We start from the raw sequence: 54,112 nt of genomic DNA on the forward strand, positions 1-54,112 counted from the left end.
TCATGCGATCCGATGAGTTATCCGGTATTAGCCCCGGTTTCCCGGAGTTATCCCAGTCTTACAGGCAGGTTGCCCACGTGTTACTCACCCGTCCGCCGCTCGTTCCACAAACGTCCTCCCGAAGGATTCAGTTTGCTTCCCGCGCTCGACTTGCATGTATTAGGCACGCCGCCAGCGTTCGTCCTGAGCCAGGATCAAACTCTCCATAAAAGTAGTTTGATTGGCTAATGTCGTTCATTTCCTTCCGCCAATCCAGAAAGAAATAAGAAATTGACTACAGGCTATTTTGTTTAGTTTTCAAGGTTCAAATGTCTGTCGCCTCAAAAAAGCGACTTTTATAGAATAACAAGATCTCGTATAAATGTCAACAACTTTTTTAGTTGTTTTTGAGATTTTGTTGTTCGTCATTTGCGTTAATTCCTTAACGCGACGTTTAATAATGTACCATGAATTCATCAGATTGACAAGTGCTTTTTTTAAAAAGATTTATTCATGATTTTAAATGTGATCACGTCATGTTAAGTATGCTCTTTTGACGCGACAGAAAATACTATAGCATGATTTAAAACAGAGAGTCAATAGTTTTTTAAAAACCACTATTATTAATATGAAGCTTCCTTATATAGTGTGCCTTATTATTTACGAAAACTCATTCATACATACAAAAAGATGTTTTATAAATAATAACCGTACCTAGTTTCATTATTAGGTACGGCCCTCCATTTCTATCTTAAAACATATTGTCGATGAAAAATGTTCTTTCCTTTTGTTTCAACTAACTCAATATCAATGATGTTTCGTTCTACCAAATATTCTAAGAGTATAGAAAGATCTAATGTATAGTGTTGTGTTTCTGGATGTACTTTAAGTTCACCGAACGACCATGGTTCATCTTTTTCTTTCATTATGTCTAATAAATGTTCGGCCCCTTTTGCAGCTCTTGAGTGAATGGCAAAATCACTTGCCAGGATCATTAATGATATTTTCTTTTCTAATGGTTCTTCGCTTTCCAAAAGTTCTTCATATAGTTTATATACTTCTGGATCTATTTTTTTCACTTGATGCCAGACGGTAATTTCAGGATGAAAGCCTTTCTCTAGAACCGTCACTCTTGCTAAGTAATGAAGGGAACGTACCATTAAACTATTTGCATCTAAATAATGCTTACTTGCATATAAATCTTTACACTCACGATACGCTCTTATAAGTTTTGCAAACTCAACTACCTTTTTAAGTTTACGTGAGTTCTCCGGAAACTGGCGTAGCGTTTCTTTAAGATTATACATATATTCGTTGCGGTCAAATATGATTTTACCGTTAATGACCCAATCAATCACTTTGCGATAACCACTTGTATCGATCCATTCATTTAATAGCGTTTCATCTACAATGTGCATTGCTGCTGTCTTATGTTCAAACTCATAGTGCTTTACATACCATTCTTCTTTAGCTTCACGTACAACAATTAATAAGATAACATCAAAATTATCCGTAACCGGGCTTTGATTATTTATTTTTTCATATAATAGAACCCCAAGTGTGTTCGGTTGACTTGCACGTTCTTGATAAATTGGACGCAATAGGTTCTCCATCACAATCATATCCTCCCTCGACCTTTCCTCAAATAATTACATTCTACACAAAATCTTGATTTTCCTTTTTTCTTCACATACACTCAATAAATTTTATGCTATACTTCTTAAAGACATCTAAGGTAGAAAGCTTCCTGTTAAGTTTGACCTTATTTACTTTAATAAAAGCCTTTAAGTATGACAAGGGAGGTGCCCTTAAAATGAAATTAAAATATAGTAACAAAATTAATAAAATAAGAACCGTTGCTTTAGCTTTGATTTTTGCTGGTATGATTATCATGTATATCGGGCTACTTTTTAAGAATTATGAATGGGTCATGGTTCTTTTTATGTTCTTAGGTTTAATTGCTATTGTGCTTAGTACCGTGATTTATTTTTGGATTGGATTGTTATCGACACGGGCTGTTCAAGTGGTTTGTCCAGAATGTGAGAGGCCCACAAAAGTTTTAGGACGAGTCGATGCTTGTATGTTTTGTAAACAACCTTTAACTCTAGATCCTAATTTAGAGGGAGAAGAGTTTGATGAAAAATACAATTCGAAGAAGTATTGGAAAGAGCAAGAGAAAAAGAAAAATTCAAATGAAGATTAACTCCTGTACTCTACAGGAGTTTTTTTGCATACAAAAACCACACCTATTATAAGTGTGGTGTGGTTAAATGAATTTAATGATTCGTTTGTAGTTTTTCTTGGCAATCTTCACACTTGCCATAGACTTCCATACGGTGGCGACTAACATTGAATCCTGTTACTTGTTCCGCAAGTTGCTCGACTTCATCTAGAGATGGGTAATGGAAATCCACGATCTTCCCACATGAGTCGCAAATCACGTGATAATGTTCTGTTGTATTGCAATCAAATCGGCTAGATGAGTCTCCATACGTTAATTCGCGAACTAAACCGATCTCTTGGAAAACACGTAAATTATTATAAACTGTCGCAACACTCATGTTAGGAAATTTACCTTCAAGTGCTTTATAAATATCATCAGCGGTAGGATGAGTCATCGTTTGCATGAGATACTCAAGCACTGCATGACGTTGGGGAGTAATTCTTACACCCGAGCTTTTTAGATGAGATAAGGCTTCTTGTAATCTTTGTTCTGACACCGTCATGCACCTCTCTTTCAATTATAAAATTATTAAATAAGAATTCTTATAATTAGTTTAATTCTTATAGAACCCTTTTGTCAATTTATATGGCAATTCAAAACAAGTTATACATCGGTATTTAATGGTAATTCCTCTCCACCTAGACCTTTGTTCACATAACGAGCAGCTACGAACAAGAAATCTGAAAGACGATTAAGGTATTGCAAGACCATATCGTTTTCCACATCTTCAATCGCAACGGCCATTCGTTCTGCACGTCGAACAATCGTCCTAGCAACATGCAATGCGGAAGCAGATGGATGTCCAGAAGGCAGAATAAAGTTTTTAAGTTCATCTAATGACGAATCCCATTCATCAATTTGTTTTTCCAAGAAATCAATGTGTTCATTTCTCAATTTCCACATGACTTCTTTTCCGCTCGGGGTTGCTAATTCAGCACCAACATGGAATAAGACAGTCTGGACTTTATGTAGAGCTTCAATCACGGATTCTTTCCCATCCCACTCTTCGTTGATTAAATGACTTCTCGCCACACCAATCATAGAGTTTGCCTCATCACAAGTCCCATAGGCTTCTACTCGGATATCATTTTTCTTAACACGTTTCCCATAAATTAAGGATGTCGTACCTTTATCCCCAGATCGTGTATAGATACGCATTTTAGTACCCCCTCTTTGGATCAATGACGTTCACTTCTGGCTGTTCTCCTTTTAAAAATTGTTTTAAATTATCTTCAAAAATTGCTAAAGCACGTGGCATATAATTGGAAGTTACAGCTGAATTGTGTGGTGTTAAAGTGACATTTTCTAAATCCCATAACGGACTATCTTCTGGTAATGGTTCTACTTCAAACACGTCTAATATCGCATGACGAATTTGGTTTTCTTTCAGTGCTTTGATCAAATCATCTTCATTTACTGTTGTACCACGTCCCATGTTTAAGAAAATCGCATCTTCTTTCATTACTTTAAAATGCTTTTCATTAAACATTTTGTCCGTATTAGGTGTTGAAGGTAAGACGTTAACGACAAAATCCGCTTCTGGTAATTTTTCATTTAACTGATCGTTGGTATAAGATTCATCAAAATAATCTTTCTTATCACCACTTCTTGAAACGCCGATTGTTTTCATGTCAAAAGCTTTGGCTTTTCGAGCAGTCTCCTGCCCAATCGCTCCTGTCCCAGCAATCAACATCGTTTTACCGCTAATCTCTTCAATTTTTACACGTTTATCATAAACATGTTCACGCTGGTTTTCCAAAAACGTCGGGAGATTGCGATATACTTGAAGTAACATACCAATGACGTATTCTGACATTTGTATTTTATGAATGCCTCGAGCATTTGTGACAAGTATGTTATTTTCGATGATTTTTTCAAAAGGCATTTGATCTAGCCCAGCTGATACAACCATAATCCATTTAAGGTTTTCTGCTTGTTCAATATGTTCATTTGTTAAATCCTCACCATAAGTGACGATCACATCCGCTTTAGGAAGGTGAGGTTCTGCTTCAGTAATCGGATATTTAAAATCGAAAGTTGCTTCTGGAAACTTCTCTACCAATTGTTCTCTTAAGTATGTTTTCATTCTCGCTGTCACGAGTATATACATGTTTAAGACACCTCTTTAATTTTTATTGGAACGTTGATCTCACTTCTCTGTAAAAACTGACCATAGTGTGCACCATGGTCAGTGTCATGTATTAACTTAAGTTTTCTTTTATATAATTTAATGCTTCCTCGACGTGGTCTTTTACTCTTACTTTGCGCCACTCTTTCACAAGTTGTCCATCTTTATCAATGATAAAAGTTGAACGCTCAATACCATAATACTCTTTGCCAAAGTTTTTCTTAAGTTTCCATACATCATAATCTTCCGCAACTTTATGGTCCTCATCTGCCAATAATAAAAATGGTAAATCGTGTTTATCAATAAACTTCTCATGACGGTCTACTGGATCTGGGCTTACACCTAAAATAATAGCATCTAATTCTTCGAAGCTTTGGTGATTATCTCTAAAGTCACACGCTTCGGTCGTGCAACCAGGTGTCATATCTTTAGGGTAAAAATATAATACGACGTTTTTACCTTTAAAATCAGAAAGGCTTACATTTTCTCCATTACTAGCAGGTAAAGTGAAATCTGGTGCTTGTTTACCTAATTCTACTGTCATGACGATTCCTCCTTAAATAATCCTTTATTTTAGATTATCGAAGAATGGCGCTGATGACAAATTATTTTATTAACTTATAGAGAAATGCTGCAGGCAATAAATAGCCTACTGCCGCTTCAACGAGAGAAACAAAACGCGCAACACCAACTGGATATATATCTCCATACCCTACTGTCATCAAAGTTACACCACTAAAATAGAAAGACCTTAAAAAACGGTCGAGTGCACTTCCGTATTGTAATGACATATCAGACAACACGGTAAATCCGATTTCGGACATCAAGAAATAAATGATGGCAAACCCAACCATCAAAATAAAATAGATCATTAAAAAAGAAATGAACAGTTCTTTTGAAAATGAATTCTTCATATTACGGTTATTTTTTAAAAAAATGAGGATACTGACCATGACAATGATGACAACAAAAGCAATTTCCACATATCCCATCCGCATCACCCTTTTTCATTGCCTCATTAATTGTTATGTTAAACTCGTCCAGCTCATGTAAAAAATGAGCGGATCATTGTGATAAAATAAGGAATGGATTGATAAGGAATTGGAGGATTGTAAAATGAATAGACCAACATCAGAGAAATTATACGAAGAAGCACAAGAGCATATCGTTGGAGGCGTCAACTCCCCCTCTCGAGCCTTCAAAGGCGTCGGCGGAGGAACGCCAGTTTTTATGGAAAAAGCAAATGGAGCACACTTTTGGGATGTAGATGGTAACCAATATATTGATTACCTTGGAGCGTATGGTCCAATTATTACGGGACATGCTCATCCACATATTACGGAAGCAATTAAACATGCAGCTGAAAATGGAGTCCTTTATGGGACACCAACTAAATTAGAAAATAAATTTGCTAGAATGTTGAAAGATGCTATTCCTTCTTTAGAAAAAGTTCGTTTTGTCAATTCTGGAACTGAGGCAGTCATGACGACCATTCGTGTTGCCCGAGCTTATACTAACCGAACTAAGATTATTAAATTTGCAGGTTGTTACCATGGTCATTCAGATTTAGTATTAGTAGCTGCTGGATCTGGACCTTCCACATTAGGAACACCTGATTCTGCAGGAGTTCCTGCAAGCATTGCACAAGAAGTCATTACCATTCCATTTAACGATGCTGAAGCATTAAAAGTAGCATTAGAGAAATACGGTGATGATGTTGCGGCTGTCTTAGTGGAACCGATTGTTGGGAACTTCGGGATTGTAGAACCAAACCCAGGGTTTTTAGAAAAAGTAAAAGAACTAACTCATGAGAATGATAGTCTGTTAATCTTTGATGAAGTCATCACAGCATTCCGCTTTCATTATGGAAGTGCCCAAGAGTTAACCGGTGTTACAGCTGATATGACCGCTATGGGTAAAATTATTGGTGGAGGACTTCCAATAGGAGCTTACGGTGGACGTATCGACATTATGGAACAGGTCGCTCCATTAGGTCCCGCTTACCAAGCAGGAACAATGGCTGGTAACCCGGCATCGATGGCAGCTGGTATTGCATGCTTAGAAGTTTTACAAGAGCAGGGCGTTTATGACGAAATGGATCGCCTAGGTGCGAGGTTGGAAGAAGGAATTTTAGAACGCGCTAACAAACACGGTGTTCAAATTACTATTAATCGATTAAAAGGGGCATTGACAGTCTATTTTACAGATGAAGAGATTTCGAATTATGAACAGGCGGAAAATACTAATGGCGAGCAGTTTGCTAAGTTCTTCAAATTGATGTTAGACCAAGGCATCAATCTTGCCCCTTCTAAATATGAAGCATGGTTCTTAACAACGGCCCATACAGATCAAGATATCGACCAAACATTAGAAGCCGTTGACAACGCTTTTCAACAGATGGCTTAATAAGAGTCTGGGACTAAAGATAAATAGGTCAATAAAATTTGAACGAAAATGGAGTGTAGCGTAGTCAAAATGCGAGACTCCAGCAGGAACAGCACGAGCTGAGGGGCCACAGGATGTGGGTCAGTTCGGCGTTGCAACATGGATGTTGCGTCATTAGCCGAACATCCTTAAGTCTTCGAACGGAAGTGAGGTTTGGGGAAGTTGAAGCCATGCCTGCGGAAAGCGAAGCATTTTGACGAAGCTACAATAAAAGAAGGCGAACCTTGGATGTTTAATACAGTCTAATGTTCGCCTTCTTTTATATAATAATAATTTTTGTCTCAGCCTCTTTTGTTTTTATTTAAAGTTTCATCAATTAAACCAATAGCACTTGTATAAGAAAAAATTATTTATAAATCTACTGAAAAAAATTCAAATAAGTAGTTGTAATTTTCAAAATATTTGTGTAAAATGTAATTAATTCAGATTTAATGGATCACCCCTTATCAAGGAATTCATGTTATGAAACTCCCTTCCTTTCTGGTTTTTCCAGGTCAAGCCTGTGCTATTGCATAGGCTTCTTTTTTTGTTCACAAATCCTTAGAAATATGTTTTCCTTATGGTACATATAGGTACTAATATATAGTAGATGAACTTATTGAAAGAAGGTTATTTATGAAACTAGGAGCAAGAGCATTTAAGACTGGACTTGCAACAGCAATTGCCTTATACGTGGCAATTGCTTTCGGACTTAAAGCCGGGGTGTTCGCAGCTGCCATTGCAGCCGTTTCATCCATTCAGCCATCTATTTATCGGTCTGTTCAAACGATTATTGAACAGATCCAGGCTAATATTATTGGTGCAACATTAGCGATTATCTTAGTATTAAGTGTCGGTAATGAACCATTCTTAATCGGGTTTGGAATCATCATCGTTATTGGAATTTGTATGCTCTTTAAAATGAAAGAGGATACAACGTTTATTGCGATCATTGCCGTCATCGCGATCATGGAATCTACCCAAATGCCGTTCATTGAACAAGCAGGCATTAGATTCTCAGCCATATTTATCGGAATCATTTCTGCTTTTGTCGTAAACATGGCTTTTCTTCCGCCGAAATATGAAACTAGACTATTTGAGCAAATCAATAGCACAACGAATGATATTTTACAGTGGATTCGTGTCACCACAAGGCATTTATCCGATCAACCAGCATTAAAGCGTGAAATTGAACGGATCCAAGAAGATATTAGAAAGCTTGATCAAACTTACATGTTATTTTCAGAAGAACGAACCTATACTAGAAAAAAAGGATATATCCGTGCTCGTAAACTTGTTTTATTTCGACAACTGATTATTACGACTAAAAAGGCGTTCAATGTATTACAAAACTTACACCGCATGGATTATGAAATCGAACATTTTAATAGTGAAGTAAATAAAAAAATCATTGAAGAAGTCGATAAAACGCTTCACACTCACGAAAAATTAGTTTTGATGTACCTCGGCAGAATCCGAAAAAAAGAGCAGGATCCTTTAGAAAAAATCAGTACTCCTGATATCCCTAACTTAGTTGATCAATTGATGGAGTCTTATGATGAAGAAAACGATCGGATGACATTTTTACCTCTAGCATCTAATCTTCTGGAATATCATAATGAACTTGTTCACCTTAAAAAATTACTAGTCAGTTATCAAAACAAAGAATAGAAGCTGTCCCGATATGATAGGACGGCTTTTTCTTTTATAAAATTAGGGTTTGGGACAAAAGAAAAATAGGTCATATAATATCCGAACGAAAATGGGGGTAGCGTAGTCAAAATGCGAGACTCCAGATCGCCGCATAAAAGCACGAGCTAAAGGGGCCACAGAATGTGGGTCAGTTCGGCGTTGCAACAGGATGTTGCGTATTTAGCCGAACATCCTTAAATCTTTGAACGGAGGTGAGTTTGGGGAAGTTGAAGCCGTGCCTGCGGAAAGCGAAGCATTTTGACGTAGCTAAAAATTGAAGCAGAATGTCAGGTGTAATTTAACTCCTAACATTCTGCTTCTTCTAGGTTAAGAAATATTTTGTCCCAGCCTCTACTTTTTTAAGTGAGTGTATTTTTTACATCTTTTTCAGTATCCAGTTCTTGTACTTGGAACAAGTCATAATAAAGACCTTTTTTCTTCATTAGTTCATCGTGTGTTCCTTGTTCCATCACTTGACCATTATTCATTAGAACAATTCGATCTGCATGTGTAATCGTGGATAGCCTATGAGCCACGATAAATGTTGTCCGGTTATGAGCAAGTTTTTCTAACGCTTCTTGAATGAGATGCTCGCTTTCTAAGTCAAGAGCAGACGTTGCCTCATCAAATATTAAAATTGGAGGATTCTTTAAAAATACACGTGCAATCGCAATTCGTTGTTTTTGTCCTCCTGATAGTTTAACTCCACGTTCACCTACTTCTGTTTCATATCCATTTGGAAACTCCATAATAAAATCGTGGGCATTGGCTGCTTTTGCTGCTTCGACCACTTCTTCATCTGATGCTTCAGGATTGCCGATTCGGATATTCATAGCAATGGATTCACTAAACAGAATATTGTCCTGAAGTACCATTCCAATATTATTTCTTAGGGAACGTGCTTGGTAATCACGGATATCAACGCCATCGAGTTTTACTCGTCCTTCTGTGACATCATAAAAGCGTGGGATTAAACTGACTAATGTTGATTTTCCTCCCCCACTCATGCCAACAAGTGCCACAGTTTCTCCTTTTTTAATATTTAAATTAATATTCTTTAGGACATTCTCTTCTTCTTCATCATACTTAAAGGAGACATTTTCAAACGAAACATCACCATGGACTGATTGAAGTGGTTTGGCATTCGGTTGATCTATAATGTCATACTCTTCATCCATGAATTCAAATACACGATCCATAGATGCGTGAGACTGTGTTAGCTGAGTCATCGAGTTAATAAGCCGACGTAACGGCTGGTAAACTCGGTCCATGTAACCGATAAATGCAACTAATGTACCGACCGTCACACTACCACCAATCACAAAATAACCTCCGAGTGCTACTACTAATAACGGTGCCAAATCTGTAATCGTGTGAGTGACGGCATATGACTTCGCATTCCAAGATGTAAACTTCAAGGCTCGATCTAAATAATGATAATTTCGTTTATCAAATTGAGTCTGCTCATGGTCCTCTAACGCAAAACCTCTAGTTACCGGAACTCCTTGGACTCGTTCGTGCAAATGTCCTTGAACTTCAGCTAATGCTTGCGAGCGTTTGCGAGTTAATTGCCTTAACCTTGAATAAAAGTACTTCACAGAGAATCCGTAAAATGGGAATAATGCAATAGCCACAAGCGTTAACAACGGATCCATCGCCCACATTATTCCAACTGCAATTAAAATCGTGACCATGTCTAGCCAAATATTCATTAAGCCTGTGACGACAAAAGTCTTCGTTTGTTCGACATCATGTATCACCCGGGAAATAATTTCGCCAGATTTCGTCTTTGAATAAAACTTCAAACTCAACTTTTGTATATGATCAAATAATCGATCGCGAATGTCATATAAAATTTTACTGCTTACTTCTTGTGCTAAATATTGACGATAATATTCAATTGGTGGTCTTAATACTAAAAAGACAAAGAATGAGATCCCCATAATCCATAATAATTTGGAAATTTGTTCATCGTAACTTATGTCCGCATTTAATATGTCGTCAATTACATATTTATAAATTAACGGCAACATAAGCGGAATTCCAAATTTCAGAATCCCAATCAAGATTGTGAGAACGATCTTCCATTTATATGGTTTTACAAATTGTAAATACCGTTTAATACTATCCAACCATTTCACCTCTTATCATATACAGAAGAAAACTCGCCAAATGGCGAGCTATAACTAATTATAATTAGGAAACGTTAAGTAGTGCTCATACCATTTATCTACAAATTCAGGCGAAAAAGGCCCTTTACGTTGTTGCACCCAACGTTCCAAAGTATGTAATTGCTTAAATAGAATTTTGGTTAAAACATCCGGATAGTTCATTTGTTTTCTATGCTGCTCGAACTCATCCTCATCTAAAATGATATACGTCATATCCGGAAAAACTTTAATATCCAAATCATAATCAATATATTTCAATGCTTCATCATCAATGACAAACGGAGAACTAATATTGCAATAATAATATACTCCATCGCTACGAATCATGCAGATTACATTAAACCAGTAGTTACTCGTAAAATAAGTAATCGCAGGTTCCCTTGTTCGCCAATGCCGACCATCACTTTCCTTAACGAGCACTCGATCGTTAGCACCAATCAAAAGGTTTGATTGACTTTTTAATACCATGGTCTCTTCCCAAATGCGATGTATATTACCGTCATGCTTATAGCTTTGTATTTCAATCCTTTCTCCAATTTTTGGGGCCATTGTGATTAACTCCTTAACCAAATCTATAGTAAATGTTATTGTAACATAACCAATTAGCTGATGCCTATGAATTAACGTTGTACTTATTAAAGAAGCACCCCTTTAGTAGGAGTGCTTCTACGTTTTAAGACTGGGTGTTATTGGTTTTGTTGATTTTGTTGATTTTGTTGTTGTTTCTTTTGTTGAGACTGTTGATTACGGCGTTTTACTTCTTGTGGATCTGTCTCAGAAGCAAACTCTTGACCAAATTGTTGTTGGCCTTGCTGCGCTGCTTGGTTTTGTTGTTTTACTTTTTGAACGTTCGTACCTGCAGCACTTTGATTCGGCTGTTGTTGGTTTCTGTTTTTAGCCATCAATATCACCTCCGCACTGATTAGAGTAACCAATTAGTGCGAATTTATCCTTAAATGACTTTAGTATATTTCATACCAAATTCTTCATTATTTTATATTGGACATTAGGAAAAGGATACTCCTTTAGTTTCTCTAATGGAACAAAAATACCACTTTCTACATTACTTTCAGTAGTAGCAAAAATTATTTCTATGTCCCATATAACATGAGAAAAAACATGACGAACTTTTTCACCTTTAGAATGCGTCATAATCTGTGCACCATACTCTGTTTCAAACCATTCTTCAACAGATGGAACACTTTTAGGTACTAACGGGAATTCCCATAAGTTCGCTAACAGACCGTCTTCTGGTCTTTTTTGTATATAAAGTTCACCCTTCTCATTTTGAAGAATTAATCCAAAATAATCCGTTTGCTTTTGTTTTTTCTTTTTAGATTTGATTGGTAAATCGGTTTGATTACCATATGAGTAAGCTAAACAATGTTCTTGAACTGGACATTGATCACATTTAGGTTTTTGAGGTGTACAAATTAAAGCACCTAATTCCATTAATCCTTGATTAAATGACGATGGATCTTCATGTGAAATGACTTCACGGACGACATCATCAAAAAGCTTTTTTGTTTTTGGCTTTGCTATATCTTCTTCAATGTGGAATACTCTCGACATAACACGCATAACATTGCCATCGATAGCCGGCTCAGGCTGGTCAAATGCAATACTTAAAATAGCACCTAATGTATATGGTCCAATTCCTTTCAAGTTTTTTAATTCTTGTTTGTCGCTTGGGACTTGTCCACCATAATTTTCAACAACTTCTTTGACTGCTGTATGAAGATTACGAGCACGTGAATAATAACCTAAGCCTTCCCAAGATTTAAGGACATCTTGTTCATCCGCTTCAGCAAGATCATAAACAGTTGGATAGCGTTCCATAAAATGATTAAAATATGGAATAACCGTATCAACTTGAGTTTGCTGTAACATAATTTCTGATACCCAAATTCGGTAAGGGTCTTGATTGACTCGCCATGGCAAATCCCGCTTGATTTTTGAATACCATGTTATTAGATCATGTTGAAACGAATGAACATCAAATAAAACGGGTATAGAAAAGGTAGTCGAATTTTTCAACACCCAACACCTACTTTCAACAATTTTTAAAAGGAGGAGCATAATTTGGATACTGCAACCCATATTACGATGGGCGTGGCAGTTGGTGGTTTAGCCACCATCGACCCTGCTGTACAACAAGACCCTGCCCTCTTTCAGGCTGTCCTGATCGGGGCAATTGTTGGATCACATGCTCCGGATTTTGATACATTATTTAAATTAAAAGATAATGCCACTTATATTCGACATCACCGAGGCACCTCGCACTCCCCTATTGCGGTTTTATTGTGGAGTTTTTTAGTCTCAGGAGCTATTTATCTATTCTATCATGATGTTAGTTATCTACATTTATGGTTATGGGTACTTTTCGCTGTATTCTTACATGTTTTTGTAGATATTTTCAACGCTTATGGCACCCAAGCCTTAAAACCTTTTGTCAATAATTGGATTGCTTTTGGGTTCATTAGCACATTTGATCCACTAATATTCATTTTATATGTAGCTGGTATTTTAGCTTGGTTATTAGGAGCCGATCCTCGCTACACATTCGGGATTGTCTTTTTTATCGTCTTTTTATACTATATAAAACGATATTTAGACAAACGCGAGATTGTGAAGTTGATGACAGAGCATTTTGATGATGTAGAAAAGGTGATCACCCAACCAACCATTAGGCATAACATTTGGCGACTGGCGATTATAACGAAGCATCACTTATACGTTGCTAGGTCTGAAAACGGGCATATTGAAATAAAAGACGAGTTTGAGAGAAAACCTTTACCAGATACAACTGAAATGAATGCAGCTCTACAAGACGCAAATGTAAAAGCTTTTATCAGCTTCTCTCCAGTCTACCGTTATGAAATTGATCGTTATGATGATTATACCGAAATTCGCTTTATTGATTTACGTTATCGTGCAAAAGATCGGTATCCTTTTGTTGCCGTTGTAACATTAGATAAATTTTATAATATCATTACGTCCTATACTGGCTGGGTTTATTCTGAAGACAAGTTACAAAAAAAATTAGAGCCATTAACTTGAATTGGCTCTTTTATTCAATCCGATTTGTAAGTAGAGCAATCGGTAATGCTTCCTCTTCATTGAGGATTTCGTTTTGATTATTTTGACGAGAACCCCAAGCGAAGACACCATTCATATAATCAATTTGAAATTGTTCTCCTGGCGCTCCATCAATTTCATAAACTTGTCCTTTTTTAAATTCTTTAGGATTCATTGTATAGGATTTGGCCATAATAATTTTTCGCTGGTAGACAGCATACTCATTTACAATTCCCATTTGTTCGGCTTTACGGGCTTTTTCAGTTAACTCGGCAATTTCTTGGCGTAATTCTTCTACGGTGTAGTCACTGTATCGACGTTGCATGATGTGACCCCTTTCTATTCTTATGACTTTAATAAGTATACCAAAGACTTTTACAATAGAAAATGCAAATGATTCAGCAAGAAACAACTTAGTGGAGGTAATTTTATGAATTACGCACTTATTACGGGAGCTGGTAGTGGCTTAGGGAAGGCATTAGCCATACAGTACTCTAATCAAGGATACGGCATAATCCTCATCGGACGCCGCCAGGAAAAACTTGAAGAAACGAAGTCGATTATCCAACAATCAGGTGGAACAGCTGAGACATATGTCTGTGATATTACCAGTTGGGATCAACTCGAAGCATTAGCTAATCAAATTAATCAGGTCGATGTGTTAATAAATAATGCTGGGATTGGTTATTTTGGTTCGTTTGAAGAGTTGGAAAAAGAACAAATTGATACAATGCTTAATGTCAATGTAGCTGGTCCAATATATACGACGAAACATTTGATGCCACATATTCAGAAAAGGAACGGCCGAATATTAAACATCATTTCAACAGCAGGATTACGAGGAAAAGTTCACGAATCGGGATATTGTGCAAGTAAATTCGCTCAACGTGGATTTACAGAAAGTCTCCAAAAAGAATATGAAGAGCAAAATGTCCATATCACGGCGGTTTACATGGGAGGCATGAATACCCCATTTTGGGAAGACAGTAATTATATATCCGATCCATCTATTCTTCCTTCTCCAAATACGATTGCTGAGCAAATCATTAAGCAAGATGACGGACGAAAGAAATCATAATAGAAAAATAGGGTCACCCTAACGAGTAAGTTGTTCAGTTTTGGAGAGAGCAACCTAAAAAGAGCAAATTCCATAACGGAAAATGCTCTTCCTTCATCAACTATCGTTTTATAATTTTCCTATTAGTTATGGTTTATGATTTCTTTTGCGAGTGATTTCGCATCTTCTTCCGATTCACCCTCTTGTATAGTGTAATCAATCAAATAACTTACATTTTCAAATTCTATAGACATTTTAGCTTTGTCAGGATGACCTTCTTTACCTTTTGTTAAATTATATTCAACTTCATGATCATCTATCTCGATCAATTCTCCATGTCTTAAACTAGCACTACCTTCTTTGAATATTGTAATATCAACAGCTTGTATGCTTGAACCCAAGTAGAGGTGACCATGAATGAGCTTTTTAAACTCCTCATTTTCTTCCCATCTTTCTATTTCTTCTTCACTTAAAGGTTCTTTTTTCGATGTTAAATAAGAAATGTGAGCCGATTTGGGGTGTGTTCTAACACGTTCACCTTTTATAATTATACTCAATTACGACGGAACCAATTGGGTAATCCATATGAGGAATATAAGGACTAAATTCCATTTCTTCATTAATTTTCTCTCTTATTATTTCTGTTTCATTACTACCCTGAGAATTAAAACAACCAGATAAAACAACATTACCAATAATAATAAAATAAGTTTAACCTTCATATAAATATCTCCCCTCGGTTAGCCCTAAATGTAAAACTAAAAAATTTAGTTACCTGTCAGTTAACTGAAGAGCGATTGCTCTAATCGAACAATCGCCCCCTATTGTTTAAGTGTTGTTATTCACAATGCTACTTGATTATAGAATAAACACAAGTATCAGTCAGTTTCTTACCATCAGCGGATAAATCATCATTTCTTAAAATACCTTCTAATACAAACCCAAGTTTTTCCGGAATAGCACGACTTTTAAGGTTTGTTGAATCACACTTTATTCCGATTCTCTTAAATTCGAGATGATTTAACACAAAGTTAACCATTTCCTTTACAGCTTCTGTCATATATCCATTTCCGCTATATTTTGTGTTAATACAGTATCCAACTTCACATTTTGGAATGTTCCAGTCAATATTATGAAGGCTTGTTGTTCCAATAAAGTCATTACCACCTTTGTCAAAGATAAGAAAACGAAAGCTTTCTCTCTTTAAAAAATTTATATGGGCATTCTTCAACATGACCTCTGTTTCTTCAACAGTTGGAGGTTCCTGGAAAAGTGACAACCACGATTTTAATTCATTAAAAGAGTCTCCAATCGCTTGTCTCACCATTTCTCCTTCACCAGCTTGTAGTGGTGCTCGTAGCATTAGTCTTTCTGTTTCTAACTTTAAAGGCACATCTAACAACAAAGGGTTCATTTGATTTTCCCCTCTCTGCATTTTTTAAATTAATAATGAAAAGCATTAAATTTCTAACCTTTTCCGACAACGGTTACTTGTAAATGATCAATAATTCTTTTCTTCATACTTATATTTGGATTTAGCTTTAACCTTCCATCAATCTCTAGTTTTTTTAGATTTGACCTTGAAACACCAAGTATTTCTGCTAATACTTTATCAATTCTAAGATCCAAATCATAATTACAGTTAATTCTAATGGTAAGATCGTTAAACTTTGACTCAAACCTTTCCATTCTTAAGTCGTAACATACATTTGTATCCACATCTTTACAAAGTTTTCTCAAATGGTGGATTTGAAAAGCATAATACCATGCTGTCTCATTATGATTATTCATGAATTTTTGATAAAGATTAGGGTTGATTTTGCTTACATGTACTCTCGATAAGATCGGGTAATTCCAAGTTCCCTCACAATGAATACAGTTATAAATTATCCAAACATCAACCATTTTTTGATTTGCATTAACTCTGAATTTTTCACTGCAATAGAATTCTGTATCCCTTTTTACATTTACTACAATTTCGGATTACATAAGGTGTTTTCAGTGGAATAATCTCATAAGTTAATAAATCATAAAAACACATCTATGGCTCCTCCTAATTATTCATAGGAACGCCAATAACGGTTGAATGGAGAAAAATTTCCTATCAAAAAAGCGGAATCCCTTAAAGGAATCCCGCTTGGAATTAAACAACTGGTTATCCCGCGCTCCCTGTAATGGTTAAAAATAGACATACTTCTCCCATGACTAAAAATGTTAAGAAAAAGCATGTACTATTAAATTACTTTTTAACCATTACAAGTTGATGGCAAATCCAATTCCACCTTCCATATTTCTCCTACATATTAGAATACCACTATGGGACTCTGTGTCAATGTTATCAGTGAAAATGACAGGACGAAAATACTATGATGGTCTTCTTCAATTAATCTACTCGTTAGTTGAATAACAGAAACTTTATAATAGATCCATTAGATCTTCCATTACAATTAAAAACATAATGATAGCTGCTATAAAATATAAATAACCAGATTTGTAATGCCTATCCTTAACGTATTCAAATCCAACCATAAAAAACAACATCATCATAAAAGAGAAAGTTACATATGTAGGTAAGTTACTATTATTTATAAAAAGATAATAAAAGCCACCTACCACTGCTATTATACCGAAGATTAAATTTATTATTTTAAGTAATTTCAAACCCCGACCCTCATTTTAATCGACTTCAGTAACTAACCGTTAGTTCAATATATTTTCTACCTGACTGCTAACATTAATCTCCCCATTTAGTTGATCAACGAGTGATTTACTTATTATCTCATGCTCCCATTTAGTAGATAAATTATTCTTTCACATTTTCAATATCTGTTATAGGATTATTGTGATTGGATGAATGTTCATCAAAAGCATGCCCTTCAACAAATGAGACAAAGTATTCATCATTTGATAGTTGTTTATAATTAGGTTCATTTTCTTTTTTAAAGAAAATAGTATATTCATTCCCATTCATTGAATTAAGTTCCCATGCTCCGCCTCTTTCCATATGAACATTCGCTGATAATTTAGCCGTAAAAAATTCTCCGTCATCTTCCTTTAGTTCTCCAACAAAATATGTATTATCTCTAAATTGAGTAACTAAAATAGTTTCTTCTTTTTTCGTTGTAATAACCTCAACAGAACCCCTAACGTCGTTATCCTCAATATAATGTTCTATTGCTTTTTCCTTACTTGAAAAATACTTATGTTCTCCCTCTGATTTGAACGGATTAACACGACAAGCCGTTAATAGTGCCAATAACATTATTGCTATTAATAATAGTCGTATGTACTTAATAAATACCTATCTCCTTTTAATTATTAGTATATAAAGCGACCGTTTTTATTGAACAATCGCCGTAGTTAATTGAAAAAGAAAAACAAATTTATACAATATCTATTTTACCCTTCAGCATTTGAGCTGTTATATTCTCGCCTTTAACCCAATCTTCAAAATTAAAATCTAAGATTTGATTACTTTGAGAAATGGTGGTCATGATTCTAGAATTTTGAAATGAGTACGATAACGTATGTAGGGTTCCAAACAAGTTATCGTAGTCAGTAAAAAATAAAGGTGAGCTTTTATCTTTGAAATTGTCAAACATTTCTTGATGTGTAATATTTTCGGTGGACATATCTTGGAGATAGCTATCACGTTTTACCGAACCATCAATGGATAATCTATTTTTATTTATAAGGGTCTCATCTTGAAAATGGTTAACGCATGATAACGATGAATCTCCAAGCCTTACAATCACAGTCTCAGGACTAGCTTCTACTACTGCTATGTTTCCATTATTGTCACCAAGTGAAAAGTTGTAACAAGCAGAATGTGGGATTTCTTTCAATATTTGAATGGCATCATCAACAGAAGAACACATATCCAAAACGATTCTAATTGCTGTCCAAGGAGAAACACCTTTTGAGTAGCCATTATTACTTACAAAGTGTAATCCTATAACTAATCCTTCCTGATTGATTCCATCATGCCTGCCTAGAACTTGTAGATTATATCCAGCTGTTGCAAATGCTGATTCGGATTGAACTAAGCTAAAAATCCCATCATAAAGAGCAGGAGAAAAATCATAATTTCTAACATAATAATCTTTTGTTATAATCGCAGAACAACCCATAGCTTCTGTTTTTGGTACATCGTATCCACTAAATAATGAAGCAGATTTCATAGTTGAAATTTCTAACCCACACGCTAATCCGTCTATCTCTTCAAGTAAATGAGGTGCAAAGTTTGAAAAGATAGACTTCAAGCTATTATAGTCTATTTCTGGTCTTGTAATTGAATCCAAAACAGTTAATAAAGGGTTATTCTTTAAATGCTTACCGAATTTATATCCAATATTAAACGACGTATCTCTGGCTTGAATGACATTTACTAAGAGTTCCGACATGAAGATCCCCCTTTATCTTATTTCATTAAGCTGCCCGATAGTTGAATAACATCCTTTAACTTATTTTACCATAATTATCTTAAAACCCCTTAAATCATTTACACAATTTATATTACATAAAGCCCTACATTTTACAACAATTTCATATAAAAAAGCAGTTCAATGAGGAAGACAAATTACTATTTTGTCCCCTCATTGAACCACTTTACTGTCGAGATTACTTTTTAATCACTCTTCTTCTTTTTCATCTAAAAATCGATTAATGAGGTCCATTGAAAAACCTTTTTGATAAAGCGATGCCATCACTTTTTGCTTTAATTGGAATCCTTCATGCTTACGAGCTTGTTTGGTCCAAACCTTTTCCCCTTGATAACGTATAGCGTCCATTTCCTCATCATCGTTGACCGTTAAATCAACCTCTTGTGAGGCTAATTCAATAGCTCCTTGTGTAAATCCCTTTTGTATTAATGACTGCTTTAATTGAATCAACTGCTGTTGGAACGACTTTTTCCGAGAAGTGGTTGATAACTTTTTCTCCATCATTTTAACGACTTTGTCCACTTCTTTCTCCACACTAAATTCTGAAAGAGCCTCCTCTATGTAAACTTCAGGAATACGCTTTTGAATGAGCTCTTGTTTAATTTTATTAGGACCTTTACTAGATGTATTCATCTTCGTTCTGACATAAGCCTTGCTGAACTGTAAATCATCGATTAACTTCTCATTTTCTAGTTTATGTATAACCGTATCAATTGCATCTGGGGTCGCTTCTTTTTCTTTCAAGTAATCTATGATTTCTGATTTTGCCCTCATACGATAGCTTAAATAATTAATAGATAGGGTATAGTATTGGTAAATTGCATCTTGTTCTTTGATCTCTTTTACTTGTTCTTCGGTTAATTCTAATCCTTTTCTAAGATGGAAACGAATCAGAATGTCTTCATGCACACTAAATGTGTACTCATCTTTTCCATTGAGACTCTCAAAAATATTAAACCGATTTTTATTTTTCTTTTGTGTCGTGATTTTACTTATTTTCATCACAAAAACTCCTAATAGGTGATTATCTACCTATATTATTATAGTATATATGTAAGGGGGACTGCTACTTGAGAATTTTAATTGCTGGTGGAACGGGTTTTATCGGAAACCGATTAACCGATTATTTTCAAAAGCAAGGTCATGAAATTTTCATCTTAACTCGCAACCCACATAAGCTCGAATATAAGGAAAGAGTATCTTATATTGAATGGCTCAATCCTCATAGTCAACCAGAAACTGAGTTAGACGAAATAGATGTCTGTATTAATTTAGCTGGTACATCGTTAAACAGCGGACGTTGGACGAAGCAGAAAAAGCAACAAATCTTAGAAAGCCGCATGATTTCAACAAGAGAATTCTTACGGATTATGAATGCTTTACCTAATCAACCTGACGTCTTCATTAATGCTTCTGCCATTGGGTATTATGGGACTTCTAAAGATACTGTTTTTACTGAAGATACAATCGTATCTGGGCACGACTTTTTGGCAGAGGTTTGTTCAGTATGGGAACAGGAAGCTCAAGAAGCTGAATCGATTGGTGTTCGAACCGTCATTACTCGCTTCGGGATCATCCTTGATCAAAAAGAAGGTGCCCTTCCGAAGATTGCCTTGCCTTATAAACTAATGTTTGGTGGGCCACTTGGAAATGGTGAGCAATGGATGTCTTGGATTCATATTGATGATGTCATCGGATCAATTGAACACATTATACATTATCCAAACATTGAAGGGCCAGTTAATATCACTGCACCGACGCCTCAACGAAATAAAGAATTTGGAAAAACGTTAAGCAATGTATTAAGAAAACCTCATTCGTTACCCGCACCTTCATTTGCACTTCGCACCATTTTAGGTGATATGAGTATTTTAGTGTTGAAAGGTCAGTATGTTTATCCTCAAAAATTGGAGACATCAGGCTATCAATTTTATTATCCAACTTTACAAGAAGCTTTAGAAAAAATTTACACATAAATTTAGTAAAAAACCTATTTCCAAATCAGATAAAATGTTGTATGATTTGAGTATAAATTAAGGGAAGGCAAATGGTGCGCCACTGCTTGTTTCAAGCAGTTCTAGTGGGTTCGATTCCCACCCCGAATTTTTGTGAGCAATTGATAAAAATTCGAGGGTGGTCGTGACCCAAATGTGCGCCAAATTCCTACGACAGCACCCTCAGCCAAGGAGGGTGTTTTTTATGCTTAAAAAAAGAGATTTACACGATGCCCCGATTCTTTTCCCACTTTTGAATGATCTAGCTGTTAAACCTTATGTGCGAGAAAAGGCTGAGACAATAGAAGAATATTATTTTTTCCTTAACAAAATGATGATTCAGGAAGAGAATGGTGAGCTCATTTCTCGTACGATTGTTGACGAATGGGATGCACCAATTGGAGCCATTACTTTATACGACACCCAAGATCAGATGGGGTTTCTTGCGACATGGATCGGCAAGCCATACTTTGGTAAGGGGTATAACCAATATGCGAAAGATTTATTTCTGCGTGAGCTTTTTTTAGAAAAAGATATTGAAATTGTTTTCTTAAAAGTGAATAAAGTGAATGAGCGTTCACTTAATGCTATGAAAAAAATTGAATATGCTGTTCATGCAAGTGAGCACTACCCAGCAATACATGAACAAATCAACCGTGGTTCCAAAAAATATGAACTCTTTGCGATTTATAAAGATGCATTTATTTTCCACTTACATGAACAAGAACAAGATACGTACGGTGAACTCGAAGCATAAATAACTCTTCAGCTAAACCCATTAGCTGAAGAGTTATTTTATGTTCTAATTAAGAACATTTGTATTAATGTTATAAAACACATCTTGCATTAATACTATTTTACGTTTAGTGTTAAAATATTCCACAAATCTACTAAATTAGGGTGCGAGTAAATATATGTCTAGTAAAATTGCTACAAATATACGTTACTTTCGAGAGCTAAATGATTGGACACAATTGCAGTTAGCGAAGAAATTAAATGTATCCAGATCCAATATTACGAAATGGGAAAATGAATCAGCTATCCCAGATTTGAATACATTAATCAAAATTAGTAATCTCTTTTCGATCTCATTAGATCAATTAGTGGGAAAAAGTCTCTCTGATGATTTTCTATTAAAGGAGTTTGAAAGAGTCTATTCCTTAGATACTGAGGACGAACGTGACCAACAAGAAATTATTAAAGCTATTGACCTACTTAAGAAAAACAAAACCTTACTCCACGATTTAACAAAACTATCCCAACTCCCTGTACGAAAACAAAAATCCGTTATCAATATATTGAAATCGATCATACAAGAAATGAACCGTGTATAATTAAAAGGGGTGTTCGGATTGTCATGTATATGACTAACAATATAAGGCATCCCTTTATATATTTACTTGTCAAATAACCCACCAGTTTGTTTAAGTACATTTGAAACCAAACGTTATCCAAAGTGATTATGAAACCACCAAACAATAAGAATCATACTTACTACTCCCAAAATTGTAGTACTCACAATCCACCAAATTATGGATTTAGCTTTTGTTGAGCTTTCCTCGTCTTCCATATTTGCTGTTATAAAAGCGAGTTTGCCTTCCATACCTTTTTTCATAGAAGCAAGAACAACAAATCCAATTATTATGAAACCAATAGTTATCCAGAGTAATAAGTCCACCTTTATCCCCTCTTTCTTGTGATTAAGTTCCTTTCAATCTTCTTTATTCAATGATCCTGCTCGTTAGTTGAACAAACAGCCATGTTTATAGCGTGAATCTAGTTAACCTAAGTGTATCATATGTTCCCATATTTTGTATTAAATACCCTTTAATCAACAAGCATTCAGGAAATAGAACTCGTCCGAACCTTTTATTTATGAAACTTTTAATCTATAAAAATCGTAAATCAAACGTATAAATGTCTTGGGGGTGGTCATAATGGAAATAAACCGAGATTTAATTCTACTACTTTTACCAATTATCATTCTTCAACTTATTTTATTAAGTATCGCCATAATAGATTTAATACGTAATGAACAAACCAATGGTCCGAAATGGATTTGGGCACTCGTTATTATTCTGATTAATATCGTCGGGCCAATCATTTATTTGATATTTGGAAGGAGGCCATAAGTGTGGAATTGTTACACGCTAATCAATTAACAAAAAAGTATAAAGAGAACTCAGTCATTCAAGATGTCTCATTTACACTGGAACACGGTCGCTGTGTCGCTTTATTAGGTCCAAATGGTTCTGGAAAAACGACGACTCTAAGAATGCTTGCTGGATTTATTAAACCAACTGAAGGAACCATTGCCTTTAATGATGAAAGTCTATCAAGAGATTTCCGTCAACACGTTGGATACCTACCTCAATTCCCGGTCTTTTATGACTGGATGACAGGTAAAGAATTCTTAGTTTATTCAGGCCAACTAGCTCATTTATCAAAAAGTGAGGCTAGGAAACGAGCAGATGAATTATTAGAATTAGTCAATCTGAAAGAGGTTAGAAAATTACGCATCTCAAAATACTCTGGAGGGATGAAGCAACGGCTCGGAATTGCTCAAGCTCTCATTCATTCACCTAAACTCATCATTTTAGATGAGCCAGCTTCAGCCTTAGATCCAATTGGACGTCGTGAAGTCCTTAACTTGATGCGGGAACTTAAAAAAGACTCTACCATCCTGTTTTCAACTCATATATTAAATGATGCAGAAGAAGTGAGTGATGAGATTCTACTTTTAAATAACGGAAATGTTATTGAACAAGGAAGTATGCATGAATTAGAATCCGTTCAAAACACAGTTACGTTAAAGCTAGCATTTTCTGATGAACCAAAATTTATTGAGGAACGTTTAAAAGAAATTGAGTCTGTCTTTAAAGTTCATCGTGTACAAGATGATTTTCTTTTAACCGTTCATGATTTACAAACAGCACGGAAACAATTACTTGAAGTCGTTCATAATGAAGATTGGCAGTTAACGAAATTCGAAGTCGCTAAAACGTCTCTTGAAGATTTATTTATGAAGGCGGTGAAAGAATAATGCAATGGTTCGTGATTTTTAAAAAAGAATTATTAGAGAATTGGCGTAACCTGAAGTGGATTTGGGTACCCATCGTATTTATATTATTTGCCGTAATGGACCCTATTACAACTTACTACCTTCCCAAAATTATGGACGCAGTAGGCGGTGTTCCAGAGGGATCTATTATTGATCTTCCTATGCCGAATGCGCAAGAAGCCATGATGATGAGTTATGGTGAACTTGGGATGCTTGGCGTACTGCTCACAGTTGTTATTGTGATGAGTACTATTTCAGGAGAAATAAAAAGTGGTGTCTATGAGATGATTCTGTCAAAACCAGTTAAATTTACGAATTATGTCTCAGCTAAATTTTTATCGATAATGTTAATCATCATTATTTCACTCGCTTTAGCTATTGGTACGGCTTGGTATTACGTCATGATTTTATTTGGTACGATTGATTTCACTAGAATATTAATGAGTTTATTTTTCTTCACACTATATTTTGCATTAATCGTATCCATCGTTATTATGGTCAATACTTGGATTCAATCACCTGGTTTGGTTGCGTTCATTTCATTAGCTTTGATTATCATTTTTAATGTCTTAACGAATATATACGGTCATATCTTGACTTGGAGTCCAGCACTGATCTCCGATTATATAGGAGAGTATCTCGCTTCAGGTGTCTTAATATCTGAATTATGGTATGCCGCTTTAATGGCATTTGTTTTCTCAATCGTGTGCTTACAATTCGCTATTGTAACATTGAGAAATAGAGTACTTCATTAAATCATAAACTGGTATGGATTTAAATCCATACCAGTTTTTTTGTTTCCAGTTTACTTATCCTCTAATATTATTTATCATATGAATTGTCTGACTATTGTGTTTTTTAAAGGAGAGGAGGGATCATAATGGGATTTAACTCTGAAATGATTCTCGGTCTATTTATCATTCCAATTGGCATTATTTTACTAGGATTTCTAGTATGGATGCGCTTCCATCATTATTCACTCTCCTTTTTTAGTGCTGGGAGAAGCACGAGTCTCAAGACCCCTCAAGTTAGGGTCTTTCTGCTGAGGAGGCTCGATCCGTGTCCACGAAAAGTGAAGCTTTTTTCAAGTAAGTTCACATACAAAAACCCGAATTATAAACGACATTTATAATTCGGGTTTCTTTTAAGATAAATTCTTTTACCCTAGCCTTCATCTTATTCACCAAATACTTTAGCATACACGTTAAACTGAATTTGAAAGCTAACGTCTTCTCCGTTTTGCTGAAAATCTAGTGAGTGAATTTTGACTAATCGTTCAGATGACTCTAGTTGTTCAGTGAAATTATTTAAAGCTTTTAATGATCCAGCATCTCCATTTATTTGCATCGCTAACTGTTTTAATTCTTCACCATCCACCTCTGTATTTAACCTCTCCAAGTACTGGTAACTTTGAACAACTATTTTAGAAGCTTCAGATGCATTATTAATTAATTGGATGACACCATCTTCTTCCATAGAACTTGGTATGGACTTTAAGACTGTTGCGACGGGGATAGATTCTTCTGTTTGTTCTTCTACTTGACGTTTTAAAGTTTCATACTTTTGCTGTTCCAAATTTAGCTTATCTTGTTGACGGTTTAGATCATTAAACATGGGCATGAGGATAAAAAAGTAAAAACAAACAGCTACCATCATCAATCCCATAGACCAAACTAACAACATTCGTTTTTGTAAAGAACTTAACCTCATGATTCATCTCCCTCCTCTTCTTCTGTATAAGAGAGATGAATCGTATAATTAGTGGTAAAATGATCGCCATCTTGATTGTAATGAATCGTATGAATCACGACTTCATCAAACAGATTAAACCCCTCTAAAACCTGATAAAAGTTAACCGCCTGTTCATTCGTTTCAGTCGTGACATTAAGCTCAATTTCATGTTCATTTAGTTTAAAGGCATTTAGTCGTCCGCCTCTTGGGATCTCTTCTACAATATCAGTTATGATCATGGATGTATTAGTCGTTAATTGTTCAGCTATCCCCTGTATTAACTGGGCTTGTTTAACCTCTTTACTACCTTCAACTTCTGATTGTAATATTTGATTCATCTTAGTCTTTTGAGAAATATCTTGATTGACCTGATTTAACTCTTGAGCCTGTCCCAAATAACCCCATACTCCCAATCCAATTAATAAAAGAGTTATTCCTATCAGCGTTGTAGAAAATGTAAAATGACTTACTTGTTTCTTCTCTTTTTTTGGTAAGAGGTTAATATCTACTAACATTTAACTTCCATCCTTCATCGCTAAGCCATACACATTATGATATTTCCTTTCAACTTGAAGACCTTTTGGTCCTCTGATCTCATCGTCAGTAAACGCCATCAAATCTGTCTCCGAACGTTCTTTCATTCGTTCTATAATCTCACTTAAATATGGATGATCCCCAACGACAATCGTTTTAGTGAATGCCTTACTTCCATCATTCATCGAATATTGATAAAAACGTTCTACCCGTTCAATTTCTATTCGAATCTCTTCATATTCCATTAACACTTCTTCTCGATTAAAATCCTCACGAGTCATCGTTGGACCGAAACTATTTCTTTCACCTTCAGACGAAGTCAATTGAAATTGTTGTAAGAAAATAGGGGTATGTTTTTCAAAGGCACAAAACACCACATTTTGAGAATGGTATTGAATCATCAGAACATGATCTTCTTCAGCAATTTTACCTTTATGGTAATAAATTCGATAATAGTTTAATGGTGAAATGTCAACGGCGACTACTTTTGTTTTCACCTTTTCTAGACATTTAAGTATAGGATTAACTAAAGATTCACACGTAGATATGATGCTGACCTCATGTTGGTCCTCACCTTGTTTTAATAAAACTGTTTCAAAAATCGGTTTTTGAAACGGCAAATGGATCGTATCACCTAATTGAAAGTAGATATATCGATTGATATCTTCTTTCTCAACGGAGGCTGGAATAGACTGCTTACGTACAATCACTAATGAATCTGGCATCGTCAATCTGACTCGTTTTCGTTTAAGAGACCATTTTTTTACACATGTATGTAAGACCTTTATAAATAGCTCGGAATCTACAATGATTCCCCCATCAACGACCCCTTCTGGTATAAAGTGTTCTCCGAATCTAATAATCTGTGTAGGTTGTTTCGGGTTCATTTCTGTATATCTTATGACGTAATCTTTGATCTCTAAATTGATTATGTTCTGACTCATATCATTCATCCCTTATAGAAGAAATGTTGTCATATACCATTCAATTAAACCATCTTGATAAAAATAAGTAATAATCGCAGCTGCTGCAATAAATGGACCAAAAGCAAACGGAACACCTTTTTTAACCTTGCCGAAAAGCATAAGAATACAACCAATAAATGCTCCTAATAATGTAGCTAGAAATAGTGTTATTAATGTTCCTTGCAACCCGAGCACCAATCCGAGCACACCAAACAGTTTAATATCTCCTCCACCCATTCCACCTTTACTCAATAATGCAATGAGAAATAATAAACCGAATCCTACGATTCCCCCTAAAAAGGCATCATACCAAGGGTCTGTTTGGATCATGAGTCTTAATGGAACTATTAAAATTAAAAAGAATAATAGAATTCGATTCGGAATGAGTTGATAATGAACATCTGTAATCGTAATAATGATCAGTAAGCTAACAAAAATCCAAGCCATCAATAACTCTAATTGAAAGCCAATATGAAAAAACGCTAAGATAAAGAGCCCAGCTGTTAATACTTCAAAAAAAGGATACGTCCATGAAATTCTAGTATGACAATGTCGACATTTACCCTTTTGAAAAACGTACGAGATGAAAGGAATGAGTTCGTAAGCCCTTAATTGCTTTTTACAATCTGGGCAGTGAGATGGTGGGCTTACGATTGATTTCTTCAATGGTACTCTAAGACCAACAACGTTATAAAATGAACCTAATATTAGGCCTAATATTGTGATGTATAGATAGATCAATAACAATGTGAATCAGTCCTATTAGTTTAATTAGGGATTTTATTATTTTCATCGCTAACAGACGCTTCACTAATCTGCATAACAGAGGCATTCGTTAACTCTATTTGTTTTCCATCACCAGAACTTTCAGAAATCGTTCCCGTAATAACAATATTTCCATCCACTTCAGAGAAACTAGTACCATCAGACCAAGTAACTCCCTTACTGTCATAGTAATCAGCTAAGTCACCGATACTATCCGGAAGTTCATCTTGGGTAACTTTATATAGATCGGCTGCTTCTATCGCATTAATAGCAGAAGATTTAAGACTATTATACTTAGAGTCTTCTATTACTCCAGCAATAGCGGGTACTGCAATTAGAGCGATAATCCCTAATATAATAATAACAGCTAATAGCTCAACGAGGGTAACACCCTTTTCTTTTTTTAATATTTTTTTTGCTTGTTTAAGCATCTTACTCTCTCCCCTTTATTCATATTAAATTTGATTATATAGATCAAACATTGGAACCACGATCGCTAATACGATTGCTCCAACGATGATAGATAACATAATGATGAGCACTGGTTCTAGTAACGATTTAAATTGATCAGAAGAAGTGTTGACATCATCTTCATAAAAGCTAGCTACTTGATGAAGCATTTTCTCTAAAGAGCCTGTCTTTTCACCTACTAATAACATTTGGGTGACTAAAAAAGGAAACGCCCAGTGATCATTCAACGGTTTTGAAAAAGTACCACCTTGTTTTAATGAAAGCTTTGATTCGTCTAAAACACCTTGTATGACTTTATTTTTAACTGTCTGTTTGGTTAAATCTATTGCGTCAATAATTGGAACAGCATTTTTTAACAATGAATATAACGTACGACACATACTAGCTAAGTTAGATTTCAATAATAACGGACCAATGAATGGAAGCTTTAATAATAACGCATCAACATAATACTTAGCTTGATTATGTTTCATCAAGTAAACAGTGAGCACAAGGGCAGCTATTAAACAGAACAGTAGTAATAACCAGTAGTTAAGTAATAACTCGCTTATCGATAAGACGATTTTTGTAATAAACGGTAAATCAGCTCCAAACTGTTCAAACATCGAAACGAATTGCGGAACCACATACATTAAAAGAAATATGACGACGATTACAGCGACAAACATGACAGTCATTGGGTAGGCTAAACTCGTTTTCACCTTTTGAACGGTCTTATAATGTTTTTGATAATACTCAGCTAATTCATCCAAAGTGTCTTCTAGAGAGCCACTAACCTCAGCACTATGTATGATATTTGCTAGTATGGTAGGAAATACTTTCGGGTGTTTTCTCATAGAGTTAGCCAATGATGTCCCTTGTCGCAAATCAATCTCTATATAGTAAAGTGCTCGATTTAATACTTTATTTTTTGTTTGTTCTCTTAAAATATTAATCGTATCCACTACGGTTAAACCTGCTTCTAGTAAGGCAGAAAATTGTTGTAAGAATACAACCATGTCTCTATTTTTGACCGGCCTACTTAAGTTGAATTCTTTCGTCCATATCGAAGCTTTTACTTCTTTTAAATCCTCTACTTTATATCCATCATCTTTTAACAATTTCTTAGCTTGTTCAGGATTATAAGCTTCTAGTCGCCCTTTTTTAACACGACCATAAAAGTCATAAGCCGTATACTTATAGTCAGCCATTAGCTTTAACCTCCACTATTCAACCGCAACCCTTAAAATTTCTTCAGTAGTAGTGAGCCCTCTTTGGACTTTTTTGAGTCCATCCTCAAATAAATAAGTAAATCCTTTTTCTTGGGCTAAGCTCTGAATTTCTAAAGACGTTTGGTTGTTAAGGATTGCCCATTGTATATCGTCATCAATATTTAACACTTCATGAATGGCTGTTCTCCCTTTATAACCTGTTTGATGACAAGTCGGACATCCTTTTCCGCGTTTTACTTTCTCCATGTAAAACCCGTATTTCTCAAAGATTTCTTGTTCTCGTTTAGTCGGAATTTCTTCCACTATACAGTCCTTACAAATGGTTCGAACTAAACGTTGAGCCACAATTCCATTCAGAGATGTACCTACTAAAAATCTCTCAACCCCAATATTGATAAGTCTATCAATCGCACCAATCGAATTATTCGTATGCAACGTACTTAAAACTAAGTGGCCTGTGATTGAAGCTCTTACCGCCATATTGGCAGTGTCCTCATCTCTAATTTCACCAACCATGATGATATCAGGGTCTTGTCTTAAAATAGAACGCAAGCCTGAAGCAAACGTTAGCCCCACTTTTGGATTCACCTGTATTTGGTTAATACCATCTAACTGATATTCGACTGGGTCTTCAATAGTAATCACATTGGATTCTTCTCTATTTAATCGAGTTAAAGCTCCGTACATAGTTGATGTTTTACCTGATCCGGTTGGTCCTGTTAATAAAACAATTCCATGTGGTTTTTCAATCATATAAATAAAGTCGTTTAAATGTTTTTCGTCAAACCCTAAATCAGCTAAATCATTTGAAACAGAATGGATATCTAGTACGCGTATAACAACCTTTTCACCAAATATAGTTGGCAAGGTACTGACACGCATGTCAATATCACGACCTTCAACTTTACGTTTAATTCGGCCGTCTTGAGGGATTTTTTGTTCTGTAATATCTAAACCTGCCATAATTTTAATTCGAGTAATGAGTGAAGATTGAATATTTTTTGATAAGGATTGATCTGTTTGTAATGCCCCATCAATTCTAAGGCGGATTATAACGTGGTGTTCTTGAGGGTCAATGTGAATGTCACTCGCTTTTTCAACGACTGCTTGTTGAATCACTTGATTAAGGAGTTTGACGACTGGGGAAGCTTCTTCTTCAAGTGATAAGTCACGTGAGGTGTCTGGTTCATGCTTTAATTCAAACTGTTCAGCTAAATTTTCTTTTTCATAATGTCTCAGGATATTTTGTCTAATTTCATCTTTAGTTGCAATAGCTGGTTCTATAACAAAACCCGTAGAAAGCCTTAAGTCATTAAAAACAAAATAATCAAGAGGATCTGAAACGGCGACAATGAGTTTGTTATGTTCTTTTTTAAGAGGTAAGACTAGGTTTTCTCTAGCGTATTCTCTGGAAATGAGGTTCAATAAGCTTTTGTCTATCTTGTAATTATGTAAACGTACATGAGGTATACCTAACTGTTGTTGTAAAACTTCCATAAGCTGCATTTCAGTAATCGCACCAGATTCAATTAACTTGTCACCTAGTTTTTGACCTGGGCGTTTGGTTTCCAAGGCTTTATTTAATTGTTCCTTTGAAATCAAGCCTTGTTGGGTGAGGATTTCCCCCAACCTCAACTTCACTTTTTTGGCCAAGTTGATCTCCCTTTCACCTGAAAAAGACCTACAAAATCTATCCTAATATGGTACATTAGTATTATATGAAATATTATACTATTTTACTAGATAAAAATCGAGGTGTATTGAAAATGTCAACTATTTTAAATAAAGAAAAGGGTATGACATTAATAGAATTATTAAGTGCTCTCGTTATTCTATCCATTGTTTTAATAGGTTTTTTCTCGGTCTTTGTTCAATCTGCAAATATGCAAACAACCAATGAAGATCATTTAGTGGCAACAAATTTAGCTCGCAAAGCACTTGAAGACGTACGACAAATAAACAAACCGAACTTCGATATAGGTCATTATACTCATTTCAACAAAGAAAACTCACCTAGTATATCATCTGTAAATGAAAAAGGGCAGTTTATCAGTCACCCATCCTTTTATTTACAACTTCAATTCAAACATGAGCCTCAAACGTCACTTTGGTTAACTAAAATCATAATACAAAATAAAAAAGGAAAACCATTAGCTGAAACTTATGATTATATTAAGGTGGGGTCGGAATGAAAAATAATCGGGGAATGACTCTAATAGAATTACTAGCAACCTTATCCTTAACTTTTATGGTGGGCTCCGTTATATTTTCAGTCACCATGTCTACCATTCATCATTATCAGCAGTCTGAAATTCAATCACAGGTTAATTCTGATTTAAACCGTTTCATCTCAAATCTTACAGACATTCACCAGACCTACAAAAAATACACAATAACAAGAATTGATTCCTCCACTTATGTCGTGGAATTACCTGAAGAAAAGAATTATACATTTAAAGGAAGTGTGGAAAAATACGACCTTTATATTGGAAAGAGAATCATAGAAGACGGTGAAGTGATTTCCAATACAAAACTTACTGATGGTGATTCTTTTGAGGTATCAAATATTGAAAATCTGGACCTGTTAATAGAAGTAACAGATATAACAAATAGGCGCTTTAAACCAGTGACCATTTCAACTTCTATTTCCCAAATTATCGGGGTAAAGGATAGGGATTAATATGGAACAATGGAAACGTGAAGAAAAAGGTGCAGCATTAATTATTGTTTTAATGACGATCGTTCTAATCATGTTGTTCTCAATCGCTATGATGAGTAGCATCTTATCAAACGCTAAACAAAACCACGTTATGAAACAAAGTAATCGTTCAACTCATATTGCTGAAATGGGAGCTACTTATATCCAGCATCAATTTGTTCGATATTTAGAAGAAAATGATGTTGAATTAAATGAAGATACAATTCAACATATGATTTCAGAAACGATTCTACATGTTGATTCAGTTGTAGTTGATGAAGAACATCCAGAACGCTTTTTTGAATTAAGTCCAAATGCTGAAGTGACCCCCACCCCTGAAGGATCTAAGATTTCCGTTAATGTCATCGGGTATGATTCAGAGTTTCAAGAAGAATTATCTTTAGTGTTTAATATTAAAAATAGAGAGATCCCCATTGATGAGTGGATAGATGAGAGCGAAACGCCACCACCACCGCCAGAGGATCCAGATTACCATTATGAAAATTCAGTGAAATGGAAGAAAAACCGAACTGAATGCCCTCAAGAACCAGACAGTTCTTATTATTTATCTGATTCCTTAGCTGTTAATTGTGATGCTATTGTTGGTAATTTATATACTGAAGGTCTAGTTAATGTTAAAAGTAGTTCATTAACCGTTAATGGTAGAGCCGTCTTAAATGGATTAGATATCAGTACTTTATCAAAAGTCTTGATTAAAGGTAATGCTTATATCAATTCAGAATTAACGAGCACCAATAATCCAAATAGTGAATTGTTAGTTTGTGGACATACTCGTTTTAAGGAGAAAATTGATTATCGTGGTCATTTTGCGGTTCGTGGCTACGTAGTTGCAGATAATCAAATTACATTCAGCCATAATCCCGCCCAATTCGGTCATGATGCCATATTATATAATGGGTTGAATTTAAAAGGTACTAATTTAACCGTAGATGGAGATTTAACAATTTTTACGGATTTAGATGTACAATCCTTTCATAATCAACTCGGAGGAGATTTGTATGTGGCTGGAGATCTCATCATCTACTCTTCAGATGATAGCGAACCAATAATTAACCCTGAAGGCGAGGCTTTTCATACAGGAGTTAATGTAGACGTTACATTTCCAGAATGTGATGATGCTCCACCTTTAGAATCATCATCTGAGTTTGTAGTTGATTTAGAAGATGGAAATTATTAAGAAAAACGAAACATAAAAAATCGTGGAAACGAATCATTACGATATCGTCCCACGATTTTTTGTCTTATTTAATGTTAATTTCTAGATAAAACTTAATATTGTCTAGAAAAAGTCTGATATTGTCTAGTATCTTTAACCTTAATCAATAGTTACACATATATTTAATCCTCAATACTTCTCCAAAGTGTTAAGGCTGCATAGCTTCGATAAGGTGACCATTCTTCGGCTTTCTTCTCTACATCATTTTTAGACGGTTTATTATCAAGCTGCCACCATTTTTTTAGTGCGTTCTGAATTCCGATATCAGCAGCAGGGAAAAGATCATCACGACCTAAAGCAAACAAGAGCCAATTTTGAACGGTCCAAGGTCCAATTCCTCTTACACTTCCAAGTTCCTTCAACACTTCATTATTTTCAAGCTTTGATAATTTATATAAATCCAATTCGCCATCAACGATTTTACGTGATGTATCAATGACATATTCGGCTTTTCGCTGACTAAATTGTAATTCTCTTAAATCATCGTAATCTAACTTAGCAACCGTTTCAGGTTCAGGATAAAACCATGATCCATCGATTTCTGTACCAAACTTTTGAACAAAGCGTGTTGACAATGTATAAGCAAATTTCATGTTGAGTTGTTGATGTATGATGACTTTCATCAAGGAATCATAAAGATTAAAATCTCTTACAATAGGTGTTCCTTGATATTGATGAAACAACATAGATAATTCAGTTTGTTGGAAAAACTGATGGATATCATTTAAGTCTTTATCCCATTGAAAAATATTACGAATGTATTCAAAAATCACATCCTGATCATCATCATGGTCAGACATCACGGCAAACACTGGCTTTTCAGTGGTTCCTTCCGCTTTTACGCGAACAACAACTTTTTCATCTTCAATACGAACTGGAACATCAACCCAGCGTTCTTTAGGATTGGTTCTAACCAATGGATCCATGCTTAACCGTCTTAGTGAATAATCAAAATCATACATACCCGGTGAATGATAATATTCTTTCCACATAAACAACTTCCCCTTCATTTCGTTCGACTAATTACCAGTGTACATCTATTTCTCATTTTATGGCAAAACATTTAGTTTCATGTAGGACACAAATTAATAAAAAGAAAAACGGCTTCAATCAGCCGTTTTAATGAAGTGGGACGTGTTTTTCCCAGAGTAAATCCTCTATAGAACCAAATTCATATCCTCTTTTTCTTAATTCATCGATTAAATGACTTAGAGCATCCGCATTATCTTGGGAGACCGTGTGTAGTAAGATAATAGCACCCGGGTGAATTTGCTCCATCACTTCATTAAAAGCGTGTTTCCAACCATTCTTTCGGTCACTGTGCCAGTCCACAAATGCAACGGTCCAGAAGACATTGACATACCCGAGATTATTTGTAATTTCTAATGACTTTTCGTTGAAACGACCCTCTGCTGGGCGGAAAAATAATACCGAATCTTGGTTCGTATAGGACTTAATTTTTTCATCTAGAGCCTTTAAATCCTGTTTAATTTTTGACTCAGAAGCCTTTGTAAAGTCTAAATGTTTATTAGAATGGTTCCCAATAATATGCCCTTCTTTTACCATTCGCTTAACCAGTTCTTTTTCATCATCCACATAATGACCGGTTAAGAAGAATGTTGCTGGAACTTGCTTTTCTTTTAAAACATCCAGCACAGTCGACGTATAGCCTTGCTCATACCCATTATCGAATGTTAAGTAAACTTTTTTCTTATTTGGGTCGCCCATGTAAATACCGTTATATTTCTCAATTAATGGCGCATAAAACCCAAGGTCAGGTGGTTGTTCATTATATTGTTTTTTATACCCATAGCCATAAGTTTCTTCAGATGGTGTAGCTGAAGTACTGTAAGAAAAGGAACACAACAGGCATAAAATTGTTAAAAACATTACCTTTTTCATATGCTAATCCTCCATATATTTTCTCTTATTTTGTGTTGGATGATAAAAAAAATACCTATGTGTAGACCAACATAAAAAAAGCTTTTGTGCGCTAGTTACAAAAGCTTTTTTCCTTAATAAATTCGATTTATGAGACATTTTTTCGAGTTTATGATACGTGTTCTCCAACTTATGAGGCGCGAATTTTGTCGAACGTATCAAAAAAACGGTTTTATGAGCGTTTCATAGAAGTTTATGATCACAAAATTAAAGATGCAATCCAACCGAAAATAAATAGCGGAATATTAAAATGAATAAAAGTCGGAACAACAGTATCCCAAATGTGATTGTGTTTTCCATCAACATTTAATCCAGCAGTCGGGCCTAACGTACTATCAGAAGCCGGACTTCCTGCATCACCTAATGCTCCTGCAGTACCGATTAAGGCTGCGATTGCTAAAGGCGAGAATCCAGCTTGACTCGCAATGGGAACAAACAATACGGCCAAGATTGGAATCGTACCAAATGAAGTCCCAATCCCCATCGTTACGACTAATCCAACTAATAATAAAATAAAAGCAACTAGAGCTTTTTGACCTTCTAACATGCCAGATGAGGCATTAACTAACGCTTCTACTGAACCCGTTTTTTGTAGGACTCCTCCAAAACCAGATGCCGCTAACATGATAAATGCGATCATTCCCATCATGCTAATTCCTTTCGACATCACTTGTTCGCTTTCCTTAAATGGAACAGCTACTAAGACAAACATTAATACGAGCCCGGTTAAAGCCCCTAAGACCATTTCTTCAGTAACAATTTGAACAACTAATGCTGCTAAGATAGCTATTAAAGTCATCAAATGTATTTTTTCAAATTTAAAGGGTTGATCATCAATGTCATCAAATTCAGTTGGTTGACCTTCAGGTTGAATTTGGCTATAGTCTCTTTGTTTACGATACGTCATAAAAATAGCTATGAACAGACCGACCACCATTCCAAGCCCCGGTATAATCATCGATGACGCAATCTCTCTAACTGAAAGTTCAATCCCACTATTAGCCATACTGTCTTGAATCGTCTCGTGGAAAATCAAACCAAACCCTACTGGCAACATAACATAGGGGGCTTTTAGTCCAAATGTAAGTGACGTTGCGACTGCACGGCGATCTAATTTCATTTTGTCAAACAGTGCAATTAATGGTGGAATTAAAATGGGAATGAAAGCTATGTGTACCGGCACAGCGTTCTGTGATAAAGATGCAATAATTGCAATAGCAATCAACATAAAACCACGCTTACCTTTAACAGCTTTCCTTAAAAATTGTACAATCCCTTTCGTAATACCGGTATATGCAATCGCGGCTGCAAATCCACCTAGTAAGATATAACTTAATGCTGTATTAGCATTTCCGCCCATATTCTTAACAAACATCTCAACTGTTTCTGCTAAACTTAAATCAGCCATTAACCCTGCTGAAAAAGCTGAGATAACTAAGGCGACTAATACATTCACTTTTAATAAACTTAAAATCGTTAAAATAAGTACAGATATAATAACTGCTGAAGCCATATATAAATCTCCCTTTCATCCTGTTACCACATTAACACTTTATCATAATAAAGCACCTGTTTTAAAAAATCAACCCCTTTTTAAAAATTTATGGGGTTGATCATTGGTTTATGCTTCTATAACTTCGACAGTTTCAATGACTTCAATGGACCCAATAACGGATTGAACCATTGAACAATTTTTACTCGCAATCTGCAAGCTTTTTTCTAATTTACTTCGATTTAAATCTTGTCCTTTAACTTTAAAAGTTAACGTTACTTTTTCTATTTTATTAACGTCATCTCCAGTACGCTCCACATCAGCGTCAATCGTCATTTCGTCAAACTCAACTTTCTGCTTATTAAGTATTTTTCTAAAAACCGATGCGCTGCAACCAGCTAAAGACGCAACCATTAATTGAAATGGACGAAATCCTTCATCTTCGTTTGGCGATATATCTAAAGGACCAAAATTTGTTTCAGTTTTAATTTCATCTTGTGTCACATGAAATTTCATTTGCGTCACTCCTCAAGAATAATTCGTATTGATTTCATTCTAACACGTAAATAGGTTAAAATGTCATTGACTTTGCTCAAAAGGGAGTTGAGATTCTATGGTCAGCCCACGTACTCGTTTTGCTATTTTAGTAACGATTGTCGGAATATCAGGATTATCACAGGGAATGTTGTTACCAGTTATTGCAGTACTTTTAGAACAAAGCGGAATCTCGTCTTCCGTTAACGGAATTCATGCGACTGCCTTATATATTGGGATTTTATTAATTTCCCCATTTTTAGAAAAACCATTAAGAATCTATGGCTATAAACCACTTATTTTAATCGGTGGAGCACTGGTTTTTTCATCATTGTTTTTCTTTACAATCTGGGAGTCATTATGGTTCTGGTTCGTTCTTAGGATGATGATTGGTATAGGGGATAATATCCTTCATTTTGGTACACAGACTTGGATTACAACGACGACGGATGAAAAACACCGCGGACGGAATATTGCCATTTATGGTTTAATGTTTGCATTAGGGTTTACACTAGGACCTCTTATGACAGCCTTAATCGAAATCAATCCAAGTTTGCCTTTTATTATTAGTGCTTTGATGTGTTTAATTGCTTGGACATTAATGTTCTTCGTGCGTAACGAATTTCCTATTCAAGAAGATGAAATGCAAGTGACGTCAACACGATCAATCGGAAGGTTTATAGGAACTATTAAATATGCTTGGGTGGCCTTTTTAGCTCCTTTTGCGTACGGATTTTTAGAAGCATCGTTACACGGTAATTTTCCGGTATATGCGATGAGAATTGGTCATGATGTTTCGATGATCTCATTTATCATCCCTTGCTTTGCAGCCGCAAGTATTATTTCTCAAATTCCATTAGGGATGTTAAGTGATAAAATTGGGAGAAAGAAAGTACTTTCAATGGTTTTATCAGGTGGTATAGCGATTTTCCTAATTGCGGTCGCGGTTGAACATTCTATTATTGGCTTATTTACGGTATTCGCATTGTCAGGTTTATTAGTCGGATCATTGTTTTCACTTGGCATGTCTTATATGACTGATTTATTACCTAAAAGCTTACTTCCTGCCGGTAATATCTTATGTGGTGTTGCTTTTAGTTTAGGTAGTATTTCGGGCCCAGCTCTAAGTGGACTTTACATTGAATATTTCCCTGGTTATTCATTTTTTTATGTTATTGTAGGATTTTTATTGGTGGTCTTAATTATGATCTTGATTTATTCAAAAGACCCCGTAAATTCAAAGAGGCACGCATAAGCACATGCCTCTTTTATTATTTAAATAATTCAGCTTTGTGTCGACTTAGTAATGCATTAATCTCTCCACCAATAATCAACATCATTCCAGATAAGAAAAACCAAATCATTAATACAATAATACTTCCCAAACTGCCATACGTGTAAGAGAAATTCCCTAAGTTTTCAACATAATAAGCAAAACCTAAAGAAGTTAGCTGCCAGCCGATTGTTGCAATGATGGCACCAGGCAAGGCGTGTCTTAAAGTAATTCTTTGATTTGGACCCAGAATATACAGAATCGTTAAGATAAAAATGATAATGAAAAACGATAAGATCCAACGAAAGGTTTCCCAAAAAACAATAAAATTGTCTGTGTAGCCTAAAAGGGCAAAAATATAGTTCCCTGCAACTTTACCGAATACGGGTAATGCTAACGCTACGGTAATCACCAAAATCATCGCAACCGTTAAAGCAATGGAAATAAGTCTGCGAACAATGAACGAACGTCTTTCATCCGTTTCATAAGCATGGTTAAACACTCGCATTAAAGCATTTATACCATTGGATGCTGACCAAATCGTTAATATAATACCAAAAGATAAAAGGCCGCTATTTCTTTCTTCCATTAGTTGATTCACATTTTGAAGAATTAACTCCATCGATTCTCCAGGGATATAGCGGTGAATGATGTTAAATACACTATCTGGATTGATTGGCATAAATCCAATCAGCGTTAATAAAAAAATAAGAAAAGGAAATAAAGACAAAAGAAAAAAATATGCTAACTGAGCTGACATTCCGACGACATCATCTTCTACAAAATGTTCGTAAAGCTCTTTCCAAAATTGGATTGTGAAAATCACAATTTATTCACCTACTATTTCTTCTGACTTTGATCGACCTTATCAATGATTCGTTCCACTTGGTTAATTTGTTCTAACAATTTATCAGTACCTTGACTCACTTGATTCAGCTTCAACCTTAGTTGTCTTACAGAATCAGACGGGTGGCTATAAATATGTTTTATTTGCTGGTAGGTTTTTTTAGAACCTCTTTTAAAATTTTCCCGTTCTTCTCTGTCAAACATGGATACCCCTAGACCAACTAAAGCCCCGACTATGACACTTGCTTGCCATGATTTAAGTTTCATGTTAAACCTCCTCTGTTCTAAATATCATGATTAATCCTTATATCGTCCAGTAAGTTTTTACAAGCCTCCGTTACAAGCTCATAAGTCTCATCAAAATTTCCCGTAAAATAAGGGTCTGGTACATTTTTAGTTTTATGATCCGGAACATAATCTAACAACTTCTTAATCGTAGCTTGTGTCCCCTCTATGTTTAACTCATTTAAAGCATTTATATTATCATCGTCCATTGCAATAATATAATCAAAATGTTCAAAATCCGTCCCTTCGACTTGTCTAGCGGTTAAACCAGCTGCACTGATATTATTTTCTTTAAGTTTTTTAATCGTGCCTTTGTGGGGAGGATCTCCAATATGGTAATTAGATACACCTGCCGAATCCACTACAATCTGTTCATCTAAACCCTTTTGACTAACTAAATTCAAGAATACTGCTTCAGCCATTGGCGATCGGCAAATATTCCCTAAGCAAACAAATAGTACCTTAATCAAGTGCATCACCTTCATAAAAAAATATAACTATAAAATCTTTTTCCCTTTAACCAATATCATAAACAAAAATGGTAAAGAATAAAAGAAGTTAAATTTGAAAAAAATCCCTAATCCACAATTTCTCTAATAAATTACATAACTAAGGTAAAAATAACGTTAACAGTTACTGTATTGAAAGGAAGTTACAATTATGGGAAAGATCTACCTAACCAGTAATGAAATAGGAACGATGTGGACACAGTATATTCAAAACTCGCTTTATATCCAAATTCTTAAATATTTTATAGAAACGGTGGAAGACAATAAAATAAAAGAACTTATTCAGGACTCGCTAATATTATCAGAGCGAATTAATAATGAAATAAAGTCAGTTTTTGAACACGAAGACATTCCTATTCCCCATGGTTTTAATGATCAAGATGTTAACTTAAAAGCTGAAAAATTATTCCTTGACCCTTTTATGATTCAATTTTTAGAGCATACATTAAAAGCTGGAGTCATAGCACATGGTTCTACTCTAATAGTCAGTACGAGAAAAGATATACGTCAGTTTTTTACAGAAACAACTGAGGATTCCTTAAGGCTTTTTAATAAATGTACTGATTTAGCTTTAAGTAAAGGTTTACTCGTTCGAGCACCTAGCATCAAGGTACAACCAGATATTGAATATGTAGAAAAGAAAAAATATATGAGTTCTTTTAGCAACCGTCCGTTAAATATGGTTGAAATAACTCATTTATTTGAAAACATTAAAACGAACACGGTGGGTGAAATGATTACAATGGCATTTGCACAGACTACTAACAATGACACCGTGAAAAAGTTCATGAATCGAGGCTTAAAAATTTCTCAAAAACATATTAGAATCTTTCAAAAAACCATTAAAGAATCCTATATTGACGCTCCCATTGGTTCAAATAGTTATGTAACCAACTCAAAAAATCGAGTGTTTTCCGACAAATTAATGATGCACTTTTTATCTGTTCTAACTGCAGCCGGTCAAGGAAATTATTCTACAGCATCAACAGCCAGCTTAAGAAATGATTTGATTTTAAGTTACCAGCGTTTAGCAGCAGAAATTGCCGGTTATGCCAAAGACGGAGCTGACATCATGATTGAACACGGTTGGCTTGAAGAGCCTCCACAAGCACCAGATCGAAAACAACTAATTACGGATTAAAAGAGGCGGGAACATGAGGAATAAAAAACTTGAAGTGTTATTTTGGAGCATCGCTTTTCCCGGATTTGGGCAACTACTGAATCATCAACTTATCAAAGGAATTGCATTAATAATTTTAGAAGTTGTAATTAATGTTTATAGCAAATTTAACCAGGCGATTCTTTATAGTTTCATTGGTGAGATTGACAAAGCTATTCATGTAGTTGATTATCAGTGGCTGATGTTCTATCCATGTATATATTTTTTTGGCATATGGGATGCATATAAACATGCTGATGGTAAAAATCCACCTTATGAATTTTTACCTTTCGTATTTTCAGCATTTTTTGTAACCGTTGGCTTAATGTATTCTTATCGGGCAGAGATCTTAGGATATATATTAGGTCCAGTATGGACACCCATCATTTTTCTCATCCCGGGTATTTGCATTGGACTATTTATTCGTAAACTAATATTATTTTATCAATAAAAAGAGGGTTCCCCATTGATACATAGGAAACCCTCTTCTTATTCTGTCAGTGCTTTAATGCAATGTTCGTCGTCATTTCTAGGATTATTCACATATTGGCTCACTTCATAAGCTTCTAACTCTTCTTCTGGTAAACTTAAAGCAAAGTTTTTCATATCAGTCGCATTTTTCAAATTAAACTCTAACCAATCTTGCTCATGTGATTTAGGTAAAATCACAGGCATTCGATGATGAATATCGCTCATAAAATCATTCGCTTCTTTTGTTAGGATGGTACACGTCACTAATTCTTCTTCACCTTGTTTCCAACGATCCCATAAACCCGCAAAAGTAAATATTTGGCGATCAGTGACTTTTATACGCATGGGCCGCTTGCCTATTCCATCCTTCTTCCATTCATAAAAGCTATCGGCTAGAATTAAGCATCTCCTTCGTTCCATTAGCCTTTTAAAGCTAGGCTTCTCATCGGCCGTCTCTACTCTAGCATTAATCATTTTATTTCCTATCGTTTTATCTTTCGCCCAAAATGGGATTAATCCCCATCTCATGTTGCCTGCACGATTTCGTTCACCATCATTGATAATGGTTAAAATATCTTGGGTTGGCGCAATATTATAACGAACTGGAAAATCAAAGGGAAGTTCTAATTGATACTCTTCCATTACTTCTTCTGGATTTGCCACAAATGTGAAGCGTCCACACATATCATCACCCTATTCTGCTTGATTTAAAGCATTTTGAATTCGATTTTGTGTTTCATTGGCTAATTCTTCTAAAGTCATATTCTCCACTTGTTCTACTGATATAGGATCACAGATTGTCATATGAACCGTTGCTTTTTTAACACGATTTTTATTTGCTTCCAAAATATCATACGTTCCATCGACCATGACAGGAAGGATCGGAACATTAGCTTTTTTAGCTAGAGAAAAGCTCCCACTCTTAAATGGCAGCATCTCCCTTCCCATCGAACGAGTCCCTTCCGGATATATAACAAGTGGATGACCGTCCTTTAATAATTCTATACCTTTTTTAAAGGTTTTAACCGACTGACGGCGATTTTTTCGATCTAAAAATAAGCAGTCCATTACTTCCATCCATGGTTTTACCACAGGTATTTTGCTTACTTCAACTTTAGAGATAAAACCAAATGGTTCCTTAAAATAACCTAAGTAAGCAAAGATATCATAATAAGATTGATGATTACCTACTATTAAATACGGGGATTTAGGGATGTTTTCCTCCCCTTGGATCATCATCTTTGATCCAGATTGCTTAAAAAATTGTCGTGCAAATTGTTTAGGTACTTTATGTATGATTCGATTATATTCTTCCCTTGAGTAATCATTTCGTTTGAGTGATTGATTTCGTTTCAAGAAAGGGATTGTATATAATACATACATAACCCCATAAATTAAACTCCATATTGTTCGCATGAAGTAGTCTCTCCCTTTAGTATATTCTTTACATATTTTACATAATAAACGACGAAAAGAGTAGGTTAATTGCGAAAGTTGTCTTAACTTATATTCAAATATGTTAAAATATTTCCAAAGAGAAAAAGAAGGGAGCTTGAGCATGTATAAGAACTTTTTTGATCAAGCGAGCGTTTTAATTTTTGACCTAGATGGTACATTATATGAAGGCACCGAGCATTTTAATCTTCATGTAGACAACCTAAAATCTAAACTTAACAACGACCAAAAAGAAGAATTCAAAGCTATATATGATCAAATTTTAAGCGGTGAACACCCTGTACAAATCGGCAAAATTTATGATGGTAAAAGAGACATCGTTTGGACATGGGATCCATTTACAGAAGAATTGACGGAAGCACGCAATTGGGATGATGAGATAGTTGAAGTAACGGATGCGCCTAATAAAATTGCCGCTCATGAATTCGACTTTAAAAATTGGGTTCCTATTGGTGACGGCTGGTGGCCCCCTTATGCGATTGCTCGACACTTTGGAATTCAGATTGATACCATTCAAGCATCTTATAATCGAACTAAAGAGCAAATGGCAGAATTGGATGGTTATTTACAACAAACGTCAGGTTTAAAAGAATACTTAAAAGAATTAAAGAAAGATAAACATTTGGTTGTCTGTACGAATAGTGATGAATTAGATGCGAAACGTCTACTCAAATTTTTAGAAATTGATGAGCATTTTGATGAGTTAATTCCTTCCGCAATGAAACCCGTTCATACTAAAAAGCACTTTGATTATGTGATTAACAAATACAACGTGAAACCTGAACAAGTTGTTTCGGTTGGAGACAATTTCATGAATGAAATCGCTCCTGCTCTTCAACTTGGAATGAAAGCTGTTTGGCTGACAGATGCTAAGGAAAAACCAGTTGAAAACGATCATTATGTATTGACAGATACTTTAGCTCAATAACAAAAAGGCTGATCCAAATAGTCATGATTCCTGACGTTTGGACAGCCCTTTTATTTTTCAATCCATTCTTTTAAAAATACTGGTAAATAATGATATTGATATACATCTGAAGGATAGTCTAAAAAGTTTGGATCTTCTTCCTCAAACATGACCTGTGCTGCAGCATTTAAAGCACCCATGTAATCCTCATATAAAAATTCGAAACTGACTGCTTCCTCAGGCACATAATTTTTAGCACAAATGTCAGGATCCATGTAGTTCACATATGTTCGACAAGGTAAGGGACGTGCTTCATAAGCCATACACGCATTTGTTTCAAGATTCAATAACGGACATGGCAGCTGCTTTTTTATATAGTCATATTTAATGTCCTTTTCCTCAAAATTAAGGGACGTAGCTTCTTGAATCAAGCCTTCGTATTGTTGGTAATAATCTATAAGATGTTGTTTGATGTCTTCTCGTCTATGCTCCGGCATTGCCTCAATAGATGCTATGATCATTTTCGCTTCTAACCGTGAAACGATAATCGGAAAGTAACAGCAAAAAGCACACCCTAATTGACAATTAGGCGACATCCCCATATGTCCATCCATTTCATTCATTTTTTGAGACACTTCTTGTTGAAGACGTTGATAGACGGATACCATTTTTTCAAGAGGAGTACCTTCCTGATCCAGATTGTCCTCTGCAACTTCATAAAAACTATCTTCATTTAATTCAAACGTTGCCAATTGATCTAGGCGCTTTTTAACTTCTTCTAATGAACGATTCTCCATGCTTAACAACCTTTCTAATTCCTTTTTATATTAACATACAAGTCCGTATGTCATTTATATGTAAAAACTTACAAGCATTTTTATGCTTCTCACTGCTTTACATAGATGTTACAATGACACCTGCATGATTGTTTAGTGGAACTTTTGAAGAAAGAGGTGTTATAGATGTATATCGGTACAAAAGGTTGGTTCGTAAGCGAATTGAAAAAAATTGGTGTAAGCTATTATGAGGGGCGTAAAATCGAATCTTATAAAGCTTCTATCCTTGCTAATTTATTAGAATCCAAGAAAAATTAACCATAATTATTACAGAGGATTCATTCCTCTGTAATTTTTTTGTCAAATATTCTTAACGCCATTCGACAAGTTTCCATGTTAAAATTAAATCTACAGGTAAATGACTAGACTTTTAGAGATGGAGGCATCTTAATGTTTTCGAACGCAGAAATTGGAATTGATTTAGGTACCGCAAACCTTTTAATATATAGTAAAAATAAAGGAATCGTGTATAACGAGCCTTCAGTAGTAGCTATTGATACGACTACTCGTAAAGTACTTGCTGTTGGTAACGAGGCAAAAGAAATGATTGGTAAAACACCAGCTAATATTACATCCATTCGTCCTTTAAAAGACGGAGTAATTGCTGATTATGAAGTGACATCACAAATGTTGAATGTCATGCTTAAGAAAGTCAGTAAACGCCTAGGAATGTCTATGCGTAAACCTAACGTCATTGTTTGCGCACCAACAGGTTCGACATCAGTTGAGCGTCGTGCTATTGACAATGCAATTAAAGAATATGGTGCTAAACAAGTGCACATCATTGAAGAACCAGTTGCTGCAGCAGTTGGAGCTGGTCTGCCAGTGGACGAGCCTATCTCAAACGTTGTTGTTGATATTGGGGGCGGCACAAGTGAAGTTGCTATTATATCATTTGGTGGTGTTGTGTCTGCTAACTCCATCCGTACAGGTGGAGACCACATGGATTTAGCTATTATTCAACACGTTCGTAAACACTATAACGTTTTAATTGGTGAACGTACGGCTGAAAATATTAAGATGGAAATCGGTTATGCTTTAATCGATCATCAATTAGAAGAGATGGAAATCCGCGGCCGAGATTTAGTGACTGGTTTACCAAAAACCATTACGCTTAACTCAAAAGAAATTCAAGAAGCTCTTAAAGAACCATTAGAATCGATTCTTGAAGCCGTTCGTTCTACACTAGAAAGCTGTCCACCAGAATTAAGTGGTGATATCGTAGACCACGGTATTATGCTTACTGGCGGTGGTGCACTATTAAGTGGAATGAAAGAATGGTTATCAACTGAAATTGATGTTCCTGTTCACGTTGCGGAAAATCCACTTGAGTGTGTAGCAATCGGTACAGGTAAATCACTACACTTAATCCACAAACTTCAAAAAGCTGCTAAGTAATATAAGTAAGGGACTGTTCAATAGGTCATGAAAATTGACTAAATTGATACAGTCCCTTTTTTTGAAGAAAAATGATAAGAAAAATATTTATATTCATAATTAAATAACAGAGTACTAAAACAAGGCTAGAGGTATTTTTTAAAAGAAAGCTTATAACCGTTGAACAGTAGCGTATATATCCGGTGATTGAGTAATCGCTGATATGATGGCTACTCCATCCGCTCCTGCCTGTATAACTTGTTGTGCATTTGTGTCATTAATTCCCCCGATTCCAACAATAGGCAGATCAGGATATTGATCTCGGATGTGTTGAATCCACTTGACACCAACAGGTTTCTTAGCATCCTCTTTTGTACCAGTGTCAAAAACTGGCCCCGCCCCAATGTAGTCGATAAGTTCAAGTCGGCTTGATTCTAATTCAGATTCATTTGATATAGATAATCCAATCATTTTATCTGGGTAACGCTTTCTAACTAGATCAACGGATTCATCATCTTGACCAACATGAATCCCATCTACATTAAGTGTTTCAGCCAATTCTACGTCATCATTTATGATAAATGGAATTTGATGTCTGCGGCAGATCTCTCTTAAATCATGACCTAGTTTAACTTTTTCCTCACCAACTAACGCTCCTTCGCCTTTTTCTCGATATTGAAAAATGGTAATTCCAGATTTAATAGCATCTATTAAAATCTCTCGTGGATCTCGATCACAATTCTGACTGCCCATGATGAAGTATTTCCTTAGTAGCTCCCTTTTCATCTGTAATCCCTCTTTCTAATACGGTTAAGTCATAAGATAATGCATCTATGAAGTTTGGTAAAAAGGTTCCTGGTCCATTAACTTCAGGTTTTTGATAAGCGTACTCAGCTGCTAATCCATAAAAGTATACAGCAGCATCTAGTTGTTCTTCTAAATTTCCTTCGATTGCAATACATGCTGTCATAATAGATCCTAACAAACACCCTGCTCCCGTAATCTGTTCTAATATTTTATGACCAGATTCATTAATAACTGTTCCATTTGTTGTCTGAATGGCATCTTTCTCACCAGTTAAAACGACCGCACATTGGTATTGCTGCATAACGTTTTGTGCGACTTCAACTATATTTCCAGAACCAGTTGAATCAACTCCTTTTGTCCCCCATTTAATTCCTGCTAAATGAGCTAATTCACCAGCATTGCCTTTAATGACAGTTGGTTTCACTTTTTGAAGTAACAACTTCACTCGTTCACTTCTATACGTGCTTGCTCCAACACCAACAGGATCTATAACAACTGGAATTCCTCTTAGATTTGCTTTTTGACCAGCCTTGATCATGACATCGATATCATACTCAAGAGCTGTTCCGATATTTAACAATAAACCACTCGAAATATCAACGATCTCTTCCACTTCATTTGACTCTTTAGCCATGATTGGTGAACCACCAAAAGCCAATAACCCATTTGCTGAGAAGTTCATAACAACCTGATTCGTAATATGATGAATGAGTGGTCGTTCTTTCCGGACAGCTTCAATAATTTTTGACCTCATTTGTCTCCTCCCTTATTCCCCAATGATTCGTAGGTCCATTTCCATGGCCGATTTGATAGGCATGCTTTAAAGCGGCTGTGATAAATTTCTTAGCCAGACCTACTGCCTCAACTAGCTCATAGCCTTTTCCTAAATAAGCGGTAATCGCTGCCGAATAAGTACACCCCGTTCCATGCGTACTCGTTGTATCGATCCGATCAGCTGCAAATGTATGAAAATCATTTCCGTCATATAACCAGTCCGTTGCGTCTCCTTCTAAATGACCACCTTTTATTAATGCAGAGGTAGCACCTAGATCATGAACGATGACTTTTGCAGCTCTCTTCATATCATCAAAGTTCTGGATTTCTAGACCTGTTAAAAACTCTGCTTCAGGTATATTTGGAGTCACAATGGTCGCTAAAGGGACCAATTGATCTCTTAGATAACCTCTTGCCTCTTCCACAATCAAAACATCACCACTTGTGGCAACCATAACCGGGTCCATGACATATGGCAGATTTTGTTCAATCATTTGTTTACGAATGACTTGCATCATATCTTTTGTTGCAATCATACCCGTTTTAAATGCATGAACCGGCATATCACTTACGACCGATTGAAGTTGTTCTTCTATAAATTCAACGGGCAAGTGTTGAACATTTTGTACACCCGTTGTGTTTTGCGCAACAACTGAGGTAATAACCGACATTCCATACGTCTTTAACTCTTGAAACGTTTTTAAATCTGCTTGTATTCCTGCTCCTCCTGATGGATCCGTACCAGCAATCGTTAATGCACTTGAAAGTTTTGACATAGTATAAGCCTCCTAAGACTGAATAGTTGATCGAATAAATACTCTTAAACGTGAAACCACAATCCAACCGATAGCAGCACCAGCGACACTACTAACTAAGAATGACGGGATAAAGAACCAAGCTCCGACAGATGTCCCAAGTAAGAAATTAGATACTGGGAAAGCGATGAAAGCACCAATCACACCCGTTCCAATGACTTCACCTGTTGCTGCGGCCCATTTTTTATCAACCTTTGAATATAAATAACCGGCTAAAAAGGCCCCAATCATCCCTCCTGGAAATGCTAGTAACGTTCCTAAACCTAATGCGTTTCGAATTAAACCAATTAAAAAAGCGACCATGACAGCCGGCCCTGTCCCAAGCATCACAGCCGACATGACATTAATAGCATGTTGAACAGGGTATGCTTTTGCTACACCTGCCGGAAACCAAATATACTGCGCACCGACCACTCCTATCGCCACAAGGACTGACATCATCGTTAATTTTTTTGTAGACATTCTATCTCTCCCCTTTTTGATCACACAAAAAACGCCAGGCCAACATGGACCTGACGTTAGTCAAACGGATTATTAACGGATTGATATGATAATGGTGCTACTTCCCTCCGCTGGCATTAACCAGATCAGGTCCATAAGAGTTAGAAGCATGCGTGCTTCCTCTCAGCCCACGTTCACTGGGCACCCCTAGTAGTGACGTATTTAATTATTTATAATTTTAATTTAACAAAATAATAAATGTTTGTCACGTCAATTTTAATACTGACTAAGTAATCCTCTTTCCATTGCAAATCTTTCTGATTTTAGGTAAATGAAGATTCCAAATACAAGATAGAATATTGAATTTAAAATCAACGCACTATAATCTAAAGCTGTAAAATCATTCCATGTATAACTATGGATCATCACAAGTCGTATCATATCAATTCCCTTTACAAATGGAGCGAAAACTAAATACGGTGCTACAGATAGTGGGACGAAGGCTAACCCCATTAAAATAAATTGGAGTACATTGAGAACGGATTGAATTTGCTTAAAAATAATGGCTAACCCTGAAAGCATATAACCTACACCTATCACACCAATGGTTGTTATAAGGAACACAGGTAGTACAACGTCGATTCTAAACACCAACCATTCGCCTGCTGTCAACATGGATAAGACTAATAACACTGTAACTAAAATTCCGAATATCAACAAATTAGAGATAATACGCCCAAATAATACTCGCCACATACCTAACGGAGTCATAAATAATTGTTCTAATGTTCCACGCTGCGCTTCAAATAAGATGACGAATCCTAAGCTCTGCAATATAGTCAGCATAAAAAACCAAATGACATAATTCACAATGACATATTGAACGTTTGTTTCAACCTGTTGGGGATCACCAATCACATGAATTCCTAATAACATCGCTAAAAAAATGAAATAGAATTGGAGAATCATCGTAATCGTATTGGGAAAATATCGCTTTAATTCGATGTATTCTTTACGAAGATTTGCATTAATGAGATGCCACAGTTGTTTCATGTTGATCCCCCCCTCTCACTAATTGCATAAACACTTGTTCAAAATCGACAGTTGTACGATCGATTTTTTCGATATTAGTTTGTTCACTTTTCAAAATATCCATAATGATATAAAGATCGTCTTCCTTCTCTAACGTGACATTGATTTGTTTGTCGTTAATCTCAACAATTGGAAAGTGATTCTCAATTGCCGTGACTTGTTGATTGGTTAATTCATCTCCGATTGTAAAGCAATAGGCTCTTGTCTCAAATAACTTAATCAAATCTTCTACCTTCTCATCCGCTACTACTTTTCCACCGTTTATAATGACGGTTCGGTCACATACCTCTTGCACGACTGGCATATCATGTGTGCTAACAATAATGGTCTTCCCATGTTCTTCTACAATTCGTTTTAGTAAGCTTCTAACTTCATAACTCGTTTCAACATCTAATCCAAGTGTTGGTTCATCTAGTAATACTACGTCAGTATCAGGAAGCAACGCAACTGCAATCGCAAGTTTTTGCTGCATCCCACGTGACAAACTACTGACGAGTTCATCTTCTTTCTGCTTCAAATTAAAAAAGTTTAATAACTCATCAATTTTTCCTTGAATTTCTTTTTTTGAGATTCCACGATTCCCTGCAAAATACTCCATGTTTTCGCGCACGGTTAATCTCCAATAGATATTACGGTTCCCTTCTAACACAGCGCTAATATAGTTAACTGCCTTTAATCGTTGTTTATTCGAATCAAAACCATTTATATGTACGCTTCCTCCATTTGGCTTTAAAAGACCACAAATAGACTTAATCGTTGTTGTTTTCCCTGCTCCATTTGGTCCTAATAAACCAAGAATTTCACCTCGATAAACGTCAAAACTTACGCCATCTACCGCTTTCACCAATTCTTTCGTCTTCTTCTTTTTATAACTTTTTTCTAGATTCTTAACTTCTATAACCTTTTCCACTCTCATCCCCCTTTTCCAATCAATTGCAATTATATATCAAAAATTCTGAAAAATATACCGTCCAGAGTTCGTTTAATCTCTCCGTCTCTGGTAGGATTTCATCAAGTAAAATATCACTACTTAGCCTCTACCGAAAAGAGTCTAACATACGCTTTACAAAAGTTTAAAATACTTAATTAGAAACGATCTCCAATGGTTTTACCGTAACTCACCTCTGAATATACTATAGTATCAAGAAGGCCTTGGGATGAGTTGTTATTGGTAGAAAAGTAAATGGCGATTACTATATCGTGACATGTTATCTTATCCTGGCCTCCATTATTTTACAGATATTTTATTAACTTTATATTTATATCATATATATAAAAGCTATATGAGTTTAGTTGTAGAATAATGAGGAAACATAATGTAGCGAAGAGCTTCATAAGAGAAAAATAGATTCTTTTATGATAAAATTATTATAAAGAGATTTTAATGAAGGGGAACTGCTATGCAGATAGGTTCTTTTGACAATGATGGAATAGTCTTTTTGATTGCTTTTCTATTAATAAGTGGTGTGTTTGCCGCGAAGTTCTCTAGCCGTATTGGACTTCCTTCCCTCGTCCTTTTTATCCTTGTTGGTATGCTAATCGGAAGCGATGGATTAGGTTTTGTATATTTTGATAATGCTGAGCTTGCTCAAATGGCCGGTATACTTGCCTTAATCATCATATTATTTGAAGGTGGTCTTCAAACAAAATGGAAAACAGTTCGCGCAGTTGCGCTGCCTTCTATATCGCTTGCGACAGTCGGGGTCTTGTTAACTTCCCTCATCACCGGGTTTGCCGTTCACTACATATTAGATGTGAGTTGGTATGAAGGGTTGCTATTCGGTGCGATTGTGGGTTCAACAGATGCAGCGGCGGTTTTTGCGGCTTTAAAAGAACGAAATATTAAGGCTAAGATGGGGGCAACTCTTGAAGCTGAATCGGGTACGAATGATCCGATGGCGGTCTTTTTAACACTCATTTTTATTGAGCTTCTTTCTCAGCCTAATACAAGCCTTTGGATTATGATACCATCCTTCTTCTGGCAAATGGGCATTGGATTATTATTAGGTCTTGGTATTGGAAAATTGGCATCTTTTTCGATTAATCGCATTAACTTGGAATCATCTGGTTTATACCCTATTTTTACTCTTTCTTTCGGGTTTATCACTTATAGTATAGCATCTGGGATAGATGCAAGCGGATTCTTAGCTGTTTATGTTTCCGCATTAGTCATCGGAAACTCGGAATTAACGTATCGTTATTCAATTTCTCAGTTTAATGAAGGATTTGCTTGGATGGCCCAAATCCTCATGTTTGTCATATTAGGGTTATTAGCTTTTCCTGGACATGTATTTCAAATTAACGTTATAACACAGGGCCTTATCATTTCATTTGTGTTGATTTTTGTCGCTCGTCCTGTAGCTGTGTTTCTATCATTAATAAAAATGAAATACACGATGAAGGAGAAAATTTTCTTATCTTGGGCTGGTTTACGTGGTGCCGTTCCAATCGTACTTGCTACATTCCCTATCGTAGCCGGAATTGAAAATGCGGTTCTGTACTTTAATATTATTTTCTTCGTTGTTTTAACATCAGCACTAGTTCAAGGTTCATCTATTAATACGGTCGCCAAAAAATTAGGGTTAATGGGACCTGTAAAAGATACTCCTCACCATTCGATTGAATTAATTTCAATTGCGAAAGCTAATGCAGAAATGGTCCAATTTCAAGCTAACAATGACAATGCGGTTGTCGGAAAAAAGCTAAAAGACATAGAATTTCCGACAAGAGCTACCATCAGCGCCATTGTTCGTGGTGATCGCTTAATTACGCCTTATGGAGATACAGAAATTAAGCCAGGCGATTTCCTTTATATATTAGTTTCTAGAAAATACAAAGAAGATTTAAGAAAGATGTTAAATGAAAAAAAGAATAATAAATAGCCCAAGGAACCTTTGAACTGTACCCTTAAAAGTGGACAGTTTTAAAAAAACTAGGCAGCTAAAAGATGATCTCGATATTGATTCGGGGTCATCTTTTTTAGTGTCCATTGATATCTTGATATGTTGTAATTTAACACATATTCATTGATTAATGAATTCAATTCTTCGATGGTATGACAACTCTTTATATCTACTTCATCTTTCAAATGGCCAAAGAAGGATTCCATCGGTGCGTTGTCCCAACAGTTTCCCTTTCGGGACATGGATTGTGTAAAACCTTGCTCATTAATTTCTTTTTGAAATTCTGGATGTGTATAATGAAACCCTTGATCAGAATGAAAGTAACTCTCAAGT

65 protein-coding genes, 1 rRNA gene and 1 riboswitch are annotated in these 54,112 nt (G+C 35.6%); of the genes, 22 read left to right on the forward strand and 44 right to left on the reverse strand.

Annotated features, from left to right (window positions below; genetic code table 11):
• Both BMY57_RS08270 and BMY57_RS08275 read right to left on the reverse strand, forming a co-directional pair.
• A 16S ribosomal RNA gene (locus BMY57_RS08270) occupies positions 1-210 on the reverse strand; the annotation flags it as partial.
• 515 nt (positions 211-725) lie between these two features.
• Complete coding sequence (locus tag BMY57_RS08275) at positions 726-1,592, reverse strand: nucleotidyltransferase-like protein (RefSeq protein ID WP_091773608.1); 867 nt, start codon at positions 1,590-1,592, stop codon at positions 726-728.
• A gap of 200 nt (positions 1,593-1,792) precedes the next feature.
• Here BMY57_RS08275 and BMY57_RS08280 point away from each other — a divergent pair, with 200 nt between their 5' ends.
• The gene (locus BMY57_RS08280) at positions 1,793-2,182 is read left to right on the forward strand and encodes a YgzB family protein (RefSeq protein ID WP_091773548.1); all 390 of its coding nucleotides are present in this window, start codon (positions 1,793-1,795) and stop codon (positions 2,180-2,182) included.
• A 73-nt stretch (positions 2,183-2,255) separates the two neighbouring features.
• Here the strand turns inward: BMY57_RS08280 and perR are convergent, their stop codons facing one another.
• The 5 genes from perR to BMY57_RS08305 form a co-directional block, all read right to left on the reverse strand.
• Entirely contained in the window at positions 2,256-2,699 is a 444-nt protein-coding gene (gene perR, locus BMY57_RS08285) for a peroxide-responsive transcriptional repressor PerR (RefSeq protein WP_175615534.1), read from the reverse strand.
• 107 nt (positions 2,700-2,806) lie between these two features.
• Positions 2,807-3,361, reverse strand: a complete 555-nt coding sequence (locus tag BMY57_RS08290; RefSeq protein ID WP_091773550.1) for a cob(I)yrinic acid a,c-diamide adenosyltransferase — start codon at positions 3,359-3,361, stop codon at positions 2,807-2,809.
• Position 3,362: 1 nt separating this feature from the next.
• On the reverse strand, positions 3,363-4,313 hold the full coding sequence (locus BMY57_RS08295) for a D-2-hydroxyacid dehydrogenase (protein WP_091773551.1): 951 nt from the start codon (positions 4,311-4,313) through the stop codon (positions 3,363-3,365).
• Between the two features lie 91 nt (positions 4,314-4,404).
• On the reverse strand, positions 4,405-4,875 hold the full coding sequence (bcp, locus tag BMY57_RS08300; protein ID WP_091773552.1) for a thioredoxin-dependent thiol peroxidase: 471 nt from the start codon (positions 4,873-4,875) through the stop codon (positions 4,405-4,407).
• Between the two features lie 61 nt (positions 4,876-4,936).
• Complete coding sequence (locus tag BMY57_RS08305) at positions 4,937-5,323, reverse strand: ion channel (RefSeq protein ID WP_175615536.1); 387 nt, start codon at positions 5,321-5,323, stop codon at positions 4,937-4,939.
• 124 nt (positions 5,324-5,447) lie between these two features.
• Here BMY57_RS08305 and BMY57_RS08310 point away from each other — a divergent pair, with 124 nt between their 5' ends.
• From BMY57_RS08310 to BMY57_RS08315, 3 genes are all read left to right on the forward strand, one after another.
• Positions 5,448-6,737 carry a glutamate-1-semialdehyde 2,1-aminomutase gene (locus BMY57_RS08310; RefSeq protein WP_091773554.1) on the forward strand — a complete coding sequence of 430 codons (1,290 nt, stop codon included), beginning with the start codon at positions 5,448-5,450 and terminating at the stop codon, positions 6,735-6,737.
• Between the two features lie 113 nt (positions 6,738-6,850).
• Positions 6,851-6,973: a hypothetical protein gene (locus tag BMY57_RS16280; protein ID WP_256205278.1), complete on the forward strand. Its 123-nt coding sequence runs from the start codon at positions 6,851-6,853 to the stop codon at positions 6,971-6,973.
• Positions 6,974-7,391: 418 nt separating this feature from the next.
• On the forward strand, positions 7,392-8,426 hold the full coding sequence (locus BMY57_RS08315) for an FUSC family protein (RefSeq protein WP_091773555.1): 1,035 nt from the start codon (positions 7,392-7,394) through the stop codon (positions 8,424-8,426).
• 380 nt (positions 8,427-8,806) lie between these two features.
• Here the strand turns inward: BMY57_RS08315 and BMY57_RS08320 are convergent, their stop codons facing one another.
• The 4 genes from BMY57_RS08320 to mutY form a co-directional block, all read right to left on the reverse strand.
• The gene (locus tag BMY57_RS08320) at positions 8,807-10,579 is read right to left on the reverse strand and encodes an ABC transporter ATP-binding protein (protein WP_091773556.1); all 1,773 of its coding nucleotides are present in this window, start codon (positions 10,577-10,579) and stop codon (positions 8,807-8,809) included.
• 54 nt (positions 10,580-10,633) lie between these two features.
• Positions 10,634-11,167: a nucleoside tri-diphosphate phosphatase gene (gene ntdP, locus BMY57_RS08325; protein ID WP_091773557.1), complete on the reverse strand. Its 534-nt coding sequence runs from the start codon at positions 11,165-11,167 to the stop codon at positions 10,634-10,636.
• A gap of 137 nt (positions 11,168-11,304) precedes the next feature.
• Positions 11,305-11,520, reverse strand: coding sequence for a gamma-type small acid-soluble spore protein (locus BMY57_RS08330; RefSeq protein ID WP_091773558.1), 216 nt, complete (start codon positions 11,518-11,520; stop codon positions 11,305-11,307).
• 70 nt (positions 11,521-11,590) lie between these two features.
• Positions 11,591-12,658, reverse strand: coding sequence for an A/G-specific adenine glycosylase (gene mutY, locus BMY57_RS08335; RefSeq protein ID WP_425500414.1), 1,068 nt, complete (start codon positions 12,656-12,658; stop codon positions 11,591-11,593).
• Positions 12,659-12,700: 42 nt separating this feature from the next.
• On the opposite strand from mutY, the gene BMY57_RS08340 reads away from it, so the two are divergent.
• The gene (locus BMY57_RS08340; protein ID WP_091773559.1) at positions 12,701-13,678 is read left to right on the forward strand and encodes a metal-dependent hydrolase; all 978 of its coding nucleotides are present in this window, start codon (positions 12,701-12,703) and stop codon (positions 13,676-13,678) included.
• 10 nt (positions 13,679-13,688) lie between these two features.
• On the opposite strand, the gene BMY57_RS08345 is transcribed toward BMY57_RS08340, so the two are convergent.
• The gene (locus BMY57_RS08345) at positions 13,689-14,021 is read right to left on the reverse strand and encodes a YfhH family protein (protein WP_091773560.1); all 333 of its coding nucleotides are present in this window, start codon (positions 14,019-14,021) and stop codon (positions 13,689-13,691) included.
• A gap of 105 nt (positions 14,022-14,126) precedes the next feature.
• Here BMY57_RS08345 and BMY57_RS08350 point away from each other — a divergent pair, with 105 nt between their 5' ends.
• Entirely contained in the window at positions 14,127-14,774 is a 648-nt protein-coding gene (locus BMY57_RS08350; RefSeq protein WP_091773561.1) for an SDR family NAD(P)-dependent oxidoreductase, read from the forward strand.
• A gap of 122 nt (positions 14,775-14,896) precedes the next feature.
• On the opposite strand, the gene BMY57_RS08355 is transcribed toward BMY57_RS08350, so the two are convergent.
• The 7 genes from BMY57_RS08355 to recX all read right to left on the reverse strand — a co-directional run bounded on the left by BMY57_RS08355 (position 14,897) and on the right by recX (position 20,197).
• Positions 14,897-15,310 (reverse strand): hypothetical protein, encoded by a 414-nt coding sequence (locus tag BMY57_RS08355; protein WP_091773562.1) that lies wholly within the window; start codon positions 15,308-15,310, stop codon positions 14,897-14,899.
• A 293-nt stretch (positions 15,311-15,603) separates the two neighbouring features.
• Complete coding sequence (locus tag BMY57_RS08360; protein WP_091773563.1) at positions 15,604-16,167, reverse strand: GNAT family N-acetyltransferase; 564 nt, start codon at positions 16,165-16,167, stop codon at positions 15,604-15,606.
• A gap of 53 nt (positions 16,168-16,220) precedes the next feature.
• Positions 16,221-16,658 (reverse strand): DUF1062 domain-containing protein, encoded by a 438-nt coding sequence (locus tag BMY57_RS08365; RefSeq protein ID WP_256205279.1) that lies wholly within the window; start codon positions 16,656-16,658, stop codon positions 16,221-16,223.
• 510 nt (positions 16,659-17,168) lie between these two features.
• Positions 17,169-17,414 (reverse strand): hypothetical protein, encoded by a 246-nt coding sequence (locus BMY57_RS08370; RefSeq protein ID WP_091773564.1) that lies wholly within the window; start codon positions 17,412-17,414, stop codon positions 17,169-17,171.
• 142 nt (positions 17,415-17,556) lie between these two features.
• Entirely contained in the window at positions 17,557-18,009 is a 453-nt protein-coding gene (locus tag BMY57_RS08375; protein ID WP_091773565.1) for a hypothetical protein, read from the reverse strand.
• A 127-nt stretch (positions 18,010-18,136) separates the two neighbouring features.
• Positions 18,137-19,156, reverse strand: a complete 1,020-nt coding sequence (locus BMY57_RS08380; protein WP_091773566.1) for a C45 family autoproteolytic acyltransferase/hydrolase — start codon at positions 19,154-19,156, stop codon at positions 18,137-18,139.
• A gap of 228 nt (positions 19,157-19,384) precedes the next feature.
• Entirely contained in the window at positions 19,385-20,197 is an 813-nt protein-coding gene (gene recX, locus BMY57_RS08385) for a recombination regulator RecX (protein ID WP_256205280.1), read from the reverse strand.
• A gap of 68 nt (positions 20,198-20,265) precedes the next feature.
• Here recX and BMY57_RS08390 point away from each other — a divergent pair, with 68 nt between their 5' ends.
• The 3 genes from BMY57_RS08390 to BMY57_RS08400 all read left to right on the forward strand — a co-directional run bounded on the left by BMY57_RS08390 (position 20,266) and on the right by BMY57_RS08400 (position 22,523).
• Positions 20,266-21,171 carry a TIGR01777 family oxidoreductase gene (locus BMY57_RS08390; RefSeq protein ID WP_091773568.1) on the forward strand — a complete coding sequence of 302 codons (906 nt, stop codon included), beginning with the start codon at positions 20,266-20,268 and terminating at the stop codon, positions 21,169-21,171.
• Between the two features lie 223 nt (positions 21,172-21,394).
• The gene (locus BMY57_RS08395; protein ID WP_091773569.1) at positions 21,395-21,946 is read left to right on the forward strand and encodes a GNAT family N-acetyltransferase; all 552 of its coding nucleotides are present in this window, start codon (positions 21,395-21,397) and stop codon (positions 21,944-21,946) included.
• Between the two features lie 157 nt (positions 21,947-22,103).
• A complete protein-coding gene (locus BMY57_RS08400; protein WP_091773570.1) occupies positions 22,104-22,523 on the forward strand; it encodes a helix-turn-helix transcriptional regulator in 420 nt (139 codons plus the stop codon).
• Positions 22,524-22,636: 113 nt separating this feature from the next.
• On the opposite strand, the gene BMY57_RS08405 is transcribed toward BMY57_RS08400, so the two are convergent.
• Positions 22,637-22,867 (reverse strand): hypothetical protein, encoded by a 231-nt coding sequence (locus BMY57_RS08405; RefSeq protein WP_091773571.1) that lies wholly within the window; start codon positions 22,865-22,867, stop codon positions 22,637-22,639.
• 259 nt (positions 22,868-23,126) lie between these two features.
• Here BMY57_RS08405 and BMY57_RS08410 point away from each other — a divergent pair, with 259 nt between their 5' ends.
• The 3 genes from BMY57_RS08410 to BMY57_RS08420 are packed head-to-tail and all read left to right on the forward strand — an operon-like array spanning position 23,127 to position 25,005.
• Positions 23,127-23,321, forward strand: coding sequence for a PLD nuclease N-terminal domain-containing protein (locus BMY57_RS08410; RefSeq protein WP_091773572.1), 195 nt, complete (start codon positions 23,127-23,129; stop codon positions 23,319-23,321).
• Between the two features lie 2 nt (positions 23,322-23,323).
• Entirely contained in the window at positions 23,324-24,232 is a 909-nt protein-coding gene (locus tag BMY57_RS08415) for an ABC transporter ATP-binding protein (protein WP_091773573.1), read from the forward strand.
• A complete protein-coding gene (locus BMY57_RS08420) occupies positions 24,232-25,005 on the forward strand; it encodes an ABC transporter permease (RefSeq protein ID WP_091773574.1) in 774 nt (257 codons plus the stop codon). The genes BMY57_RS08415 and BMY57_RS08420 overlap by 1 nt, the downstream gene beginning before the upstream one ends.
• Positions 25,006-25,426: 421 nt before the next feature.
• Here BMY57_RS08420 and BMY57_RS08430 read toward each other — a convergent pair whose 3' ends face one another.
• The 7 genes from BMY57_RS08430 to BMY57_RS08460 are packed head-to-tail and all read right to left on the reverse strand — an operon-like array spanning position 25,427 to position 31,580.
• Entirely contained in the window at positions 25,427-25,960 is a 534-nt protein-coding gene (locus tag BMY57_RS08430; protein WP_091773576.1) for a type 4a pilus biogenesis protein PilO, read from the reverse strand.
• Complete coding sequence (locus BMY57_RS08435; protein ID WP_091773577.1) at positions 25,957-26,496, reverse strand: PilN domain-containing protein; 540 nt, start codon at positions 26,494-26,496, stop codon at positions 25,957-25,959. The genes BMY57_RS08430 and BMY57_RS08435 overlap by 4 nt, the downstream gene beginning before the upstream one ends.
• Positions 26,497-27,459, reverse strand: a complete 963-nt coding sequence (gene pilM, locus BMY57_RS08440) for a type IV pilus biogenesis protein PilM (protein WP_091773578.1) — start codon at positions 27,457-27,459, stop codon at positions 26,497-26,499. It abuts the gene before it with no gap.
• Positions 27,460-27,471: 12 nt separating this feature from the next.
• Complete coding sequence (locus tag BMY57_RS08445) at positions 27,472-28,227, reverse strand: prepilin peptidase (protein WP_091773579.1); 756 nt, start codon at positions 28,225-28,227, stop codon at positions 27,472-27,474.
• Positions 28,228-28,247: 20 nt separating this feature from the next.
• Positions 28,248-28,676: a prepilin-type N-terminal cleavage/methylation domain-containing protein gene (locus BMY57_RS08450; RefSeq protein WP_091773580.1), complete on the reverse strand. Its 429-nt coding sequence runs from the start codon at positions 28,674-28,676 to the stop codon at positions 28,248-28,250.
• Between the two features lie 24 nt (positions 28,677-28,700).
• Entirely contained in the window at positions 28,701-29,906 is a 1,206-nt protein-coding gene (locus tag BMY57_RS08455; RefSeq protein WP_091773581.1) for a type II secretion system F family protein, read from the reverse strand.
• Positions 29,907-29,921: 15 nt separating this feature from the next.
• The gene (locus BMY57_RS08460) at positions 29,922-31,580 is read right to left on the reverse strand and encodes a GspE/PulE family protein (protein ID WP_091773582.1); all 1,659 of its coding nucleotides are present in this window, start codon (positions 31,578-31,580) and stop codon (positions 29,922-29,924) included.
• 113 nt (positions 31,581-31,693) lie between these two features.
• On the opposite strand from BMY57_RS08460, the gene BMY57_RS08465 reads away from it, so the two are divergent.
• Genes BMY57_RS08465 through BMY57_RS08475 form a run of 3 tightly spaced genes read left to right on the forward strand, consistent with a single transcriptional unit; the run spans position 31,694 to position 33,823 of the window.
• On the forward strand, positions 31,694-32,119 hold the full coding sequence (locus BMY57_RS08465) for a type IV pilus modification PilV family protein (RefSeq protein WP_177176358.1): 426 nt from the start codon (positions 31,694-31,696) through the stop codon (positions 32,117-32,119).
• Positions 32,116-32,607, forward strand: a complete 492-nt coding sequence (locus tag BMY57_RS08470) for a PulJ/GspJ family protein (protein ID WP_091773584.1) — start codon at positions 32,116-32,118, stop codon at positions 32,605-32,607. The genes BMY57_RS08465 and BMY57_RS08470 overlap by 4 nt, the downstream gene beginning before the upstream one ends.
• A gap of 1 nt (position 32,608) precedes the next feature.
• A complete protein-coding gene (locus BMY57_RS08475; RefSeq protein WP_091773585.1) occupies positions 32,609-33,823 on the forward strand; it encodes a hypothetical protein in 1,215 nt (404 codons plus the stop codon).
• 161 nt (positions 33,824-33,984) lie between these two features.
• Here the strand turns inward: BMY57_RS08475 and BMY57_RS08480 are convergent, their stop codons facing one another.
• The 4 genes from BMY57_RS08480 to BMY57_RS08495 form a co-directional block, all read right to left on the reverse strand.
• On the reverse strand, positions 33,985-34,854 hold the full coding sequence (locus tag BMY57_RS08480; protein WP_091773586.1) for a DNA-3-methyladenine glycosylase family protein: 870 nt from the start codon (positions 34,852-34,854) through the stop codon (positions 33,985-33,987).
• Positions 34,855-34,981: 127 nt separating this feature from the next.
• Positions 34,982-35,764, reverse strand: coding sequence for a delta-lactam-biosynthetic de-N-acetylase (pdaA, locus tag BMY57_RS08485; protein ID WP_091773587.1), 783 nt, complete (start codon positions 35,762-35,764; stop codon positions 34,982-34,984).
• A 238-nt stretch (positions 35,765-36,002) separates the two neighbouring features.
• On the reverse strand, positions 36,003-37,316 hold the full coding sequence (locus tag BMY57_RS08490; protein ID WP_091773588.1) for a Na+/H+ antiporter family protein: 1,314 nt from the start codon (positions 37,314-37,316) through the stop codon (positions 36,003-36,005).
• 108 nt (positions 37,317-37,424) lie between these two features.
• Positions 37,425-37,811, reverse strand: a complete 387-nt coding sequence (locus BMY57_RS08495) for an OsmC family protein (RefSeq protein ID WP_091773589.1) — start codon at positions 37,809-37,811, stop codon at positions 37,425-37,427.
• 97 nt (positions 37,812-37,908) lie between these two features.
• Between BMY57_RS08495 and BMY57_RS08500 the strand changes: the two genes are divergently transcribed.
• Positions 37,909-39,084, forward strand: a complete 1,176-nt coding sequence (locus BMY57_RS08500) for an MFS transporter (protein ID WP_091773590.1) — start codon at positions 37,909-37,911, stop codon at positions 39,082-39,084.
• 16 nt (positions 39,085-39,100) lie between these two features.
• Here the strand turns inward: BMY57_RS08500 and BMY57_RS08505 are convergent, their stop codons facing one another.
• Genes BMY57_RS08505 through BMY57_RS08515 form a run of 3 tightly spaced genes read right to left on the reverse strand, consistent with a single transcriptional unit; the run spans position 39,101 to position 40,703 of the window.
• On the reverse strand, positions 39,101-39,928 hold the full coding sequence (locus tag BMY57_RS08505; RefSeq protein WP_091773591.1) for a YihY/virulence factor BrkB family protein: 828 nt from the start codon (positions 39,926-39,928) through the stop codon (positions 39,101-39,103).
• 14 nt (positions 39,929-39,942) lie between these two features.
• A complete protein-coding gene (locus tag BMY57_RS08510) occupies positions 39,943-40,215 on the reverse strand; it encodes a hypothetical protein (protein WP_091773592.1) in 273 nt (90 codons plus the stop codon).
• Positions 40,216-40,232: 17 nt separating this feature from the next.
• On the reverse strand, positions 40,233-40,703 hold the full coding sequence (locus BMY57_RS08515) for a low molecular weight protein-tyrosine-phosphatase (protein ID WP_091773593.1): 471 nt from the start codon (positions 40,701-40,703) through the stop codon (positions 40,233-40,235).
• 190 nt (positions 40,704-40,893) lie between these two features.
• Between BMY57_RS08515 and BMY57_RS08520 the strand changes: the two genes are divergently transcribed.
• Together BMY57_RS08520 and BMY57_RS08525 are read left to right on the forward strand one after the other, a co-directional pair.
• On the forward strand, positions 40,894-41,883 hold the full coding sequence (locus tag BMY57_RS08520; protein ID WP_091773594.1) for a DUF3231 family protein: 990 nt from the start codon (positions 40,894-40,896) through the stop codon (positions 41,881-41,883).
• Between the two features lie 13 nt (positions 41,884-41,896).
• Positions 41,897-42,352, forward strand: coding sequence for a hypothetical protein (locus BMY57_RS08525; RefSeq protein WP_091773595.1), 456 nt, complete (start codon positions 41,897-41,899; stop codon positions 42,350-42,352).
• A 38-nt stretch (positions 42,353-42,390) separates the two neighbouring features.
• Here the strand turns inward: BMY57_RS08525 and BMY57_RS08530 are convergent, their stop codons facing one another.
• The gene (locus BMY57_RS08530; RefSeq protein WP_091773596.1) at positions 42,391-43,056 is read right to left on the reverse strand and encodes an SOS response-associated peptidase; all 666 of its coding nucleotides are present in this window, start codon (positions 43,054-43,056) and stop codon (positions 42,391-42,393) included.
• Between the two features lie 9 nt (positions 43,057-43,065).
• Positions 43,066-43,788 carry a lysophospholipid acyltransferase family protein gene (locus BMY57_RS08535; protein WP_091773597.1) on the reverse strand — a complete coding sequence of 241 codons (723 nt, stop codon included), beginning with the start codon at positions 43,786-43,788 and terminating at the stop codon, positions 43,066-43,068.
• Positions 43,789-43,930: 142 nt separating this feature from the next.
• Here BMY57_RS08535 and BMY57_RS08540 point away from each other — a divergent pair, with 142 nt between their 5' ends.
• Positions 43,931-44,755 carry an HAD family hydrolase gene (locus BMY57_RS08540; RefSeq protein WP_177176359.1) on the forward strand — a complete coding sequence of 275 codons (825 nt, stop codon included), beginning with the start codon at positions 43,931-43,933 and terminating at the stop codon, positions 44,753-44,755.
• Positions 44,756-44,805: 50 nt separating this feature from the next.
• Here BMY57_RS08540 and BMY57_RS08545 read toward each other — a convergent pair whose 3' ends face one another.
• On the reverse strand, positions 44,806-45,531 hold the full coding sequence (locus BMY57_RS08545; protein WP_091773599.1) for a YkgJ family cysteine cluster protein: 726 nt from the start codon (positions 45,529-45,531) through the stop codon (positions 44,806-44,808).
• 165 nt (positions 45,532-45,696) lie between these two features.
• On the opposite strand from BMY57_RS08545, the gene BMY57_RS08550 reads away from it, so the two are divergent.
• Both BMY57_RS08550 and mreBH read left to right on the forward strand, forming a co-directional pair.
• Positions 45,697-45,828 carry a YflJ family protein gene (locus BMY57_RS08550; protein WP_091773600.1) on the forward strand — a complete coding sequence of 44 codons (132 nt, stop codon included), beginning with the start codon at positions 45,697-45,699 and terminating at the stop codon, positions 45,826-45,828.
• Positions 45,829-45,960: 132 nt separating this feature from the next.
• Positions 45,961-46,968 carry a rod-share determining protein MreBH gene (gene mreBH, locus BMY57_RS08555; protein ID WP_091773601.1) on the forward strand — a complete coding sequence of 336 codons (1,008 nt, stop codon included), beginning with the start codon at positions 45,961-45,963 and terminating at the stop codon, positions 46,966-46,968.
• Between the two features lie 150 nt (positions 46,969-47,118).
• Here the strand turns inward: mreBH and thiE are convergent, their stop codons facing one another.
• The 6 genes from thiE to BMY57_RS08585 all read right to left on the reverse strand — a co-directional run bounded on the left by thiE (position 47,119) and on the right by BMY57_RS08585 (position 51,786).
• Complete coding sequence (gene thiE, locus BMY57_RS08560) at positions 47,119-47,733, reverse strand: thiamine phosphate synthase (RefSeq protein WP_091773602.1); 615 nt, start codon at positions 47,731-47,733, stop codon at positions 47,119-47,121.
• Positions 47,681-48,508, reverse strand: a complete 828-nt coding sequence (gene thiM, locus BMY57_RS08565) for a hydroxyethylthiazole kinase (RefSeq protein ID WP_091773603.1) — start codon at positions 48,506-48,508, stop codon at positions 47,681-47,683. The genes thiE and thiM overlap by 53 nt, the downstream gene beginning before the upstream one ends.
• Complete coding sequence (thiD, locus tag BMY57_RS08570) at positions 48,489-49,304, reverse strand: bifunctional hydroxymethylpyrimidine kinase/phosphomethylpyrimidine kinase (protein WP_091773604.1); 816 nt, start codon at positions 49,302-49,304, stop codon at positions 48,489-48,491. Before thiD ends, thiM begins: the two co-directional genes overlap by 20 nt.
• Positions 49,305-49,316: 12 nt before the next feature.
• Positions 49,317-49,805 (reverse strand): energy coupling factor transporter S component ThiW, encoded by a 489-nt coding sequence (gene thiW, locus BMY57_RS08575; RefSeq protein ID WP_246247319.1) that lies wholly within the window; start codon positions 49,803-49,805, stop codon positions 49,317-49,319.
• An 85-nt stretch (positions 49,806-49,890) separates the two neighbouring features.
• Positions 49,891-50,003, reverse strand: a riboswitch (TPP riboswitch).
• Between the two features lie 57 nt (positions 50,004-50,060).
• Positions 50,061-50,837: an ABC transporter permease gene (locus BMY57_RS08580; protein WP_091773605.1), complete on the reverse strand. Its 777-nt coding sequence runs from the start codon at positions 50,835-50,837 to the stop codon at positions 50,061-50,063.
• Entirely contained in the window at positions 50,812-51,786 is a 975-nt protein-coding gene (locus tag BMY57_RS08585) for an ABC transporter ATP-binding protein (RefSeq protein ID WP_091773606.1), read from the reverse strand. The genes BMY57_RS08580 and BMY57_RS08585 overlap by 26 nt, the downstream gene beginning before the upstream one ends.
• Positions 51,787-52,276: 490 nt before the next feature.
• Here BMY57_RS08585 and BMY57_RS08590 point away from each other — a divergent pair, with 490 nt between their 5' ends.
• Positions 52,277-53,758 carry a potassium/proton antiporter gene (locus BMY57_RS08590; protein WP_091773607.1) on the forward strand — a complete coding sequence of 494 codons (1,482 nt, stop codon included), beginning with the start codon at positions 52,277-52,279 and terminating at the stop codon, positions 53,756-53,758.
• Positions 53,759-53,808: 50 nt separating this feature from the next.
• Here BMY57_RS08590 and BMY57_RS08595 read toward each other — a convergent pair.
• Positions 53,809-54,112 (reverse strand): IS3 family transposase (locus tag BMY57_RS08595; RefSeq protein ID WP_143063805.1); only part of this gene is annotated, 304 nt, incomplete at its 5' end.

Source organism: Piscibacillus halophilus (assembly GCF_900110685.1).
GTDB lineage: Bacteria > Bacillota > Bacilli > Bacillales > Alkalibacillaceae > Piscibacillus > Piscibacillus halophilus.

What these genes read in the sequence shown, in the direction of transcription:
- thiD (WP_091773604.1), bottom strand. Translation starts at nt 49,304, where the DNA reads ATGTCAAAACTTTCAAGTGCATTAACGATTGCTGGTACGGATCCATCA.
- BMY57_RS08295 (WP_091773551.1), bottom strand. Translation starts at nt 4,313, where the DNA reads ATGTATATACTCGTGACAGCGAGAATGAAAACATACTTAAGAGAACAA.
- BMY57_RS08525 (WP_091773595.1), top strand. Translation starts at nt 41,897, where the DNA reads ATGAGGAATAAAAAACTTGAAGTGTTATTTTGGAGCATCGCTTTTCCC.
- BMY57_RS08410 (WP_091773572.1), top strand. Translation starts at nt 23,127, where the DNA reads ATGGAAATAAACCGAGATTTAATTCTACTACTTTTACCAATTATCATT.
- BMY57_RS08465 (WP_177176358.1), top strand. Translation starts at nt 31,694, where the DNA reads ATGTCAACTATTTTAAATAAAGAAAAGGGTATGACATTAATAGAATTA.
- BMY57_RS08550 (WP_091773600.1), top strand. Translation starts at nt 45,697, where the DNA reads ATGTATATCGGTACAAAAGGTTGGTTCGTAAGCGAATTGAAAAAAATT.
- BMY57_RS08455 (WP_091773581.1), bottom strand. Translation starts at nt 29,906, where the DNA reads ATGGCTGACTATAAGTATACGGCTTATGACTTTTATGGTCGTGTTAAA.
- BMY57_RS08545 (WP_091773599.1), bottom strand. Translation starts at nt 45,531, where the DNA reads ATGGAGAATCGTTCATTAGAAGAAGTTAAAAAGCGCCTAGATCAATTG.
- BMY57_RS08530 (WP_091773596.1), bottom strand. Translation starts at nt 43,056, where the DNA reads ATGTGTGGACGCTTCACATTTGTGGCAAATCCAGAAGAAGTAATGGAA.
- BMY57_RS08280 (WP_091773548.1), top strand. Translation starts at nt 1,793, where the DNA reads ATGAAATTAAAATATAGTAACAAAATTAATAAAATAAGAACCGTTGCT.
- BMY57_RS08480 (WP_091773586.1), bottom strand. Translation starts at nt 34,854, where the DNA reads ATGTGGAAAGAATATTATCATTCACCGGGTATGTATGATTTTGATTAT.
- bcp (WP_091773552.1), bottom strand. Translation starts at nt 4,875, where the DNA reads ATGACAGTAGAATTAGGTAAACAAGCACCAGATTTCACTTTACCTGCT.
- thiE (WP_091773602.1), bottom strand. Translation starts at nt 47,733, where the DNA reads ATGAAAAGGGAGCTACTAAGGAAATACTTCATCATGGGCAGTCAGAAT.
- BMY57_RS08490 (WP_091773588.1), bottom strand. Translation starts at nt 37,316, where the DNA reads ATGGCTTCAGCAGTTATTATATCTGTACTTATTTTAACGATTTTAAGT.
- BMY57_RS08470 (WP_091773584.1), top strand. Translation starts at nt 32,116, where the DNA reads ATGAAAAATAATCGGGGAATGACTCTAATAGAATTACTAGCAACCTTA.
- BMY57_RS08500 (WP_091773590.1), top strand. Translation starts at nt 37,909, where the DNA reads ATGGTCAGCCCACGTACTCGTTTTGCTATTTTAGTAACGATTGTCGGA.
- BMY57_RS08350 (WP_091773561.1), top strand. Translation starts at nt 14,127, where the DNA reads ATGAATTACGCACTTATTACGGGAGCTGGTAGTGGCTTAGGGAAGGCA.
- pdaA (WP_091773587.1), bottom strand. Translation starts at nt 35,764, where the DNA reads ATGAAAAAGGTAATGTTTTTAACAATTTTATGCCTGTTGTGTTCCTTT.
- BMY57_RS08430 (WP_091773576.1), bottom strand. Translation starts at nt 25,960, where the DNA reads ATGAGGTTAAGTTCTTTACAAAAACGAATGTTGTTAGTTTGGTCTATG.
- BMY57_RS08590 (WP_091773607.1), top strand. Translation starts at nt 52,277, where the DNA reads ATGCAGATAGGTTCTTTTGACAATGATGGAATAGTCTTTTTGATTGCT.
- pilM (WP_091773578.1), bottom strand. Translation starts at nt 27,459, where the DNA reads ATGAGTCAGAACATAATCAATTTAGAGATCAAAGATTACGTCATAAGA.
- BMY57_RS08420 (WP_091773574.1), top strand. Translation starts at nt 24,232, where the DNA reads ATGCAATGGTTCGTGATTTTTAAAAAAGAATTATTAGAGAATTGGCGT.
- BMY57_RS08450 (WP_091773580.1), bottom strand. Translation starts at nt 28,676, where the DNA reads ATGCTTAAACAAGCAAAAAAAATATTAAAAAAAGAAAAGGGTGTTACC.
- BMY57_RS08290 (WP_091773550.1), bottom strand. Translation starts at nt 3,361, where the DNA reads ATGCGTATCTATACACGATCTGGGGATAAAGGTACGACATCCTTAATT.
- BMY57_RS08400 (WP_091773570.1), top strand. Translation starts at nt 22,104, where the DNA reads ATGTCTAGTAAAATTGCTACAAATATACGTTACTTTCGAGAGCTAAAT.
- thiM (WP_091773603.1), bottom strand. Translation starts at nt 48,508, where the DNA reads ATGAGGTCAAAAATTATTGAAGCTGTCCGGAAAGAACGACCACTCATT.
- BMY57_RS08510 (WP_091773592.1), bottom strand. Translation starts at nt 40,215, where the DNA reads ATGAAACTTAAATCATGGCAAGCAAGTGTCATAGTCGGGGCTTTAGTT.
- BMY57_RS08380 (WP_091773566.1), bottom strand. Translation starts at nt 19,156, where the DNA reads ATGTCGGAACTCTTAGTAAATGTCATTCAAGCCAGAGATACGTCGTTT.
- BMY57_RS08275 (WP_091773608.1), bottom strand. Translation starts at nt 1,592, where the DNA reads ATGGAGAACCTATTGCGTCCAATTTATCAAGAACGTGCAAGTCAACCG.
- BMY57_RS08360 (WP_091773563.1), bottom strand. Translation starts at nt 16,167, where the DNA reads ATGAACCCTTTGTTGTTAGATGTGCCTTTAAAGTTAGAAACAGAAAGA.
- BMY57_RS08310 (WP_091773554.1), top strand. Translation starts at nt 5,448, where the DNA reads ATGAATAGACCAACATCAGAGAAATTATACGAAGAAGCACAAGAGCAT.
- ntdP (WP_091773557.1), bottom strand. Translation starts at nt 11,167, where the DNA reads ATGGCCCCAAAAATTGGAGAAAGGATTGAAATACAAAGCTATAAGCAT.
- BMY57_RS08345 (WP_091773560.1), bottom strand. Translation starts at nt 14,021, where the DNA reads ATGCAACGTCGATACAGTGACTACACCGTAGAAGAATTACGCCAAGAA.
- BMY57_RS08435 (WP_091773577.1), bottom strand. Translation starts at nt 26,496, where the DNA reads ATGTTAGTAGATATTAACCTCTTACCAAAAAAAGAGAAGAAACAAGTA.
- BMY57_RS08540 (WP_177176359.1), top strand. Translation starts at nt 43,931, where the DNA reads ATGTATAAGAACTTTTTTGATCAAGCGAGCGTTTTAATTTTTGACCTA.
- BMY57_RS08330 (WP_091773558.1), bottom strand. Translation starts at nt 11,520, where the DNA reads ATGGCTAAAAACAGAAACCAACAACAGCCGAATCAAAGTGCTGCAGGT.
- BMY57_RS08305 (WP_175615536.1), bottom strand. Translation starts at nt 5,323, where the DNA reads ATGGGATATGTGGAAATTGCTTTTGTTGTCATCATTGTCATGGTCAGT.
- thiW (WP_246247319.1), bottom strand. Translation starts at nt 49,805, where the DNA reads ATGTCTACAAAAAAATTAACGATGATGTCAGTCCTTGTGGCGATAGGA.
- BMY57_RS08580 (WP_091773605.1), bottom strand. Translation starts at nt 50,837, where the DNA reads ATGAAACAACTGTGGCATCTCATTAATGCAAATCTTCGTAAAGAATAC.
- BMY57_RS08365 (WP_256205279.1), bottom strand. Translation starts at nt 16,658, where the DNA reads ATGGTTGATGTTTGGATAATTTATAACTGTATTCATTGTGAGGGAACT.
- BMY57_RS16280 (WP_256205278.1), top strand. Translation starts at nt 6,851, where the DNA reads ATGTGGGTCAGTTCGGCGTTGCAACATGGATGTTGCGTCATTAGCCGA.
- BMY57_RS08495 (WP_091773589.1), bottom strand. Translation starts at nt 37,811, where the DNA reads ATGAAATTTCATGTGACACAAGATGAAATTAAAACTGAAACAAATTTT.
- BMY57_RS08475 (WP_091773585.1), top strand. Translation starts at nt 32,609, where the DNA reads ATGGAACAATGGAAACGTGAAGAAAAAGGTGCAGCATTAATTATTGTT.
- recX (WP_256205280.1), bottom strand. Translation starts at nt 20,197, where the DNA reads ATGAAAATAAGTAAAATCACGACACAAAAGAAAAATAAAAATCGGTTT.
- BMY57_RS08315 (WP_091773555.1), top strand. Translation starts at nt 7,392, where the DNA reads ATGAAACTAGGAGCAAGAGCATTTAAGACTGGACTTGCAACAGCAATT.
- BMY57_RS08535 (WP_091773597.1), bottom strand. Translation starts at nt 43,788, where the DNA reads ATGCGAACAATATGGAGTTTAATTTATGGGGTTATGTATGTATTATAT.
- mreBH (WP_091773601.1), top strand. Translation starts at nt 45,961, where the DNA reads ATGTTTTCGAACGCAGAAATTGGAATTGATTTAGGTACCGCAAACCTT.
- BMY57_RS08395 (WP_091773569.1), top strand. Translation starts at nt 21,395, where the DNA reads ATGCTTAAAAAAAGAGATTTACACGATGCCCCGATTCTTTTCCCACTT.
- BMY57_RS08520 (WP_091773594.1), top strand. Translation starts at nt 40,894, where the DNA reads ATGGGAAAGATCTACCTAACCAGTAATGAAATAGGAACGATGTGGACA.